The sequence below is a fragment of the Delftia sp. SD018 genome, assembly GCF_017355445.1.
Classification (GTDB): Bacteria; Pseudomonadota; Gammaproteobacteria; order Burkholderiales; family Burkholderiaceae_C; genus Comamonas; species Comamonas acidovorans.
The window spans coordinates 57,013-114,078 of record NZ_JADDRN010000012.1; the positions used below are offsets into that span (position 1 = coordinate 57,013).

46 protein-coding genes (2 of these 46 cut by a window edge) are annotated in these 57,066 nt (G+C 69.1%); 20 read left to right on the forward strand and 26 right to left on the reverse strand.

All coding sequences use genetic code 11. From position 1 onward, the window contains the following. The 5 genes from INR38_RS13835 to INR38_RS13855 all read right to left on the reverse strand — a co-directional run. Positions 1 to 53, reverse strand: the 5' end (the start) of a protein-coding gene (locus INR38_RS13835) for a glutathione S-transferase family protein (protein WP_012206636.1). 568 nt of this gene lie to the left of the window's left edge; the window shows 53 of its 621 coding nt (coding positions 1-53); it begins with the start codon at positions 51 to 53; its stop codon lies beyond the left edge, outside the window. A 117-nt stretch (positions 54 to 170) separates the two neighbouring features. Then, positions 171 to 1,694, reverse strand: coding sequence for a hypothetical protein (locus INR38_RS13840; RefSeq protein ID WP_207442240.1), 1,524 nt, complete (start codon positions 1,692 to 1,694; stop codon positions 171 to 173). A gap of 279 nt (positions 1,695 to 1,973) precedes the next feature. Then, entirely contained in the window at positions 1,974 to 4,445 is a 2,472-nt protein-coding gene (locus INR38_RS13845) for a TonB-dependent siderophore receptor (RefSeq protein ID WP_207442238.1), read from the reverse strand. Positions 4,446 to 4,548: 103 nt separating this feature from the next. Further along, a complete protein-coding gene (locus INR38_RS13850) occupies positions 4,549 to 5,586 on the reverse strand; it encodes a FecR domain-containing protein (protein ID WP_207442237.1) in 1,038 nt (345 codons plus the stop codon). Beyond that, the gene (locus INR38_RS13855) at positions 5,583 to 6,098 is read right to left on the reverse strand and encodes a sigma-70 family RNA polymerase sigma factor (RefSeq protein WP_180319101.1); all 516 of its coding nucleotides are present in this window, start codon (positions 6,096 to 6,098) and stop codon (positions 5,583 to 5,585) included. The genes INR38_RS13850 and INR38_RS13855 overlap by 4 nt, the downstream gene beginning before the upstream one ends. 230 nt (positions 6,099 to 6,328) lie before the next feature. Between INR38_RS13855 and INR38_RS13860 the strand changes: the two genes are divergently transcribed. The 4 genes from INR38_RS13860 (at position 6,329) to INR38_RS13875 (ending at position 10,814) form a co-directional block, all read left to right on the forward strand. Continuing rightward, entirely contained in the window at positions 6,329 to 6,943 is a 615-nt protein-coding gene (locus tag INR38_RS13860; RefSeq protein WP_013801530.1) for an OmpW family protein, read from the forward strand. Between the two features lie 388 nt (positions 6,944 to 7,331). Next, the gene (egtD, locus tag INR38_RS13865; protein ID WP_099733148.1) at positions 7,332 to 8,390 is read left to right on the forward strand and encodes an L-histidine N(alpha)-methyltransferase; all 1,059 of its coding nucleotides are present in this window, start codon (positions 7,332 to 7,334) and stop codon (positions 8,388 to 8,390) included. Then, on the forward strand, positions 8,377 to 9,675 hold the full coding sequence (gene egtB / locus INR38_RS13870) for an ergothioneine biosynthesis protein EgtB (protein ID WP_013801532.1): 1,299 nt from the start codon (positions 8,377 to 8,379) through the stop codon (positions 9,673 to 9,675). Before egtD ends, egtB begins: the two co-directional genes overlap by 14 nt. 86 nt (positions 9,676 to 9,761) lie before the next feature. Next, complete coding sequence (locus tag INR38_RS13875) at positions 9,762 to 10,814, forward strand: hypothetical protein (protein ID WP_207442235.1); 1,053 nt, start codon at positions 9,762 to 9,764, stop codon at positions 10,812 to 10,814. A 63-nt stretch (positions 10,815 to 10,877) separates the two neighbouring features. Here the strand turns inward: INR38_RS13875 and INR38_RS13880 are convergent, their stop codons facing one another. Then, positions 10,878 to 12,167 carry an aminotransferase class I/II-fold pyridoxal phosphate-dependent enzyme gene (locus tag INR38_RS13880; protein WP_071956456.1) on the reverse strand — a complete coding sequence of 430 codons (1,290 nt, stop codon included), beginning with the start codon at positions 12,165 to 12,167 and terminating at the stop codon, positions 10,878 to 10,880. A 314-nt stretch (positions 12,168 to 12,481) separates the two neighbouring features. Here INR38_RS13880 and INR38_RS13885 point away from each other — a divergent pair, with 314 nt between their 5' ends. Further along, positions 12,482 to 13,660, forward strand: a complete 1,179-nt coding sequence (locus tag INR38_RS13885; protein WP_207442233.1) for a diguanylate cyclase — start codon at positions 12,482 to 12,484, stop codon at positions 13,658 to 13,660. On the opposite strand, the gene INR38_RS13890 is transcribed toward INR38_RS13885, so the two are convergent. The 15 genes from INR38_RS13890 to INR38_RS13960 all read right to left on the reverse strand — a co-directional run bounded on the left by INR38_RS13890 (position 13,657) and on the right by INR38_RS13960 (position 30,216). Further along, entirely contained in the window at positions 13,657 to 14,550 is an 894-nt protein-coding gene (locus INR38_RS13890; protein ID WP_207442230.1) for a 3'-5' exonuclease, read from the reverse strand. The two genes, INR38_RS13885 and INR38_RS13890, sit on opposite strands and share 4 nt — an antisense overlap. A 260-nt stretch (positions 14,551 to 14,810) precedes the next feature. Next, the gene (locus tag INR38_RS13895; RefSeq protein WP_013801537.1) at positions 14,811 to 15,623 is read right to left on the reverse strand and encodes a crotonase/enoyl-CoA hydratase family protein; all 813 of its coding nucleotides are present in this window, start codon (positions 15,621 to 15,623) and stop codon (positions 14,811 to 14,813) included. A gap of 17 nt (positions 15,624 to 15,640) precedes the next feature. Continuing rightward, a complete protein-coding gene (locus INR38_RS13900) occupies positions 15,641 to 16,531 on the reverse strand; it encodes an SDR family oxidoreductase (RefSeq protein WP_207442228.1) in 891 nt (296 codons plus the stop codon). 77 nt (positions 16,532 to 16,608) lie between these two features. Then, the gene (locus INR38_RS13905) at positions 16,609 to 17,757 is read right to left on the reverse strand and encodes an acyl-CoA dehydrogenase family protein (protein WP_047218395.1); all 1,149 of its coding nucleotides are present in this window, start codon (positions 17,755 to 17,757) and stop codon (positions 16,609 to 16,611) included. A gap of 25 nt (positions 17,758 to 17,782) precedes the next feature. Next, positions 17,783 to 19,345, reverse strand: a complete 1,563-nt coding sequence (locus INR38_RS13910; RefSeq protein ID WP_207442227.1) for a long-chain-fatty-acid--CoA ligase — start codon at positions 19,343 to 19,345, stop codon at positions 17,783 to 17,785. 9 nt (positions 19,346 to 19,354) lie between these two features. After that, positions 19,355 to 20,437 carry a CaiB/BaiF CoA-transferase family protein gene (locus INR38_RS13915; protein WP_012206624.1) on the reverse strand — a complete coding sequence of 361 codons (1,083 nt, stop codon included), beginning with the start codon at positions 20,435 to 20,437 and terminating at the stop codon, positions 19,355 to 19,357. A gap of 12 nt (positions 20,438 to 20,449) precedes the next feature. Further along, entirely contained in the window at positions 20,450 to 22,105 is a 1,656-nt protein-coding gene (locus INR38_RS13920) for a long-chain-fatty-acid--CoA ligase (protein ID WP_207442226.1), read from the reverse strand. 35 nt (positions 22,106 to 22,140) lie between these two features. Continuing rightward, positions 22,141 to 23,355 carry an ABC transporter substrate-binding protein gene (locus INR38_RS13925; RefSeq protein ID WP_207442225.1) on the reverse strand — a complete coding sequence of 405 codons (1,215 nt, stop codon included), beginning with the start codon at positions 23,353 to 23,355 and terminating at the stop codon, positions 22,141 to 22,143. Positions 23,356 to 23,524: 169 nt separating this feature from the next. Next, positions 23,525 to 24,400, reverse strand: coding sequence for an enoyl-CoA hydratase-related protein (locus tag INR38_RS13930; RefSeq protein WP_207442224.1), 876 nt, complete (start codon positions 24,398 to 24,400; stop codon positions 23,525 to 23,527). 29 nt (positions 24,401 to 24,429) lie between these two features. Continuing rightward, entirely contained in the window at positions 24,430 to 25,458 is a 1,029-nt protein-coding gene (locus INR38_RS13935; RefSeq protein WP_013801544.1) for a branched-chain amino acid ABC transporter permease, read from the reverse strand. Between the two features lie 176 nt (positions 25,459 to 25,634). Further along, a complete protein-coding gene (locus INR38_RS13940) occupies positions 25,635 to 26,507 on the reverse strand; it encodes a branched-chain amino acid ABC transporter permease (protein WP_207442223.1) in 873 nt (290 codons plus the stop codon). A gap of 5 nt (positions 26,508 to 26,512) precedes the next feature. Beyond that, positions 26,513 to 27,238, reverse strand: a complete 726-nt coding sequence (locus INR38_RS13945) for an ABC transporter ATP-binding protein (protein ID WP_197943916.1) — start codon at positions 27,236 to 27,238, stop codon at positions 26,513 to 26,515. Continuing rightward, positions 27,222 to 28,046, reverse strand: a complete 825-nt coding sequence (locus INR38_RS13950; protein ID WP_197943915.1) for an ABC transporter ATP-binding protein — start codon at positions 28,044 to 28,046, stop codon at positions 27,222 to 27,224. Before INR38_RS13950 ends, INR38_RS13945 begins: the two co-directional genes overlap by 17 nt. A 69-nt stretch (positions 28,047 to 28,115) precedes the next feature. After that, positions 28,116 to 29,300, reverse strand: coding sequence for an acetyl-CoA C-acetyltransferase (locus INR38_RS13955; RefSeq protein WP_197943914.1), 1,185 nt, complete (start codon positions 29,298 to 29,300; stop codon positions 28,116 to 28,118). A 133-nt stretch (positions 29,301 to 29,433) separates the two neighbouring features. Continuing rightward, a complete protein-coding gene (locus tag INR38_RS13960) occupies positions 29,434 to 30,216 on the reverse strand; it encodes an SDR family NAD(P)-dependent oxidoreductase (RefSeq protein ID WP_013801549.1) in 783 nt (260 codons plus the stop codon). 182 nt (positions 30,217 to 30,398) lie between these two features. Here INR38_RS13960 and INR38_RS13965 point away from each other — a divergent pair, with 182 nt between their 5' ends. Then, entirely contained in the window at positions 30,399 to 33,173 is a 2,775-nt protein-coding gene (locus tag INR38_RS13965) for a LuxR C-terminal-related transcriptional regulator (RefSeq protein ID WP_207442222.1), read from the forward strand. A gap of 12 nt (positions 33,174 to 33,185) precedes the next feature. Here INR38_RS13965 and INR38_RS13970 read toward each other — a convergent pair whose 3' ends face one another. After that, positions 33,186 to 33,644 carry a GNAT family N-acetyltransferase gene (locus INR38_RS13970; RefSeq protein WP_063325874.1) on the reverse strand — a complete coding sequence of 153 codons (459 nt, stop codon included), beginning with the start codon at positions 33,642 to 33,644 and terminating at the stop codon, positions 33,186 to 33,188. 128 nt (positions 33,645 to 33,772) lie between these two features. On the opposite strand from INR38_RS13970, the gene INR38_RS13975 reads away from it, so the two are divergent. Both INR38_RS13975 and INR38_RS13980 read left to right on the forward strand, forming a co-directional pair. After that, entirely contained in the window at positions 33,773 to 36,115 is a 2,343-nt protein-coding gene (locus INR38_RS13975) for an FdhF/YdeP family oxidoreductase (RefSeq protein ID WP_207442220.1), read from the forward strand. 10 nt (positions 36,116 to 36,125) lie between these two features. Continuing rightward, a complete protein-coding gene (locus INR38_RS13980; protein WP_012206611.1) occupies positions 36,126 to 36,407 on the forward strand; it encodes a hypothetical protein in 282 nt (93 codons plus the stop codon). Here the strand turns inward: INR38_RS13980 and INR38_RS13985 are convergent. Continuing rightward, positions 36,371 to 38,377 carry a U32 family peptidase gene (locus INR38_RS13985; protein ID WP_207442217.1) on the reverse strand — a complete coding sequence of 669 codons (2,007 nt, stop codon included), beginning with the start codon at positions 38,375 to 38,377 and terminating at the stop codon, positions 36,371 to 36,373. The genes INR38_RS13980 and INR38_RS13985 overlap by 37 nt on opposite strands. Before the next feature lie 506 nt (positions 38,378 to 38,883). Here INR38_RS13985 and INR38_RS13990 point away from each other — a divergent pair. The 4 genes from INR38_RS13990 to INR38_RS14005 all read left to right on the forward strand — a co-directional run bounded on the left by INR38_RS13990 (position 38,884) and on the right by INR38_RS14005 (position 43,677). Continuing rightward, a complete protein-coding gene (locus INR38_RS13990; RefSeq protein WP_207442215.1) occupies positions 38,884 to 40,143 on the forward strand; it encodes a branched-chain amino acid ABC transporter substrate-binding protein in 1,260 nt (419 codons plus the stop codon). Next, entirely contained in the window at positions 40,112 to 41,539 is a 1,428-nt protein-coding gene (gene tadA, locus INR38_RS13995) for a tRNA adenosine(34) deaminase TadA (RefSeq protein WP_207442213.1), read from the forward strand. Before INR38_RS13990 ends, tadA begins: the two co-directional genes overlap by 32 nt. Before the next feature lie 376 nt (positions 41,540 to 41,915). After that, entirely contained in the window at positions 41,916 to 42,908 is a 993-nt protein-coding gene (locus INR38_RS14000; protein WP_207442211.1) for an LD-carboxypeptidase, read from the forward strand. 19 nt (positions 42,909 to 42,927) lie between these two features. Continuing rightward, on the forward strand, positions 42,928 to 43,677 hold the full coding sequence (locus INR38_RS14005) for a sterol desaturase family protein (RefSeq protein WP_013801557.1): 750 nt from the start codon (positions 42,928 to 42,930) through the stop codon (positions 43,675 to 43,677). Between the two features lie 150 nt (positions 43,678 to 43,827). Here INR38_RS14005 and INR38_RS14010 read toward each other — a convergent pair whose 3' ends face one another. Further along, positions 43,828 to 44,208 (reverse strand): hypothetical protein, encoded by a 381-nt coding sequence (locus tag INR38_RS14010; RefSeq protein ID WP_197943908.1) that lies wholly within the window; start codon positions 44,206 to 44,208, stop codon positions 43,828 to 43,830. A gap of 185 nt (positions 44,209 to 44,393) precedes the next feature. Between INR38_RS14010 and INR38_RS14015 the strand changes: the two genes are divergently transcribed. After that, positions 44,394 to 46,928, forward strand: coding sequence for a penicillin acylase family protein (locus INR38_RS14015; RefSeq protein WP_207442209.1), 2,535 nt, complete (start codon positions 44,394 to 44,396; stop codon positions 46,926 to 46,928). A 45-nt stretch (positions 46,929 to 46,973) separates the two neighbouring features. Here INR38_RS14015 and INR38_RS14020 read toward each other — a convergent pair whose 3' ends face one another. Then, a complete protein-coding gene (locus INR38_RS14020; RefSeq protein WP_207442207.1) occupies positions 46,974 to 47,951 on the reverse strand; it encodes an alpha/beta hydrolase in 978 nt (325 codons plus the stop codon). Between the two features lie 209 nt (positions 47,952 to 48,160). Here INR38_RS14020 and INR38_RS14025 point away from each other — a divergent pair, with 209 nt between their 5' ends. The 4 genes from INR38_RS14025 to INR38_RS14040 all read left to right on the forward strand — a co-directional run bounded on the left by INR38_RS14025 (position 48,161) and on the right by INR38_RS14040 (position 53,419). After that, positions 48,161 to 49,489: an extracellular solute-binding protein gene (locus INR38_RS14025; protein WP_013801562.1), complete on the forward strand. Its 1,329-nt coding sequence runs from the start codon at positions 48,161 to 48,163 to the stop codon at positions 49,487 to 49,489. Between the two features lie 97 nt (positions 49,490 to 49,586). After that, positions 49,587 to 51,326 (forward strand): iron ABC transporter permease, encoded by a 1,740-nt coding sequence (locus INR38_RS14030; protein ID WP_016451410.1) that lies wholly within the window; start codon positions 49,587 to 49,589, stop codon positions 51,324 to 51,326. A gap of 12 nt (positions 51,327 to 51,338) precedes the next feature. Then, the gene (locus tag INR38_RS14035; protein ID WP_170962126.1) at positions 51,339 to 52,424 is read left to right on the forward strand and encodes an ABC transporter ATP-binding protein; all 1,086 of its coding nucleotides are present in this window, start codon (positions 51,339 to 51,341) and stop codon (positions 52,422 to 52,424) included. 83 nt (positions 52,425 to 52,507) lie between these two features. Next, positions 52,508 to 53,419, forward strand: a complete 912-nt coding sequence (locus INR38_RS14040) for a LysR family transcriptional regulator (protein ID WP_207442206.1) — start codon at positions 52,508 to 52,510, stop codon at positions 53,417 to 53,419. Here the strand turns inward: INR38_RS14040 and INR38_RS14045 are convergent. Then, entirely contained in the window at positions 53,392 to 54,039 is a 648-nt protein-coding gene (locus tag INR38_RS14045) for a TetR/AcrR family transcriptional regulator (RefSeq protein WP_207442202.1), read from the reverse strand. The genes INR38_RS14040 and INR38_RS14045 overlap by 28 nt on opposite strands. A 320-nt stretch (positions 54,040 to 54,359) precedes the next feature. On the opposite strand from INR38_RS14045, the gene INR38_RS14050 reads away from it, so the two are divergent. The 3 genes from INR38_RS14050 to INR38_RS14060 all read left to right on the forward strand — a co-directional run. Next, positions 54,360 to 55,784, forward strand: coding sequence for an amino acid permease (locus INR38_RS14050; protein WP_097201753.1), 1,425 nt, complete (start codon positions 54,360 to 54,362; stop codon positions 55,782 to 55,784). Between the two features lie 21 nt (positions 55,785 to 55,805). Beyond that, complete coding sequence (gene hppD, locus INR38_RS14055; protein ID WP_063325866.1) at positions 55,806 to 56,900, forward strand: 4-hydroxyphenylpyruvate dioxygenase; 1,095 nt, start codon at positions 55,806 to 55,808, stop codon at positions 56,898 to 56,900. Between the two features lie 104 nt (positions 56,901 to 57,004). Then, positions 57,005 to 57,066 carry the beginning of an aldo/keto reductase gene (locus tag INR38_RS14060; protein ID WP_207442290.1) on the forward strand. Its footprint extends 1,000 nt past the window's final position, so the window shows 62 of its 1,062 coding nt (coding positions 1-62); it begins with the start codon at positions 57,005 to 57,007; its stop codon lies off the right edge, out of view.

The following is a 57,066-nucleotide window of genomic DNA, read 5'->3' on the forward strand; positions in this document are numbered from 1 at the left end:
CGGGTGGCCAGGGCGCAGGTGCCGGGCGCGTAGTAGAGCTTGAGGGTGGTCATGAAAGAGACGGGCAGGAATGGGATACGTGCAGATTCTGCAGCCGGCGCCGATGGCCGGGCCGGCCCTCCAACTTAGTGCGTATCGCACGGCCGTGCAAGCGGCATCTGCGTCTTTGCTTATGCCTGCTCGGCATTCCAACGCACGGTGCGTGCGGGCAGGTCAATGTGGATGGTGTGGCGGCCGCCGTCATGCAGTAGCAGGTCCAGCTTCCCGTCCTGGCCATCCACGAACGTGATGCCTTCAATCATGGGTGCGTCGATCAGGTCGTTGCAGTCGAGCGCGATCCAGGCATCGGTCTGCAGATCCAGCAGGCGCAGATTGGGGAAGTCGGGGTCCTCGCCATATTCGACGCAAGCCACCATGGCCCAGGGTCTGGAGACGGCCACGGCCGTGAGGGTGCTATCCGGGCTCTGCGCGCAGGCGCGCGCCTGCAGGGCATCGAGCAGCGTGGGCGCGTCGTCCAGCATGTGTGCGTAGGGAGACTCGGGTGGCACGGTGCGCACCGGCTGGGTGGCAGCCTTGGCGCGTTTGGCGCTTTTGGCGCGTTTGGCAGGCTCTGCCGTTTGGGTGCTGCGCCTGCGGCCCGCTGGCGGAAGGTGCTGGATTTTGCCGCCCGCAATGCCCAGAAAGACACCGCATTCGCTCACGCTCAGATGCCTGTAGTTGCGGCTGCTGCACGGGGTTTCCCAAAGCGGGGTGCCGGTGTCCGGGTCCACGGCGACAAGATAGGCCCGCTCCATGCCGTCCTCGTGCCTGTCCTGTATTCCATAGAGGACGCCGGCATGGCATTGCGGCGCGCTGACATGGGTAGGCGACAGGCACGGTCCGAAACGGTTGCTGCGAATGTCATAGCCATACATGCCCTGGCGTGCAAAGCAGAAATAGACCACGCCGTCACGATGTGCTGCCCGCTGGGCATGCACATGCCGGCGCTCATCGTCAGGTTGAACGGGAGGTGTGATGGCCAGGACTTCGCCGCTGCAAGGATGGATACGAAGCCAGGGTGCATCGATGTCCACGTGGTCTCTGCTGCCGGGGCCGAACACGGCCCACGCGCCTGCAATGGCGGGCGAGTACAGGTTGCGCGCACTGTCCACCCACAGCACATGCTCGGTGTGCCCGTCGGTTTCATGCCAGCGCCGCAGCTCCGAGCGCTCAGGGTGGACGATCCAGCCGTAGACCGCCCCCTCCAGCACAAACGCACCCTGCAGGCCCAGCGCCAGCATGCTGCCCTGCCAGTTGCGACGGTCCAGCAGCAGATAGCGGCCCTCGGTACTGCTCTCTTCCATCGCGACGAGCCAGCGATGCGCGTCCAGCTCCACGGGAACGGGCCAATGCCTGGCCTGCATGCCCGGCACGGCATGGAAGTCGAACAGGCATTCGCCGGTGCGGGCATCAAGCACCTGGTCGCAGAGCATCAGATGTCGCTCGTCCACGAACCACGACATGCCCTCGCTCTCGCGCATGCGGTGGTCCCAGAGCACGTTGCCGGTGGCCACATCAACGGCGCGCAGAAAGGATGTTGTGCTGTCCCCCTTGTTGCAGTACTCGTAGTAGAGCCGGCCATCGACCACGCTCATGGCGGTGTCGATGATGAAGATGCTCTTGTCTCCAATGGCCTGGGATTTGCCGTAGTGCATGCGCGCCTTTCAAAGACCTGATTGTCGCCAGCAGAGCGCGGTGTGGACTGGGCGAAATGTCAAGTCGATGGCGTCGTGCGCGCCTGAACCAATGCAGCTGCGGCGGCGCAACGCCATCCGATCCAGACGAGCAGGTCCGCGATGCGCTGTGCCGGATGGAAGCTGCACCGAGCGTGCTGCAGATGCATGCCGAGTGGGCTGTCTGTTGCTGTCCGCCAGGCGTTGTTCCAAGAGCGGGGCCTGCATTGCTCCCGCTCTGGCGGGCAGCAATGGAGGCACTCAGAACCGATAGGCCGCAGCCACACGCACCTCACGCCCGAAGCCCAGCGCGCAAAATTGCGCGCCGCCACGGAAGGTGTTGCATTGCGTGCGGTACTGCCTGTCGGTGAGGTTGCTGAGGTTGACCGAGAAGCGCCACGGGCCGGTGGTGTAGGCGGCCATGGCGTCCCACAGCGTGTAGGCGTCGTTCATGGGGGTCTTCACGCCGTCCATGGGCAGCTCGCCAGGCGTGGCGCTGATGTGGCGCAGGCCCAGGCCCAGCTCCAGTGCGCCGCGCTGGTACTTGCCCCACAGCGATGCGGCATGGCGCGGCGTGGCGCCGGGGCGCGCGCCGATCTCGATGGCGTTGTTGCTGCGCGTGACCCTGGAGTCGAGGTAGGTATAGGCCGCAATGGCCGAGAAGCCGCCGCCGATCTCGCCCTGGGCCTGCAGCTCCAGCCCCCGGTTGCGCACTTCGCCGGTCTGCACGTCGAAGCGAGGGTTGAGTGTGGATGGCGTGCGCACATTGCGCTTGCGCAGGTCGAACACGGCGGCGCTGAGCGTGTAGCCGGCCGATGGCGGCGCGTAGCGCAGGCCGGCCTCGAACTGGCGCGCGGTCTCGGGCTCGTAGGGCCTGCCGTTGGCGTCGGTGGCCGTGACCGTGGTCAGCGGCGGCTGGAAGGAGTTGTTGAAGGACACATAGGGAGCCAAGCCGCTGGGCGCCAGGTAGATCAGGCCCAGTCGCCCGGTGACGGCGCTGTCGGTGCGGCGCACGGTGGTGATGGCGAAGGGCGCGGTGGCTGCGGCGCGCGCGTCGTAGTCGGTGTCTATGCGTGCGCTGTCGCGGCGCAGGCCGGCACTGAGCACCCAGCGCTCGCCGAACTTGATCTGGTCCTGCACGTACAGACCTGCCTGGTGCGTGCGGGCCAGCGCGCGGTCGCTGAGGTAGTTGTCATTCCAGTTCGGCGCGATGTGGATGGGGTTGACCAGGTCCAGCGGCGCCACGGCGCCGTTGAGCGAGTAGATGCGCCAGTCGAGCCTGGAGCGGTAGTAGTCGAAGCCCACGGCCCACTGGTGCGAGACGGCACCCGTCCGGTGGCGCCCTTCGATCTGCGTGTCCATGACCCAGGTCTGTTCGGCGTCGGGCCGCACCATGGCCAGGCGTGCCATGCCGCGCTGGTCGGCCGTCAGGCCCCGGTTGCGCATCTCGCGCCGGTCGTTGCGGCCGTCCAGGTAGCGCAGGTTGTTGCGCAGCGTGAGCTGGTCGTTCAGGCGGTGCTCCAGCAGCCAGCCCACGCTGGCATTGCGCTTGTGGTGGCCAGATCCCGGTCCGCTGACGTTGATGTCCGTGGCCGACCAGCCCGCAGGCGTCTGGCGGTAGTAGGGGATGACGAAGCCGGTTTCGTCCTCCTGGTACTGCGCCAGCAGGGTAAGGCTGGTGCGCTCGCCCAGCAGTGTGAAGGAGGGGGCGATGTAGCTGCGATCGGCGCGCAGGCCATTCCACTGCGTGCCCGATTCGCGCTTGAGCACGGTCAGCCGGGCCAGTGCCGTGCCCTGTTCATTGATGGCACCACCGATGTCGGCCGTGAGCTGGCGCCGGTCGTGGCTGCCGAATTCCACGCCCACTTCGCGCTGCATGCCTGCGCGCGGGCGCTTGGTGACGGCATTGATCAGGCCACCGGGCGCGGACTGGCCGTACAGCACCGAGGCCGGGCCGTGCACGACTTCCAGCCGCTCCAGCCCATATGGCTCCAGGTTGGTCATGAAGCCGTTGTGGACCATGCGCATGCCGTCGCGGTACAGGCCCGTGCCGGTCAGATAGAAACCGCGCACGGCCACGTCGTCATCGGTGACGCCGTAGTCCATGGGACGCACGCCCGCGCTGTAGCGCACGGCCTCGGCCACGCTGGAGATGGCCTGGTCGCGGATCTGGGCCTCGCCGATGATGCTGACCTGCTGCGGCGTCTCCAGCAGCGGCACATCCATCTTCATGGCCGAGGCGCTGCGGCGTGGCGCGTAGCCGGGCACGGCGCCCCAGGCGCTTTCATGCTCGGCATCGGCCAGCACGTTCACGGTGGGCAGTGCATGCTCGGCCGCGGCCCCGGGCCGCGCACGGTGCACGGCCCAGCCGCCTTCGGCCGTGCGCGTGGCCTGCAGCTGGTGCGGGGCGAGCAGGGCAGCAAGCCCTTCGTGCACGCCGCGCGTGCCGCTCAGCGCCGCCGACTGTCGGCCCTGGACCAGGGCTGGATCGAACGAGAGGGTGATGCCTGCCTGGCGCGCAAGGCTGTGCAGGCTGGTCTCCAGATCACCGGCCGGCAGGTCGAACCGGATGGACCTGGCATCCAGGGCGGAGCTCGGGCTCTGGGCCATAGCGGTCGCTGGCAGGCCCAGCGTGATCAACAGGCCCAGCGCCAAGGCCTGCGTGGCCAGGGCCGTGGGGCGTGTGCAGGAGGGCGGATGGGCAGCGTGGCGGGTGCTGGGCAGGCTGGGCATGGAGGCAGTCCTTGAGAAGCGGCAAAGGAAAAAGCGATGTCTTTGCTCCTATGCCGAACGGGCGGTGTGAAACCCGTAATGACTGCCTGAAAAAAATTCCGGCTCAGGCTTTGACCAGGCGCATGGCGCTGTGGGCACCGCTGGCTGCTCCTTGTCCGCGCTCCACACGCACAGGCAGCGTGCGGGCAATGGCGGCCAGCGCACGACCTGCCGGATCCGGCCCGTCCAGCTGGAACACGCCTGAAACATGCAGGGCAGCCACGTCGTCGGCGCATTCCATGGGAATGCCGGTCTGGCGTGACAGCTCGGTCATGAAGGCGTCCAGGCGCATGCGGCGGGCGACCAGTACGCCGTCGGTCCATGCGTCGGGCACCAGGCCTTCGTCGGGCAGGCGCACAGGGCGGTGCTGGCCGGCGTGCAGCACATGGGTTTCGCCGGAGGTGGCGACGATGGCGTCCAGGGGGCCTGGCGCAGTGCCGTCCAGCGCCCTGACATGGATGGCCACGCGGCCCTCGGTGACGTACAGGCGCGTGGCCGTGTCCGGGTGTTTTTCGTGGCGCACGCCGAAGCTGGTGCCCAGGGCCTCGAAGCGGGCCAGCGGCGTTTCCACCCAGAAGGAGCGTCGGCCCGCGAGGGAGCGCGGGTCGCTGCCGGTGTCGATGAAGATCTCGCCGCGTGCCAGGCGGACCACGCGGCGCAGCAAGGTGAAATCCACCTGCACCAGCGTGTCCGGTGCCAGGTGCAGGCGGCTGCCGTCGGCCAGCAGGGTGCTGCGGCGCTCACCGATGGCCGTGTCCAGCGCGATCTGCTCGCGCGGTGCAGCCCAGCGCCAAGCCATGGATCCCAGCAGCAGGGCAGCGGGGCCCAGGAACAGCAGCCGCTGCAGGCTTGCGCGCCGGCCTCGCGCCGGACCTGGACCAGCGGACCGCAGCACGCCGTGGGCCAGTCCCGCCTGGCCGGCGGGCAGGGCGAACTGGGCCTCCACCGCCTGGACCTGTTGCCAGGCCTGTTCGTGCGCGGCGTGGCTGCTGCGCCATGCCTGGCAGGCGGCGCGGTCGGCATCGGTGGCCGTGCCGGAGGCCAGCCGCACGGCCCAGGCAATGGCCTGTTCCAGCGGCTGGGGGGCCTGGTCTGTGCTCACGCCGTCAGTTCCTTGCGCAGGGCAAGGCAGTGGCGTATGGCGGTGGCCATGTATTTCTCGACGGAGCTCAGGCACACGCCCAGCTGCAGGGCGATTTCCGGGTAGCTCAGGCCTTCCAGGCGGGAGAGCAGAAAGGCGCTGCGGGCCTTGGGCGGCAGGCCGGCCAGCAGGTTGTCGATGCGCACCAGGGATTCGATCAGCAGATGGCGCTCCTCGGCCGAGGGCGCCAGCGGCTCGGGCAGGCTGGCGATGGCGTCCAGGCAGGCGCGCTCCAGCGCGGCGCGGCGGGTGTGGTCCACGACCAGGCCGTGGGCGATGGTGGTGAGCCAGGCGCGCGGCTCGCGCACGCCATGCAGGGACTGGGGCTTGCCCAGCACGCGAACGAAGGTGTCCTGGGCCAGGTCGGCCGCATCGCAGGGATTGCCCAGCCTGCGCCTGAGCCAGCCCACCAGCCAGCCGTGGTGGTCGCTGTAGAGCAGGGCGATGTCGGGGTGCGAAGGCGCGGCGGCCATGGGGCGGGTTCCTGGGAATGCGGATTTGATAATGATTCGCATTCTATTTGAGCAATGGCTGCAGCCTGCCCGCAACTGGCCCGCTGCGCAATGCGTTGCATGCATCCAACGCGATCCGGCCATGCGGGGCTGCGCACCTTCGGGTTTGAGCTAGGACAAGATCGGCCACGTCCGCCCCTGATGCAATACAGCTACGGGATTTGCCCCGGGCTACTCCAAGACTCTCCATCATGAAAAGAACTCTGCTCGCCGTTGCTGCCGTTTGCGCCCTGTCGTCGGGTGCCGCGTTTGCGCAGCAGGCCGAAGGCCCCTGGATGGTGCGCGTGCGCGCCGTGAATCTGGACAGCGCCAACAAGGACAGCACGGGTCTGGGTCTGTCGATCAACAACAAGTGGATGCCCGAACTGGACGTGTCCTACTTCTTCACGCCCAACATCGCGGCCGAGCTGGTGCTGACCTACCCGCAAAAGCACGACCTGCGTGCCAACGGCCTGGGCCAGATCGGCAGCCTCAAGCACCTGCCGCCCACGCTGCTGGCGCAATACCACTTCACCAATTTCGGCGCCTTCAAGCCCTACGTCGGCGCCGGTGTGAACTACACCCGCTTTTCGAGCGTGAGCTTCAACCCTGCCGTGCAGGCCGCGCTGAACCCCTCGATCAAGAAGAACAGTTTCGGCGGCGCGCTGCAGATCGGTTTCGACTACGCGCTGGACAAGAACTGGTCGCTGAATTTCGACGTGAAGAAGGTCTTCATTGAAACGGACGTGAGCTCCGCCGGCACCAAGGTGGGCACCTTCAAGGTGAACCCGGTGCTGGTCGGTGTGGGACTGGGCTATCGCTTCTGATCTCTGGATCATGAGTGAGGCACGCGCTGCTTCATCCGGCAGCGCGTAGTGAGGCAAGGATGGGTACTTGGTCCGGTATGCCGTTCGCGGCATACCGGATTTTTTTCGTCCGAACCGGTGCTTTCGCCTGCTGCGGACATGCTGCGGCGCACCACCGGACAGGTCACGAAAAAATCACGCGCGGGGGAAACTGTCCTACCCGCATGCCATGGGCAGGCGCCTAGGCTGGTGCCTCGGCCTGCCGGTGCGAGTCTTGCGAGGCTCGCTTGCCGTTTGCAGGCGTCAGTCACCATTGGCTGTCCGCCCCTTGGCGACCGCGCCCTGCTGCAAGCCGGGATGCGGCATTCACCATGCTGCGGCGGGCGGCGCACAACGCGAGGCCCCCACCATGCTGTCTGCCCACGATTCGACCGTGTCTTCCTCTGCCCTGGCATCGCGCGCCCAGCGCGTGCCGCTGCCTTTGCCTTCGGCGCCGCGTGCGCCAGCCCAGGGCGGCAGGCGCGAGGCGGCCCCGGAATGGGCGGACCACGCACTGCGCGCGACCCGCGCCGAACTGCAGCACGGGCTGATGCAGCCCCAGGCCCAGGTCTCTCCCAAATACCTCTACGACGCGCGCGGCTGCGACCTGTTCGAGCAGATCACGCGACTGCCCGAGTACTACCCCACGCGCACCGAGGCCGCCATCCTGGCCGACTCTGGCGCCGCCATGGCCGAGGCCCTGCGCGGCAGCGAGGTGCTGATCGAGCTGGGCGCCGGCAATTGCGAGAAGGTGCGCGGCCTGTGCCGCAGCCTGCGGCCACGGCATTTCGTGGGCGTGGACATTGCGGGCGCGTTCCTGCGCCAGTCCGTGCGCCGGCTGGCCGAGGAATTTCCACAGCTGCAGGCCCATGCCGTCACGGCCGACATCACCGAGCCGCTGACCCTGCCGCCCCATATCCCGCAGGCCGGGCGGCTGCTGTTCTATCCGGGCTCGTCCATCGGCAATTTCGACCCGGTACAGGCCCAGCGCATGCTGGGCCAGATGCGTGCCATGGTCAACGACGACGGCGGCCTGCTGATCGGCATAGACCTGCCCAAGTCCACGCAATGGCTGGAGCCCGCCTATGACGATGCCCAGGGCGTGACGGCGCGCTTCAACCTGAACCTGCTCAGCCACGTCAACAGCCTGCTGGGCAGCGACTTCAACCCGGACGACTGGGAGCATGTGGCCTTCTTCAACGCCGAGCATTCGCGCATCGAGATGCACCTGCGCGCGCGCCGCCCGCTGATCGTGGGCTGGCCGCAGGGGCTGCGGCATTTCTCGGCCGGCGAGACCATCCACACCGAAAACAGCTACAAGTACCCGCTGCCCGAATTCCTGGGCATGCTGGCCTGCGCGGGCTTCGGGCCCTGCCAGGTCTGGACGGATGAGCGCCAGTGGTTTGCCGTGATCCATGCCCATGCGTGAAATGCCCGCCGTCTTCCGCTGGGTGCAGCGCTACGAGGCCGTTCGCCAGAGCACCGTGCTGCTGGCCGCGCCCCTGTCGGCCGAGGATGCCTGCGTGCAGTCCATGCCAGACGCCAGCCCGGCCAAATGGCATTTGGCGCATACCACCTGGTTCTTCGAGACCTTTGTGCTGGCCGAGCACGCGCCCGGCGTGCCGCCCTTTGATGCCGACTTTCGCGTGCTGTTCAACTCCTACTACCAGCAGGTGGGCGAGCGGCATCCGCGTGCCCAGCGCGGGCTGCTGACGCGCCCCTCGCTGGCGCGGGTGCTGGCCTACCGCGAGGCCGTGGACCAGCGCATGCTGCAGATGTTCGAGGACTGGGGCACGCAGCCGCCTGCACGGCTGGCCGCGCTGCTGGAGCTGGGCCTGCAGCATGAGCAGCAACACCAGGAACTGCTGCTGACCGACATCAAGCACCTGCTGTCCTGCCACCCGCTGTGGCCTGCGTACCGGGCGCAGGAAGAGGGCGTGCCTGCGCCGCAAGAGCCCGATGGATTGCCCCCGCCGCTGCAGTGGCTGACCGTGCCGCGCGGCATGCATGCCGTGGGCCATGCGGGCGAGGGCTTTGCCTTCGACAACGAGCGCCCGCGCCACGAGGTGTTCCTGCAGGGCTGCGAGATGGCGCAGCGGCCCGTGAGCAATGCCGAGTTCCTGCGCTTCGTCAAGGATGGCGGCTATGCCCAGCCGCAGTGGTGGCTGGCCGAAGGCTGGGACTGGCGCTGCGCGCAGCAGCTGGAGCACCCGTGGTACTGGCGGCGCCAGGCCGGTGGCGTGATGGACGGCATGTGGCAGGAATTCAGCCTGCATGGCGCGCTGGCGCTGGACGGGCGCAGGCCCGTCTGCCATCTCTCTTACTTCGAGGCCGATGCCTATGCGCGCTGGGCCGGCGCGCGCCTGCCCACCGAGGCGGAATGGGAGGCGGCCCTTGCCGCGCAGATGGCGCAGCGCCCGCAGCACGGCGAGCCGCCCGGCCCCGTGCACCCGCGCGCCATGCAGCCCGGCAGCCATGCGCTGGGCGAGGTCTGGGAGTGGACCCAGTCGGCCTACACCGCCTACCCGGGCTTTGTGGTGGCCGAGGGCGCGGTGGGTGAGTACAACGGCAAGTTCATGGTCAACCAGTACGTGCTGCGTGGCGGCTCCTGCCTCACGCCGCCCGGCCATGCGCGCGCCAGCTACCGCAATTTCTTCCCCACCCAGGCGCGCTGGCAGATGACCGGCCTGCGGCTGGCAAGGGATCTGGCCTGAGCCTGCCCGTGCCGCGTTGCCTGGCATTGCATCGCGCGCCGGCGCATGCAGTAGCATCGTCGGCCTCAATGATCCGAGGGAGTTCCATGTTGTTGCGTTCGCTTGTTCTTGCCATGCCGCTGTCCCTGGTCCTTGCCGGCTGCGCCACTGCGCCGCCCCAGGCACCGGCGCCCAGCCAGCCACAGGACCAGCCCCGGCCCGAGGTGCCCGCCAAGGCCGCGGCCGATGCGCCGCACGCCGAACCCGAGGTCGCCAACCTCACGCCCCTGCCCAGCCTGCTGCTGATCGGCGAAGACGCTGCCGGCCGCTACTACTCCATGGTGGCCAAGGCTACCTTCACCATCGAGGCCGATGGCCACCTGAGCCTGGCCGACCAGGGCGGCGGCCACGGCGGCGAGCCCATGGCGCCCCAGGCCGACATGCAGGACCAGAGCATGTCCACCGAATGCAAGCCCTATGGCGCCGTCGCCAACCAGCGCACCACCTGGTTCCCGTACACGGGCGTGTTCGTGCGCGGCGGCACGCTGGTTGGCGCCAGGGCCGACGGTGCGGACGTGGCCGCCAAGGCGCTCACCGAGCATGAAGGTGCCCAGATGCTCTACACGGGCAAGGATGCTGATGCCACCGAGTACTACTACGCGCCCTGCGTGGGTGCGCAGCGTGTATCCACGGGCTGGCGGCTGGACCGCTACCTGCCCGACGGCGGGCAACTGCGCGTGCGCGCCGATGCGCGCGGAGGCAAGGGCCAGACACTGGAGCTGAAGATTCCCAAGCCCTTTGCGCCCTTCGTGCTGGTGCGCTACCAGTCGGGCGCCATGATTCCCGTGCCCATGCGCGCCGTGCTGGCCACGGTGGACCTGGCCGAGCGCCGCGTGGTGATGCAGTACCAGGGCACCTATGCCGTGGAGCCTGCCATCCGCAAGATGGAGCTGCGCCTCATCGTGCCCGGCAGCCGCCCGTCCGAAGGCGAGACCGCCGCGCGCCACGCCGAACGCACCCAGGCCCAGTTGCGCGACCTGGCCCGCTGCGCCCCGCCCAAGGGCCATGCCATCGAGCCCTGCGCCAACCCGCAGCGCACGCCCGATCCGCTGATCTTCTACTCCTCGCAGCAAGTGCGAGAGCGCGCCAAGCGGCGCTGACAGGCCAGGGCCTGCCTGCAAGGGCCGGGCCGCCGCGCAGTCCGGCCAGCCCTTGCGCGGGAATCAGACCTTCGCCAGCGCCTGCTCCAGGTCGGCCAGCAGGTCGCTGATGTGCTCGATGCCCACGGACAGGCGCACCATGCCTTCGGTCACGCCGGCCTTGGCAAGCTCCTCGGCGTCCAGCTGGCGGTGCGTGGTCGATGCCGGGTGCGTGGCCAGGGACTTGGCGTCGCCGATGTTGACCAGGCGCGTGAACAGCTGCAGCGCATCCAGGAAGCGCGCACCGGCGGCGCGTGTGTCGCTGTCGCCGCTGCCGTTCTTGAGGCTGAAGGAGAGGATGCCCGAGGCGCGGCCGCCCAGCTGCTTCTTCACCAGGGCGTGGTCGGGGTGGTCCTGCAGGCCGGCGTAGCGCACCCATTCGATCTTGGGATGCTTTTGCAGCGTCTCGGCGATCTTCTGGGTGTTCTCGCAGATGCGGTCCATGCGCAGGGCCAGCGTCTCGATGCCCTGCAGGATGAGGAAGGCGTTGTGCGGCGACAGGGCGGCGCCGGTATTGCGCAGCGGCACCACGCGCACGCGGCCGATGTAGGCGGCCTCGCCCAGGGCCTCGGTGTAGACCACGCCGTGGTAGCTGACATCGGGCTCGTTCAGGCGCTTGAAGCGTGTCTTGTGCTCGGCCCAGGGGAACTTGCCGCTGTCCACGACGGCACCGCCCACGCTGTTGCCGTGGCCGCCGAGGTACTTGGTCAGCGAGTGCACGACGATGTCGGCGCCGTGCTCGATGGGGCGCAGCAGATAGGGGCTGGGCACCGTGTTGTCCACGATCAGCGGCACGCCATGGGCATGCGCCACGTCGGCCAGCGCGCGGATGTCGGTGACATTGCCCAGCGGGTTGCCGATGGACTCGATGAAGATGGCCTTGGTCTTCTCGTCGATGTACTGGGCGAAGCTGGCCGGGTCGCGCGGATCGGCAAAGCGCACCGTGATGCCCTGCTGCGGGAAGGTGTGGGCGAACAGGTTGTAGGTGCCGCCGTAGAGCGTGCTGGCCGAGACGATGTTGTCGCCAGCCTCCGCGATGGCCTGGATGGCATAGGTGATGGCGGCCATGCCCGAGGCCACGGCCACGGCGGCAATGCCGCCTTCCAGCGCCGCGACGCGCTTTTCCAGCACGTCGGTGGTGGGGTTCATGATGCGCGTGTAGATGTTGCCGGCCACCTTGAGGTCGAACAGGTCGGCGCCATGCTGGGCACTGTCGAAGGCGTAGGCCACGGTCTGGTAGATGGGCACGGCGGCCGACTTGGTGGTGGGGTCGGGCGAGTAGCCGGCGTGGACGGCCAGGGTTTCGATGCGCATGGAAGATTGCCTTTCTGGTGACGGCTTACGCAAGAAGGGCACGGGCGGGCCATTTGCCATGGGGAGCGGCGCGTTCCCGCATCCTGTTTGCGTAAGTCCTGAGGTTTTACTAGCGGAGGACGGTTGGCATTGTGGCGTGCCGGCCTCCGGTGCCCAACGATGCGTTGGTTACGAACATATACGCCGCAGCCCGGTTGCTCCTCTGCACGCGCGGATAGGCCCAGCCTGCCATCGCCAGAACCGTGAGTGAATGTGTATTTTTGTTAACGACGTGTTGTAACGTGACCTGATCGCTAGACTCCATCAGGGAGTTGATGGTGACGTTGACAGCAAGACATCTTCTGGCGCTGGCGGTGCCCCTGTGCACCTTGCTGCTGGCCGGCTGTTTCTATGTCTGCTGGCGGCATCTGCGTGCCCGGCGCGAGTTGCGCAGCATGTCCTTCGCCTTCACCGGCTTCAGCCTGGCGCTGCTGCTGCAGATCCTGGAGCGGCCTGCGGCCGTTCCCGTCAATGCATTGACGACGGCCGCGCTGCAACTGTGCGCGGCCTGGTTCATCACCGAGGCCATGGCCATACGCCAGGGCGTGCGCCCCGATGCACCGCTGGCGGCCGGCTTTGGCGGCGCGGTGCTGGTGGTGCTGGGCTACTACGCCTGGGCCGTGCCCGATGCCCAGGCGCGCCAGCATGTGCTCAATTTCGGCCTGGGCCTGCAGTTGGCCCTGCCGCTGTGGCGGCTGCCACGCAGGCATCCCTGCACAGGCTGGGACCGGCTGCTGCTGTGGGTGTTCGTGGTCTTTGCGCTGAGCTTTTTCGTCCGCACGCTGTGGGTGACGCCGCGTGCTGCTTCGGTATCGGCCAGCGCAGCCGGGGAATGGCTGGGCATTTCTTCCTCGTGGATGGCGCTGCAGTTGAGCCTGCTGGTGTTCGGCCTGCTGTTTGCCATGCTCTTCCTGGCCGCAGCGGTGCGCGACACCGTGCAGGAGCTGCACGAGGAGCGCGACCGCGATCCGCTGACCGGGCTGCTGAACCGGCGCGCCTTCAGGGAGGCCGTGCAGCGCCGGCTGGCCGAGCAGCCGCAGCTGTCGGCCGCCGTACTGGTGTGCGACCTGGACCATTTCAAGCGGGTCAACGACGGCTGGGGCCATGCGGCGGGCGACGAGGTGCTGCAGCGCTTTGCGCGCCTGCTGCTGCGCAGCACACGCCAGCAGGACCTGGTTGCACGCTTTGGCGGGGAGGAGTTCGTGGCCCTGCTGCCGCACGCCGACCCGCTGGCTGCGCAATGGATCACCCGGCGCATCCAGACCCAGCTGCGCCTGATGGGCTTCAGCGCGCTGCCCGACGACATACGCATCACGGCCAGCTTTGGCGTGGCCTGGATGGCCCAGGGCCAGACGCTGGAGCAGGCGCTGGCGCGTGCCGACGCCATGCTCTACGAGGCCAAGCGCGCAGGCCGCGACCGGGTGCGGCTGGTGCCGCAAGAGGAAGAGGCCTAGCCCGGGCTTGGCTTGCCCGGTGTGACCGGCGCCTGCAGCAGGCGTGGGGTGCGGGAAGGGCGTGGCGATGAGCGTGGGGCGCTGGACTCGCGCGGTACATGTGGCTCATGCGGCTTGTGCTGCTCGTGCGACACATGCTGCTCGTGCGACACATGCGGCTCGCGCGGGGCCTCCTGCTCGCGTGGCGCGTGGGCCCTGCGTGGTCCCCGCGGGCCGCTGGAGCTGCCGGGGCCGCGGGGTTCAGGCGCAGGCCTGGCGGGCCTGGAGGGGCGTTCGGCCACGGCCGGCTGGCGCTGTTCCCAGGCGGGCAGGGCAGCATGCACCATGGCGGCGCCGTGGGCGTCGTTGGCAGCGTAGTGGCGCTGGGCCAGGCTCAGCTGCGGTGCAGCCCAGTTGGAGGTGGAGATCTTCTTGGACTTGTGGAAGTTCTGCCCCAGCACCAGGGCCACGGCCGCGCGCACGCCTACCGAACTGGCGTAGCCGTGGCGCTTGAACACGCGGTCCAGGTCGATCACGTTGTGCAGCGCAACGCCCAGGCGCGCGGGCAGCGCGCTGCGGTCATGGTCCAGGCCGAAACCGGCCTTGCAGATGGACTCGCTGGCCAGCACGTCGGCCGCAAGCGCGCGTGCCTGCGCATGGTGCAGCTGCAGCAGCCAGGCCTGGTCGCAGGTGGCCAACTGCACCACATGGGGGCCGGTGTCGGTCTGGTGGGCGTGGAACAGCGGCTTGCTCTCGGTATCGAAACCGAGCACGGGAGCCGCCATCAGCGCGGCGCGTGCGGCCGCGAATTCGGCGTCGGTGGCGGGCACGTGGATGCAGCGCTCAGGCAGGGCGGCAAAAGGCGGCAGCAGGCGGCTGTCATCCTTGCTGGGAGCGTGCAGGCGGGGCATGGGAAAAGAAGGGGAAGCCGAGGCAAGCCGTCAAGTATGCCTGCACTTGCATGCCCCTCAGGCACCGGGTTTTTATCCCCGGTGCGTGTGGACGGAGTTGTGGAAAACTCCGGGTGTAACTTGCCGAATCCGCGCCCTGCAAGGCTTTCCACGGAATGCCTAAAAAATCAGCGCAGTGGCGAAAGGGCGTCGAATAAGGGTATTTGCGGATGGCTGCGCCGGACCCCGATGCAGGGTCCGGCGGCTGTTTCAAAAGGTGTCTAAAGGCCTTGATCGTTGAAGACCGGCACCCGCTTTTCCAGGCCGGCGCGCACGGCCTCGGCTTGGTTGGAGCTGCCCAGCAGGGCCTGCTGCTCCTGCGCCTCGGCCAGCAGGATGTCTGCGGGAGAAGCGGTTTCGCTGAGCTGCATCAGGCGCTTGGAAGCGCGTATGGCATGCGGGCTGCTGGCGGCGATCTGGCGGGCCAGATGGCGCGCTTCCTCCAGCGGCGCAGCGCTCACGCGCGTGGCCAGGCCCAGGGCCACGGCCTCGGGGCCGGGCACGATGCGGCCGGTGTAGACCAGCTCGCGCAGCACATCGCCGCGCACCAGCGGCGCGGCCAGCGCGCAGCCGGCCATGTCGGGCACCAGTCCCCACTTGATTTCCATGATGGACAGCCGCGCATCATCGGCCACCAGGCGGATGTCCGCACCCAGCGCCAGCTGCAGGCCGCCGCCGTAGGCCACGCCGTGCACGGCGGCGATCACGGGCACGGGCAGCTCGCGCCAGCCCCAGCAGATCTGCTGGAAGCGGTTGGCCATGCCGTGCGTGCGTGCGGCCAGGTCCGTCATGTCCGCCGTCTGCTGGCCGTCGGCAATGCCGGCCATGCTGCCCATGTCCAGGCCCGCGCAGAAGGCGCGCCCTTCGCCATGCAGCACCACGGCGCGCAACCCGGGCGTGTCCCGCAGCCGCGCCAATGCGTCGATCAGGGCGTCGAACATGGCGGGGTCCAGCGCATTCATCTTGTCGGGCCGGGCCAGGGTCACCTCGGCCACGCCGTGGTCCACCGATATGCGCACGCGTTCTTGGCTCATGGCTTGTCTCCTTGTGTCTATGCGGTTCTTTGCTGGCGGTCGGCCGCGTTGCGCGATTCGATGGCGCTGCGCGCATTCGCCCAGTCCTGGTCGCCCCAGCTGGCCAGCCCGGCGAAGTTGCCGCCCGTCGCCTGGTATTGTCCGCCGTCTATGGCAATGGTCTGTCCCGTCAGGTACTCGGCCTGGCGGCTCATGAGGAAGACGGCCAGGTTGGCCAGCTCGGGCATGCGGCCGTTGCGGCCCATGGGGTTGTCGGCGCGTACATGCTCGCCGCCCTGCGGATTCAGCCGCGCGCTCATGCCTTCGGTGGGGAACAGGCCCGGCGCGATGGCGTTGAAGCGTATGCCCCGGTTGCCCCATTCCACGGCCAGCGACTGCGTCATGGCATGCACGCCCGACTTGGCCATGGCCGAAGGCACGGTGAAGGCCGAGCCGTTCCAGACCCAGGTGGTGAGGATGGACAGCACGCTGGCCTTGCGGCCCTCGGCCAGCCAGCGGCGGCCGCACTCCAGCGTGAGGTTGAAGCTGCCGCGCATGACGATGTTGGCCACGGCGTCGAAGGCGCGCATGGACAGGTCCTCGGTGCGGCTGACGAAGTTGCCGGCCGCGTTGTTGACTAGGCCCGTGAGCGCGCCGCCGTCGGCCCAGATGGCCTCGATCATCTGCTCCACGGCCTCGGGCTGGCGCACGTCGCAGGCGTGGCCCGTGGCCCGGCCGCCGTGCTGTTGCACCAGCTCCTGGGCGGTCTGCTCGACCACGGCGCCGCGCCGGCCGCACAGGTGGATGTCGGCGCCCATCATGAGAAAGGCCTCGGCCATGACACGGCCCAGGCCGGTGCCGCCGCCAGTGACGAGGATGCGTTCGCCCTTGAGCAGGCCGGGCTTGTAGATGAGGTCGTCGAGGGTCATGGCTGCTGTCTCCTGTGCTGCCGGGGAAGGGATAGAGGGACTGCGGCAGCGCTTGGTGCCGCCAGGGGATCAGAGCGTCAGAGCGCGCGCGATATCACTTCCTTCATGATTTCGCTGGTGCCGCCGTAGATGCGCTGCACGCGCGCATCGGCGTACATGCGGGTGACCATGTATTCGTTCATGTAGCCGTAGCCGCCATGCAGTTGCACGAGTTCGTCGAGCACGCGGCCCTGCGCTTCCGAGCCCCACAGCTTGGCCATGGAGGCCGTGGCCGTGTCCAGCGTGCCGGCCACCAGCTGCTCCACGCAGCGGTCGATGAAGGCACGGCCCACGGTCAGCGTGGTGGCCACCTCGGCGAGCTTGAACCGGGTGTTCTGCATGTCGGCAATGGCCTGGCCGAAGGCGCGGCGCTCGCGCACATAGGCCAGCGTGGCCTCGTAGGCGCCTTCCATGCAGGCCAGTGCGGCCAGGCCGATGATCAGCCGCTCGTAGGGCAGGTCGCCCATGAGCTGGTAGAAGCCCTGGCCTTCGCGCCCGCCCAGCAGCGCGTCCTGCGGCACGGTCACGTCATCAAAGAACAGCTCCGAGGTGTCCTGGGCCTTCATGCCCATCTTGTCGAGCACGCGGCCCACGCGAAAGCCCGCGCAGTCCCGGGTCTCCACGATGAGGATGGAGGTGCCGCGCGCGCCCTGGGCGGGGTCGGTCTTGCAGACCACGAGGATCAGGCCGGCCAGCAGGCCGTTGGTGATGAAGGTCTTGCTGCCGTTGATGCGGTAGCGGCCGTCCCTGAGTTCTGCGCGCGTGCGCACGCCCTGCAGGTCCGAGCCCGCGCCGGGCTCGGTCATGGCGATGGCGCCCACCAGCTCGCCGCGTGCCATGGCGGGCAGGTACTTGCGCTTTTGCGCCTCGGTGCCATGGTTGAGCAGGTAGTGGGCCACGATGGAGTGCACGGAGTTGCTCATGCCCGAGAGGGCGCGGCGCGCCATCTCCTCGTGGATCACGGCCTCGTGGCGGAAATCGCCGCCGCCGCCGCCGTAGTCCTCGGGGATGTCGGTGCACAGCAGGCCCAGCTCGCCGGCGCGGCGCCAGATGGCATGGCCCACGTTGCCGCGCTGGCGCGCGGCCTCGTCCTGCGGCTGCATTTCGGTTTCCAGAAAGCGCACGGCGGTGGCGCGCAGGCTTTCCAGCTCGGGGGTGCTCCAGGAGCGTGTCAGTTGCAGTGGCATGGCGTGGCCTGGTGGTTCGTGGGGGTCAGTTGATGCGGCGTTCGCGGCCCTGCCAGTAGGGTTCGCGCAGCTGGAATTTCTGCAGCTTGCCGGCGGCCGACAGCGGCAGCTCGCTGCGGAACTCCACCGAGCGCGGGCACTTGTAGCCCGCGATGCGTTCGCGGCAGTGGGCGATGACCTCAGCCTCGGTCAGCGGCTGGCCCTCGCGCGCGACGATCACGGCGTGCACGCGCTCGCCCCAGCGTTCGTCGGGCACGCCGATGACGGCGCACATGGCGACCTGGGGCAGCTGGGCGATGGCGTTCTCGACCTCGGCCGAGTACACGTTCTCGCCGCCGCTGACGATCATGTCCTTGAGCCGGTCCACGACGAAGAGGTAGCCGTCGGCATCCAGCCGGCCCATGTCGCCCGTGTGCATCCAGCCGTCCTTGAGCGCGGCGGCCGTCTCGGCGGGCCTGTTCCAGTAGCCCTGCATGACCATGGGGCCGCGTGCCGTGATCTCGCCCACCTCGCCGGGCGGCAGCTCGCGGCCCTCGCCATCGACGATGCGCACCTCGGCAATGGTCACGGGCCGGCCGGCCGCGCGCAGCAGGCGCTCGCGCTGCGGGCCGGGACGGTGCTCGGCCGGGCCCATGGACACGATGGTGGGCGACAGCTCGGTCATGCCGTAGGCCTGGGCGAAGTCGGCGCCGGGCAGCGCCTGCATGGCGCGCTCCAGCAGGCTGGCGTCTATGGGCGCCGCGCCATAGAGCATGAGGCGCAGGCTGGACAGGTCGAACTCCGCCAGGCGCGGATGCTCGATCAGCCGGCGGATCATGGTGGGCACCAGGAACAGCTCGTTCACGCCGTGCTGCTGGATGCCGTCCAGGATGGCCAGCTCGTCGAATGCCGGCACGATGACCTGGGGCACCAGGCGCTGGGCCATGAGAAGGGCCAGGCCGCAGCCGGCCACATGGAACATGGGCGTGACCACCATGCCCACCTTCACATGCTGGCGCGGCACGTTGCTGGCATTGGACAGGGCGTTGATGAACAGGTTGTCGTGGCTGAGCATCACCCCCTTGGGCCGGCCCGTGGTGCCGCCTGTGTACATGACGGCAGCCAGGTCGTTGCCGCTGCGCAGCGCGTCGGCGCAGGGCGTGGCGGCGGCCAGCAATTGCTCGTAGTGCAGCGCGCCTTCGGGCGCGGCGCCCGTGCCGCAGAACACCACGGTGCGCAGGCTGGAGGACAGCTCGCGCAGCCGGGGCACCAGGGGCGCGAAGGCATCGTCCACGAAGAGCACGCGCGTGTCGCAGTCGTCCAGCGAGTAGGCTACCTCGTGCGCGCTCCAGCGGATGTTGACGGGGTTGACCGCGGCGCCTGCCCACCAGCAGCCATAGAAGTATTCAAGGTAGCGGATGGAGTTCAGGCCCATCATGCCGACGCGGTCGCCGGGCGCCACGTCCAGCGCCCGCAGCAGGCCGGCACAGCGTTCGATGCGCTGCGCAAGCTGCGACCAGCTGGCCTGCTCTGCGCCGCAGATGGCTGCCGTGGTGCCGGCCCTTTCGCGGCGGCCCTTGTGGATGGCCTGGGTGAGATACATGGGCATGGGGTTTCCTCAGGAGCGGGCATTCCAGGCGGCCAGCGTGTCCTGCAGGCTGGCGGCGCGCGGGGGGCGGGGCTGCTCGGGCACGCTGCGCGAAAAGCGCGGCGCCGGCGCGGGCTGGAGCACGCCGCCGGCCTCGGTGAACGTGGCGCGCGCGCGGTTGTGGGCATGCTGGGGCGCCTCGTCCCAGTCGAGCACGGGCGCGAAGCAGGCATCGCTGCCTTCCAGCAGCTCGCACCACTGCTGGCGCGTGCGCGTGCGGAACACGTCGGCCAGGCGCAGCTTGAGCAGGGGCCAGCGCGCGGCGTCCAGCTGCGCGTCGAACAGCGGGTCCTGTATGCCGCAGCGCTGGCGCAGCTCGGCGTAGAACTGCGGCTCGATGGCGCCTATGGCGATGTATTTGCCGTCGGCGCAGGCATAGGTGTCATAGAAGTGCGCGCCGCCGTCCAGCAGGTTCTCTCCGCGCTGGTTGCTCCACTGGCCCTTGGCTTTGAAGCCGTACATGAAGGCCGACAGCAGGGCCGTGCCATCGGTCATGGCCGCGTCGATGACCTGGCCCCGGCCGCTGCGCCCGGCCTCGTGCAGGGCGGCCAGCAGGCCCACGGCCAGCAGCATGCCGCCGCCGCCGAAGTCGCCCACGTAGTTGAGCGGCGGCACGGGCGCCTCGCCCGCGCGGCCGATGGCGTGCAGCGCGCCGGAGATGGCGATGTAGTTGATGTCATGCCCCGCCGCATGCGCCAGCGGCCCGTGCTGGCCCCAGCCCGTCATGCGGCCGTAGACCAGGCGCGGGTTGCGCGCCAGGCAGGGTTCGGGGCCCAGGCCCAGGCGCTCCATCACGCCGGGCCGAAAGCCCTCGATCAGCAGATCGGCGCGTGCGATCAGCGCCAGGGCCGAGGCCTGACCTTCTTCACCGCGCAGGTCGATCTCGACTTGGCTGCGGCTGCGCGTGGTGATGTCCTGTGCATCGACCGGCGTGCCGGGCCGCGCGATGCGCAGCACCTCGGCACCCATGTCGGCCAGCAGCATGGCGCAAAACGGCCCCGGGCCCAGGCCCGCGAACTCGACCACGCGCACGCCTTCAAGCGGTCCTGGCATGGAGGTCTCCTTTCAGGCCGTGGGCAGTGGATGGTTCTTGTACTGCTCGCGCAGCTTGGTCTTTAGCAGTTTTCCCGTGGCCGTGTGCGGCAGCTCGGCCACCTGCAGCACGTCGTCGGGCAGCCACCATTTGGCGATGCGCGTGGACAGGAAGTCGAGCATGGACTCGCGGCTGACGCTGTGGCCTGCGCGCGGCACCACCAGCAGCAGCGGCCGCTCCTGCCACTTGGGATGGGCCACGCCGATGATGGCGGCCTCGGCCACGCCGGGATGGCCCATGGCGGCGTTCTCCACGTCGATGGAGGAAATCCACTCGCCGCCCGACTTGATCACGTCCTTGGCGCGGTCCACCAGCTGCAGGAAGCCGTCGGCATCGATGGTGGCCACGTCGCCCGTGGTGAAGAAGCCTTCCTCATCGACGGGCGAGCCGCCTTCGCCCTTGAAGTAGCCGCTGGCGATCCAGGGGCCGCGCACGCGCAGGTGTCCCCGGGCCTGGCCGTCCCAGGGCTGGGGCCGGCCGTCGTCGTCCACGATCTTGAGGTCCACGCCCCAGACGCCGCGTCCCTGCTTGAGCTTGACCTTGACCAGTTCCTCGCCCGACAGCGCGTCGTGCCGGGGCAGCAGCTTGCTGACCACGCCGATGGGGCTGGTCTCGGTCATGCCCCAGCCCTGCACGACCTGGGCGCCGAACTGGTTCTCGAAGCGCTCCAGCATGGCGCGCGGCACGGCCGCGCCGCCGATGCCAATGCTCTTGACGCCCAGCGCGCGCGGGTCGATGTCGGGATGCGTATCCAGGTACTGGAACAGCATCAGCCACACGGTGGGCACGCCCTGCGAGAAGGTGACCTTCTCGTCGCGCATGAGCTCGTAGACGCTCTGGCCGTCCAGGTGCGGGCCGGGCAGCACCAGCCGTGCGCCGGCCATGGCCGCCGCATAGGGCGTGCCCCAGGCGTTGGCATGGAACATGGGCACGATGAGCATCACGGTCTCGCTCGCGTTCAGGCCGAAGGTGTCGGGCGCCAGCTCCATCAGCGTGTGCAGCACGGTGGAGCGGTGCGAGTACAGCACGCCCTTGGGGTGGCCTGTGGTGCCCGAGGTGTAGCACAGCGAGGAGGCCGTGCGCTCGTCGAACTCGGGCCACTCGAAGTCCTCGCTCTGGTTGCCCACCAGTTCGTCCCAGCAGTGCAGGCCGGGCAGGTCCAGCGCGGGCATGTGCTCGCGCGAACTCATGCAGACATAGGTGGTGACGGTCTTCAGATGCGGTGCGAGCTTTTCCACCAGCGGCGCGAAGGTCACGTCGAAGAACAGCACCCGGTCCTCGGCATGGTTGGCGATGTATTCGATCTGCTCGGGAAACAGGCGCGGGTTGATGGTGTGCAGCACCGCGCCGCTGCCCGAGACGCCGAAGTACAGCGCCAGGTGGCGCCAGCTGTTCCAGGCCAGCGTGCCCACGCGTTCGCCGGGCTGCACGCCCAGCGACTGCAGGGCGTTGGCCACCTGGCAGGAGGCGCGGCGCATGCCGGCCCAGTCGGTGCGGTGCAGGCCACCGTCCCGGGTTTCCGGCAGGCGCGAGATGATCTCGGTGTGCGGATGAAAGCGCGCCGCATGCTCGATCAGCGACGAGATCATGAGCGGGCGGTCCTGCATCAGTCCTTGCAAGGCGGGCATGGGGGTGTCTCCTGTCGTTGTCCTGAAGGCCGGGGTCATTGCACGGGCGCGTAGCGGCTGCCGTCGAAGCGCACGAGCTGCATCTTCTTGATGGGGAAGAAATCGTCCCCACCGGTCTGCAGGCTGATGCCCGGGTAGAGCATGGGCAGGTCCATCTTCAGGCTGGCGGCCTGCTTCATGATGTTGGCGCGCGTGAGTTCGTCGCCGGCCTGCCTGAGCACCTGCACCAGGGTCTGGGCCTGGGAGTAGCCGATGACGTTGAGCGAATCGTTGGGGTCGCCGGCCGGGTAGTACTTCTGCATGAAGGCCAGGTAGCCGGCCAGCTCGGGCGTGCCCTGGTTGGTGGGGTCCGAGGGCTCGCGCAGGTAGCTGGCCGTCATCACGCCGCGCGCGTTGTCCAGGCCCGCAGGCTTGAGCACCGAGCTGATGGACAGCGAGACGCTGACCAGGTAGTGCGCAGGCTTCCAGCCGATGTCGGCGGCCTTGCGTATGGACTGGGCCGCGAACTTGGGCGTGCTGATGTTGATGAAGGTGTCCGCCCCCGAGCCCTTGAGCGCCACCATCTGGCTGTCCACCGTGGGGTCGCCGACCTCGTAGGTCTGCTGCACGACGATGCGTTGCTTGGCCTGCTCGCCGAAGCCGTCGAGCACGCCCTTGAGGTAGTCCTTGCCGAAGTCGTCGTTCTGCATCAGGACGGCCACCTTGGCCTGGGGCCGCGTGGCCAGGATGTGCTGGGCGAAGGTGCGGCCTTCGAGCTGGTAGGTGGGCTGCCAGCCCATGGTCCAGGGGAAGTTCTTCGGATCGCCCCAGCGCGTGGCGCCCGTGGAGACGAACAGCTGGGGCACCTTGCGCTGGTTCATGTAGCGATGCACGGCCTGGTTGTGCGAAGTGCCCAGCGCGCCGAACATCAGCAGCACGCCGTCGCGCTCGACCAGCTTGCGCGTCTGCTCCACGCTCTGGGCGGGGTTGTAGGCGTCGTCGGCCGAGAGGTAGGTGATCTTGCGGCCGTTGATGCCGCCCTCGGCATTGATCTTGGCGAAATAGGCCGCATGGGCCTTGCCGATGGTTCCATAGGCCGACACGGGACCCGAGTAGGGCACGAAGTTGCCGATGCGGATCTCGGTGTCGCTGGCGCCGGTGTCGTACTTCTTCTGGGTCTGGGCCTGGGCTGGCGCCTGGGTGATGGCCGGCAGGGCCAGCGCCAGGCAGGCGATCAGGGCCCACAGGCCCCGGGCGATGGTGTTGCGCATGGTTGTCTCCTGGCTTGCGGGCGCCGTGCCCGCTTTTCTTGTGGTGGCCGGTCCATGGTAGGAACCGGCCCGGCGCTCGCCCATCGTCGATTCCGACGAATGCATGTGCGGGCGCAGCAAGTCGCGTCGGGAAGGTGCGGCGGGAAGGCTTGGCGGGAAGGCTTGGCGGTCAGCCCGGCTGGCGTGGCGCGAACACGGGCTCGCGCTTTTGCATGAAGGCCTGCACGCCTTCCATGAAGGCTGGTGCGCCCACCAGCTCGCGCTGGCGTTCGGCCTCGTAGTGAAGCTGCTGCTCCAGCGTGGAAGCGGCTGCGTGGTCCAGCGCGCGGCGGGCTTCCAGCACGGCGCCGGCCGGCAGCCGCGCCAGGCGTGCGGCCGTGGCCAGGGCCTGCTCGCGCAGGGCCTCGTCGTCCACGCAGGCCCAGACCAGGCCCCAGTCGGCAGCCTGCTGCGCGCCCAGCCTGTCGCCCAGCAGGGACAGACCCAGGGCGCGCGCACGGCCCAGCCGGCGCTCGATGAACCAGGTGGTGCCCAGGTCCGGCACGATGCCCAGGCGCGGCAGGAAAGGCAGGTAGAAGTAGGCCGAGCGCGCCGCCAGCGCCACGTCGCCGGCCAGGGCCAGACCCACGCCGGCCCCGGCTGCCGCGCCGTTGATGGCGCAGACCACGGGCACGGGCAGCTGCTGCAGGTCCAGGATGAGGCGGTTGGACAGCTGGTGCATGTTGTCGGCCGTCTGCGCGCCCAGCGTGCGGCCATCGGCCTGGGCCCCGCCTTGTGCCCCGCCTTGTGCGCCGCCCATGGACGACAGGTCCGCGCCCACGCAGAACCCCCGGCCCTCGGCGGTGAGCACCAGGGCGCGGAGGGAGGTGTCCTCGCGCACCTCGGCCAGCAGTTCGCGCAGCCGCAACTGCAAGGGCCTGCCCAGCGGATTCATGCGGGCGCTGTCCTGGAGGACGATGAGGGCGATCTCGCCGCTGTCGCCGCTGTCGCCGCTGTCGTCGTTGTTGCCGTGGCGTTCCATGCGGACGGCCGGACTGGAATTCATGGGGGACTCCTGTGGGTGGGGATGGAAAGTCAGGCACGCGGCCGCTGCCGGGGCAGGCGCCGGCCCGGCCGGCCCAGCCGGTGCAGCAGGCCCATCACGCCGCCGGGCATGGCGAACATGAAGACGATGAGCACGGTGCCGTAGACGGCCCAGGGCGCGGCCTTGGACACCTGCTCGGCCAGTCCCGGGATGAACATGATGAACAGGGCGCCGAACAGCGCGCCCCACAGCGTTCCCACGCCACCCACCACCACGCCCACCAGCAGCGAGATCGACAGGAACATGGTGAAGGAGTCGGGCGCCACGAACTGCACGGCAATGGCCGACAGCGCGCCGCCCACGCCCGTGTAGCCGGCCGAAATCGCAAAGGCCATGGACTTGCAGTGCGCGTTGTCCACGCCCATGGCCTCGGCCGCCATGGCGTGGTCGCGGATGGCGCGCAGCGCCAGGCCGCTGCCGCTGTCTATGAGGTTGCGCGCCATCCAGAACAGCAGCGCCGCCACGGCCAATGCATAGAGGTAGAACCACTGGTCGGCATCCAGCGGCAGGCCCCAGGGCGCCTCGGGCTTGGTCAGCACGATGCCGCCCACGCCGCCGGTCCAGGCCTCCAGGTGGCGGTACTTGAGCAGTTGGGGCATGGCCACGCCCAGCGCAAAGGTGGCCAGCGCCAGGTACAGCCCTTCCAGCCTGAGCGCGGGCCGCCCGAACAGGTAGCCCGCCGCCAGGCTCACCAGGCCCGCTGCAGGCACGGCCAGCCAGTAGGCCAGGCCCGCGCGGTCCATCAGGATGCCGGCCGCATAGGCGCCTATGGCGAAGAAGGCGCCATGTCCCAGCGAGATCTGGCCGCTGTAGCCCGTGAGGATGTTCAGCCCCACCAGGGCCACGGCATAGGCCAGCACCATGGTGGCCTGGAACAGCTGGTAGCCCTTGGCCACGAAGACCAGCGAGCAGGCCGCCAGCGCCAGCGCCGCGATCAGTACCGTGCCCAGGGGCAGGGGGCGGCGCGCGCTGGTGGCGGCGACCAGTGCGTCAGACGAGGAGGCGGATCGTGTGGACATCATTGTTCTCCAGGGCGTTTGGCACAAAACTGGCGTGGCCCAAAAGCGAGGGACACCGGGCAAGGGCCTACGCCGGCCGCGCCGCCCCGCCGCGAGGGTGTCGTCCCCCTCCCGCGTAGCGAGAGAGGGGGCGCCGTGCAACGGGAAGCGGCGTAGCCGCTCAGGGGGGGCATTGTTCAAACCCTCCTGACGACTTTGCGGCCCATCAACCCGGCCGGCCGCACGATGAGCACGCCCACGATCAGCACCAGGGCCACAGAAAGCTTGAGTTCGGTGCCGACCACGTAGCTGCCCACCAGGTTTTCGAGCACGCCCACGATGAAGCCGCCCAGCACGGCGCCCGCGGGGCTGTCGATGCCGCCCAGCAGCGCGCCCGCAAAGGCATACAGCAGCACGCCGCTCATCATGTGCGGATCGAGGAAGACCACGGGCGCCACCATCATCCCGGCCACCGCGCCGATGGCGCCGGCCAGGCCCCAGCCCAGCATCAGCATGCGCCCCACGGAGATGCCCACCAGGCGCGAGGAGGCCGGGTTCTGCGCGGCCGCGCGCATGGCCAGCCCCAGCGGCGTGAGCCGGAAGAAGGCAAACAGCAGGGCCACGATGGACAGCGCCACGAAGATGGTGCCCACCTCATGGGCCGACATCAGGGCGCTGCCATACCAGGCTTCGGCCGGGAACGGGCTGGGAAACTCCTTGATGGTGTAGCCGAAGATCCAGCCGGCCAGGCTGTGGAAGACGATCAGCAGGCCGATGAAGACCACCACCTGGGCCAGGTCCGCCGCCTTGTGCATGGGGCGGATGACGGCGAACTCCACGGCCGCGCCCAGCACGAAGGACAGCGCCACCGTGGCCAGGAAGGCCCACCAGTACGGCAGCCCCGCCTGCAGCAGCGCCCAGGCGATGAAGGTGGAGAACATGGCCATCTCGCCCTGCGCGAAATTGATGTGGTGCGTGGCCTGGTAGATCATGACCAGGGCCAGCGCCACAGTGGCGTAGATGCCGCCCGTGGCCAGGCCGGCCAGCAATTGGTGGATGAAGGCGTCCATGGCCGCTACTCCCCGAGATAGGCCTGGCGTACCGCATCGTTGCGGCGCATGGCTTCGCTGGGGCCGTGCAGCACGATGCGGCCGGTCTCCAGCAGGTAGGCGCTGTGCGCCAGCTCCAGCGCCAGGCGCGCGTTCTGCTCCACCAGCAGGATGGTCGTGCCCTGCTCGGCGTTGATGCGCCGCAGGATGCCGAAGATGTCGCGCACCACCAGCGGCGCCAGCCCGAAGGAGGGCTCGTCCAGCAGCAGCAGGCGCGGGCGGCCCATGAGGGCGCGGGCAATGGCCAGCATCTGCTGCTCGCCGCCCGACAGCGTCCCGGCCTGCTGGGCGCGGCGCTCGCGCAGGCGGGGGAAGTAGCCGAACATGCGCTCCATGTCGCCGCCCACGTCGGCACGGGCCGCGCGCGTGGGCCGGGCCTGCGCGCCCAGGCGCAGGTTGTCCTCGGCGCTGAGCTGGGCGAAGGTGCCGCGCCCGTCGGGCACATGGCCCACGCCCTGGCGCGCGATGCGCTCGGTGCTGTGCCGGTCTATGCGTTCGCCGGCCAGGCGCACCTCGCCGCGCGTGTCCACCAGGTGGCGGCAGATGGCGCGCAGCGTGGTGGTCTTGCCCGCGCCATTGGCGCCCAGCAGGGCCGTGACGCGGCCTTCGGCCAGGTCCATGTCGATGCCGTCCAGCACGCGCACCGACCCGTAGGCCGCATGCAGTCCGCGGATTTCAAGCAGTGCCGGCATGCGCCACCTCCCTGTCCTGATACTGCGGCTGCATGTCCGAACCCAGGTAGGCGCGGATGACTTCGGCATGGGCGCGAACCTCGCCCGGCGTGCCTTCGGCGATCTTGCGGCCGAAGTTCAGCGCCACGACCTTGTCGCTCACGCGCATGACCAGGCCCATGTGGTGCTCCACCAGCAGCACGGTCAGCCCCAGCCGGTCGCGCAGCGACAGGATCAGGTCGCCCAGGCCGGCCAGCTCCTCATGGTTGAGGCCGCAGGCCGGCTCGTCCAGCAGCAGCAACTGCGGGCGGCAGGCCAGGGCGCGCGCCAGCTCCACGCGCTTTTGCGTGCCGAAGGGCAGGTCGGCCACACGGCGCTCTGCCACGCCCGTCAGCTCCAGCAGGGCCATCAGCGATTGCGCCTGGGCACGGGCTTCTTCCTCGCGCCGGCGCACGCCGGGCAGGCGCAGGGCGTCGCGCACAAAGCCGGCGTGCTGGTGGCTGTGCGTGCCCAGGCGCACGTTGTCGGCCACCGTCATGCTGGAAAACAGGGCCAGGTTCTGAAAGGTACGGCCCATGCCCAGCGCGGCCATGCGGTGGCGCGCCAGCGTGGCCAGCGGCTGGCCGCGAAAGCGGATGTGGCCGGCCTGCCAGGCATACAGCCGCGACAGGCAGTTGAACAGGCTGCTCTTGCCCGCACCGTTGGGGCCGATGAGGCCGCAGATCTGGCCTGCTGCAACATCGAAACTCACGCCGTCCAGCGCGACGATGCCGCCGAAGCGCAGCGAAACGCCTTCAATGCGCAGCAGGGGCTGCGAGTCCTGGCTCATGGCTTTCCCTCCCCCCGATGGTGGGCGACCGGCGCGGGCGGCGCCGGCCGCACGGTGGCATGGCGGCGCCTAAAGACGCTCGATGATGGTGACGTTGGCCATGCCGCCGCCCTCGCACATGGTCTGCAGGCCATAGCGCCCGCCGCGCGCATGCAGGGCGTGGATCAGCGTGGCCATGAGCTTGGTGCCCGAGGCGCCCAGCGGATGGCCCAGCGCAATGGCGCCACCGTTGACGTTGAGCCGCGCCGGATCGGCGCCCGTGGCCTGCAGCCAGGCCAGCGGCACGGGGGCAAAGGCCTCGTTGACCTCGTACAGGTCGATGTCGGAGATGCGCATGCCGGCCTTCTTCAGCGCGGCCTGGGTGGCGGGGATGGGAGCCTCCAGCATGATGACGGGGTCATGCCCCAGCAGGCTCATGTGGTGTATGCGCGCCAGCGGTTGCACGCCCAGGGCCTTGAGGCCGCGCTCGCTGACCACCATGACGCCGCTGGCGCCATCGCAGATCTGGCTGGCCGTGGCCGCCGTCACGCAGCCGCCCTCGCGGATGGTCTTGACGCCGGCGATGCCCTCCAGCGTGGCGTTGAAGCGTATGCCTTCATCCACCGTGTGCGGCTGGCCTTCGCCCTCGGCACCGCCTTCGGCGCTGCGCGCCTGCACGGCCAGGATCTCGCGGTCGAAGCGGCCCTCGCGCGCGGCCTGCACGGCGCGCTCATGGCTTTGCAGCGCATAGGCGTCCAGCTCGTCCTTGGTCAGGCCGTACTTGCCGGCCATCATCTCGGCGCCCATGAACTGGCTGAACTCCACGCCCGGGTAGCGCTGCTGCATGGCCGGGCTCATGTACACACCCAGGCCGGCCTTGGCGGGCAGGGCGTTGGGCGTGCCCATGGGCACGCGCGACATGCTCTCCACGCCTGCGGCGATCACCATGTCCATGCTGCCCGACATCACGGCCTGGGCCGCAAAGTGCAGGGCCTGCTGGGACGACCCGCACTGCCGGTCCACCGTGGTGCCCGGCACGGACTCGGGCAGGGACGAGGCCAGCACCGCGTTGCGCGCCACGTTCGTCGCCTGCTGGCCGACCTGGCTGACGCAGCCCATGATCACGTCCTCGACCTGGGCCGGGTCGGCCTGGCTGCGGCGCACCAGCTCGTCCAGCACCTGGGCCGCGAGATCGGCCGGATGCCAGCCCGAGAGCTTTCCGCCGCGCTTGCCGCCCGCCGTGCGCGTGGCGGCGACGATGTATGCCTGTGGCATGGATATGTCTCCTGTTCCTGTATTCCTGGGGGGATGGTGGCCCGGCCGGCGCGGGCCGGGCATCGTCGCAAGCGACGATTCCGGCCAGGGAAAACGCGGGGACGGTGCCTGCCGTGGTGACTGGGCGGTACGCCTAGCGCGGTGCCATGCGGATGGCGCCGTCCAGGCGCACGCACTCGCCGTTGAAGTAGCCGTTGGTGATCATGGTCTCGGCCAGGTGGGCGTATTCGTCGGGCTGGCCCAGCCGCTTGGGGAAGGGCACGGAGGCGGCCAGCGCGGCCTTCACGTTGTCGGGCGCGCCCTGCAGCAGCGGCGTGTCGAAGATGCCGGGCAGGATGGTGTTCACGCGGATGCCTTCGCCCATGAGGTCGCGCGCGATGGGCAGGGTCATGCCCGTGATGCCGGCCTTGCTGGCCGAGTAGCTGGCCTGGCCCATCTGCCCGTCCTGCGCCGCCACCGAGGCGGTGTTGACGATGGCGCCGCGCTCGCCGTCGGCCAGCGGCTCCAGCGTGAGCATGCCCGCCGCCGACTTGGCAATGCAGCGGAAGGTGCCCACCAGGTTGATCTGGATGATGCGGTCGAAATTGGCCACGGGCAGGTGCCGGATCTCGCCCGTGGCCTTGTCGCGGCTGGCCGTCTTGACGGCATTGCCCGTGCCTGCGCAGTTGACCAGGATGCGCTCCTGCCCGTGGGCCGCGCGGGCCTGGGCAAAGCCCGCGTCCACGCTGGCCTCGTCGGTCACGTCCACGCGGCAGAACAGGCCGCCTGTCTCGCGCGCCAGCGCCTGCCCGGCCGTCTCGTTGAGGTCGAACAGGGCAACGCGCACGCCCCTGGCGGCCAGGCGGCGCGCGGTGGCTGCGCCCAGGCCCGATGCCCCGCCCGTGACGACGGCGCTGATGCTTGCGTCAAGCTGCATGTGAAGGTCTCCTTGGTTGGTGCGTTGGCGGCGCGCCGTTGCCTGTCGCCTTGGATCGGGACAGGCGGCGGTCCGCCACCTATGATCTGCCTTCAAGTCTAGGAATCGCCCCGTCTTGCCGCCATCGTCGAAACCGACGAAAGTGCCCGGTGCCTCACCCCTTCACAGTGCCCCCTGCCTGCATGCAGCCCCCAGCGCCCACCCCTTCCTCCGGCCCCGGTCCGGGTTCCGGCTACGTGCCGCAGGCCAAGCTGAGCCCGCCGCGCGCCGCTGCCGCCCAGGTGGCCCGGCTGGCCGTTGCCGCGCGCTGGCCCGAGGCCTTGCGCGCCCGCGTGGTGCTGGTGCGCGCCCCTGCCGGCTTCGGCAAGACCACGGCCATGCGCCAGATGCGCGAGCGCCTGCAGGCCGAGGGCCAGGCCACGGCCTGGCTGACGCTGGATGCCGCCGACAACGATGTCTCGCGCTTTCTGCAATGCCTGGGCGCGGCCGTGCGCACCCTGGGCGTGGGGCCATCGCAAGGCGCCGGCGAGTTGTCCCAGGCCCTGCATGCGCTGGCCGGCGAGGGCCGCTCCTTTGCGCTGTTCATCGATGATTTCGAGGTGCTGCACAACGATGCCGTGCTCGGCCTGGTGCGCCAGCTCATGGAGCAGCTGCCCGAGCGCGGGCGCCTGGTCATAGGCTCGCGCGCGCTGCCGGCCCTGGGACTGGGGCGGCTGCGCACCAGTGGCCAGTTGCTGGAGATCGATGCGGCGCTGCTGCGCTTTTCCGTGGGCGAGGCCGAGGAGTTCTTTCGCCTGCGCGGCTGCCCGCTGCCGCGCGAGGCCCTGGCGCGGCTGCTGGACAAGACCGAAGGCTGGATAGGCGCGCTGTGGCTGGCCTCGCTGGCGCTGGAGCGCCATGGCCCGCACAGCGATTTCATCGAGCGCTTCTCGGGCTCGGAGCGCGCCGTGGCCGACTACCTGGCCGAGGATGTGCTGGCCCAGCAGCCTGCGTCCGTGCGCGACTTCCTGCTGCGCACCAGCATCCTGCGCACGCTGGATGCCCAGGTCTGCCAGGCCCTGGTGCCGCGTGCCGACGGCGCCGCCATGCTGCAGGCGCTGGAGCAGGCCCATCTGTTCCTGGTGCCGCTGGCCGACGAGGCGCAGGGTGGCCAGGGCGGGCACAGCTGGCGCTACCACAGCATGTTTGCCGACTTCCTGCGCGCGCAGCTGCTGCGCGAGCAGCCCGGTGAATTGACGCGCCTTCACCTGGCGGCCAGCGGCTGGTACGAATCCTGCGGCCGGCCCGTGCCCGCCATCGAGCATGCGCTGGAAGGCGGCGACCTGCCGCATGCCCTGTCCCTGCTGGCGCGCCATGCCGAGGCGCTGATGGAGCAGGGCCGCATGCGCCTGCTGTCGCGCTGGTTCTCGGCCATGCCGGCGCCGCTGATGGCGTGCGAGCCGCTGCTGCAGGCCGTGGCCGCCTATGCCGACTGCTTCACGCGCGGCCCCTGGCAGGCGCAGCAGCGGCTGGACGCCTTGCGGCCCCGCATGGCCGCAGACCCCGCCGCTCAGGCGCTGGTCATGGCCTTGCAGCCGCTGCTGCTGGCCATGATGGACCGCGTGGAAGAGGCAGCACCCCTGGGCCGCCAGGCGCTGGCCTGCCTGCCCAGCTGCCGGCCGTTTGCGGACAGCTCGCTGACCAATGCCATGGCCTACGTGGTGTCGGTGCTGGGCGATGCCGAGGAGGCCCACCGCCTGCTGGACGCGGCGCGCAGCACCCAGGCCGGCAGCCTGTTCAGCCGCATGTACACCGAGGCCATGGAGGGCGTGCTGGACCTGTCGGGCGGGCGGCTGCGGCAGGCGGCGTCGCGCTTTCGCGTGGCGCTGGCCGCCACGCCGCGCAGCGCCTCCTACAACCCCACCAACGGCAATGCCTGGGCCGGCGTGCTGCATGCCGGCGTGCTCTACGAGACCAACGACCTCGACGGCGCCGACCACCTGCTCAACGTCTACCTGCCGCTGGCCCGCGACGTGGGCCTGCCCGACCATGTGATCTCCAGCTACCGCATGCGTGCGCGCATTGCCTTCGTGCGTGGCGATGTGGATGCGGCCTTCGGCCTGCTGACCGAACTGGAGTACCTGGGGCATGAACGCCAGCTGCCCCGCGTGACGGCCAGCGCGCGGCTGGAGCATGCGCGCATCTTCGTGCTGCAGGGCAACCGGGCCGCCGCGTCCGAGGCGCTGGAGCGTGCCGACGATCCCGGCGTATGGCCGCGCGTGGAACGCCTGCGCCTGCCGCCGCACGAGGTGGAGGACATCGCCATCGCCCGGCTGCGCTGGGGGCTGCACTTTGGCGACTGCCGTGCCGTGCGCGATGCCATCGCCCCCTTGCTGGCCGATGCGCAACTGCGCGGGCGCCGCCACCGCAGCCTCAAGCTGCAGGTGCTGTGCGCGCTGGCCGAGGCGGGCTGCGGCGACATGGACGCCGCAGCCGCCATGCTGGCCCAGCCGCTGCGCCACGGTGCCAGCGAAGGCTTTGTGCGCCTGATGCTCGATGAGGGGCCGCTGCTCGCGCCCGTGCTGCAGCGCGTGCTGTCGCCCTCACTGTCGCTTTCACAGACGCCTTCACTGACGCGCCGCACGGAAGCGGCGGAGCCGGAGGCGGCCGCCCATGCGCAGCGGCTGCTGTCTGCCCTGGGCGAGCCTGCCGAGCCCGCCGATACACCCGAGCTGCAGGCAGCGGATGCGCCCCAGGGCCCGGCGCCGGCCACCGTGCTTGCCGAGCCCCTGACCCGCAAGGAGCTGCGCGTGCTGGAGCTGCTGGCCTCGGGCTACTCCAATGCGGCCATGGCCGAGAAGCTCTTCGTCTCCGACAGCACGGTGCGCACCCACCTGCGCAGCATCAACCTCAAGCTGGGCGCGCGCAGCCGCACCCAGGCCGTGGCGCTTGCGCGGGAGCTGCGGGTTTTGCGCTAGGCTGCTGGCGGCTCAAGCCTGCAGATGGCGCGCATAGGTCAGGAACACTTCGTCACGCACCCAGCCCAGCGACTCGTACAGCGCCTGGGCGCGCAGGTTGTTGCGGGCCGTGGTCAGGTCCATGCGTGCATGGCCCGTGGCGCGGGCATGGGCTTCGGCCGCCAGCAGCAGGGCGCGGCCCACGCCCAGGCGGCGCGCATCGGGCGCCACGAAGAGGTCGTAGAGCACGTAGATGGGCGCGGCCAGTACAGAGCAGAACGAGGGATAGAGCTGGCAAAAGCCCAGGGCCCTGCCGTCCGGTCGGCGGGCCAGCAGGATCACGGATTCGCCGCGCTCCAGCCGCGCCGTGATGAAGGCCAGCGCCGCGTCGGCATCCGCAGGTTGCTCGTAGAACTGGCGGTAGGCATCGAACAGCGGGGCGATCAGCGCGGCGTCTTCGGGGATGGCGGTGTGTATGGCTGTGGAGTTCATCGGTGGTTCAGGGCGGAGGTTGCCAGCATGGCGCAGGGCAAGGATGCCGTGCTCATATCTTTGCTGAATCTCTCCATTTGGAGATGTGATTTGACCTGGATCATGGACAGGCGGAACACTCCCGGCCCATGTCCGAACAAAAGATCGAGTTCTACAAGGGGGCCGCTGGCGGCTGGGGCGCACTGCGCAGCGTGAGCCAGGCCCTGATGCGCCAGGATATCGCCGTCAAGGGCGCCAAGACGCTGCTGTCGGCCAACCAGCCCGACGGCTTCGACTGCCCGGGCTGCGCCTGGCCCGACCGCAACCACCATTCCACCTTCGAGTTCTGCGAGAACGGCGCCAAGGCCGTGGCGGCCGAGGCCACGGCGCGCCGCGTGACGCCCGAATTCTTTGCCCGGCACACGGTGGCCGAACTCATGGCGCAAAGCGATTTCTGGCTGGAAGACCAGGGTCGGCTCACCGAGCCCATGGTGTATGACGCGGCCAGCGACCGCTACCGGCCCATCGCCTGGGACGACGCCTTTGCGCTGATCGCTCGCCACCTGAACGCGCTGCCCGACCCGAACCAGGCCATCTTCTACACCTCGGGCCGCGCCAGCAACGAGGCAGCCTTCCTGTACCAGCTGTTCGTGCGCGCCTACGGCACCAACAATTTCCCCGACTGCTCCAACATGTGCCACGAGCCCAGCGGCAGCGGCATGAAGCCGCAGATCGGCGTGGGCAAGGGCACGGTGCAGCTGGCCGATTTCGAGCAGGCCGATGCCATCTTCATCTTCGGCCAGAACCCCGGCACCAACCACCCGCGCATGCTGGGCGAGCTGCGCGCAGCCCACAAGCGCGGCGCGCGCATCCTGAGCTTCAACCCGCTGCGCGAGCGCGGGCTGGAGCGCTTCCAGGACCCGCAAAGCAAGCTGGAGATGGCCACCCTGGGCGCCACGCCCATCAGCACGCACTACTTCCAGCTGCGCGTGGGCGGCGACATCGCGGCCGTCAAGGGCATCATGAAGCATGTGATCGCGCAGGACGATGCACTGGGGCAAGGGGGCGGCGGCGTCCTGGACCATGCCTTCATCGCCGAACACACCACCGGCTTCGAGGCCCTGGCCGAGGACCTGCGGGCCGAGGACTGGGGCCTGCTCGAGGCCGAGTCCGGCCTGAGCCGCGCGCAGATGCAGACGGCGGCCGAGGTCTACATCGCCGCCCGCAGCACCATCGTCTGCTGGGGCATGGGCATCACGCAGCACATGCATTCGGTGGCCGCCGTGCAGATGCTGGTCAACCTGCTGCTGCTGCGCGGCAACATCGGCCGCCCCGGCGCAGGTGCCTGCCCAGTGCGCGGCCACAGCAATGTGCAGGGCGACCGCAGCATGGGCATCTGGGAGAAGCCGCCGGCCGCGCTGCTGGACCGGCTGCAGCAGGTCTTCGGCTTCGAGCCGCCGCGTGCCCACGGCGTGGACGTGGTCGAGTCCATCCGCCTCATGCTCGAGGGCCGGGGCAAGGTCTTCTTCGCGCTGGGCGGCAACTTCGCGGCGGCCACGCCCGACACGCATGCCACCTGGCAGGCGCTGCGCCGCTGCGACCTGACCGTGCATGTGACCACCAAGCTCAACCGCAGCCACCTGGTGCACGGCCGCGAGGCGCTGATCCTGCCCTGCCTGGGCCGCACCGAGATCGACATGCAGGCCACCGGCCCGCAGGGCGTGACGGTGGAGGACTCCATGGGCATGGTCCACATCTCCAGCGGCATCAACCCGCCTGCGTCGGAGCACCTGCTCAGCGAGATCGCCATCGTCGCGCGCCTGGCCGCCGCCACGCTGGGCGCGCAGCGGCCCGTGCCCTGGCTGGAGCTGGCTGGCGACTATGCGCGCATACGCGAGCTGATCGAGCAGGTCTTCGACGACTTCCACGACTTCAACGCGCGCGTGGCCGTGCCGGGCGGCTTCAAGCTGCGCAATGCGGCGAGCGAGCGCATCTGGGAGACGCCCCGGGGCAAGGCCGGCTTCTTCGTGCACGCCGTGCCGCGCGACACGCCCGTGCACCGCGCACGCGCCGCGCGCAGCCCCGGCGCATCGCCGGTGTTCACGCTGTTCACCACGCGTTCGCACGACCAGTACAACACCACCATCTACGGCATGGACGACCGCTACCGCGGCGTCTTCGGACAGCGCCGCGTGGTCTTCATCCATGCCGAGGACATCCGCGCCCTGGGCATGAAGAATGGCGACTGGGTGGACCTGCAGACCGTGTGGGATGACGGCCAGCAGCGCAGCGCCGAGCGCTTCAGGCTCGTGGCCTACGACATTCCGCGCGGCTGCATCGCTGCCTACTATCCAGAGACCAATCCGCTGGTGCCGCTGTCAGCAACGGCCATCGTGGCGGGCACGCCCAGCTCCAAGTCCATTCCCGTGCAGCTGGTGGCGCACAGGCTGCCTGCCGTGCCGTCTCCCGCGCTGGAAGAAATGGCGGCCTGAAGTGCAAGGCATGGAAGAACTGGCCGCCGCCATCCTGCGCGAATTGGCCACCGAGCCCGCACCCATGTCCCTGCCCAGGCTGGGCAAGCGACTGGGGCAGGGCGCCAGCGTGCTCATGCGCTGCCTGGCGCTGATGGGCGATGCGCCCATTGCCGGCACACCGGGGCCGGGCTGGGTCAGGCTGGAGCAGGAAGAGGGGCGGTGGCTGGCGGCCCTGACGGAGCGCGGGCGCTTGTGGGTGGAGGCCGAGGCCTGTCAGGCGCTGGCCGAAGGCACGGGACGCGTGCGGTAGAACTGCATCGGAAACTCCTGCATTTCCTTGGCGTGCTGGTTGATCACCGCGCGCTTCATCTTGCCGACCACGTGCATCTCGCAGGGCTTGCAGTCGAAGCGCAGCGTGAGTTTTTCCTTGCCGTTGATCAGCTGCAGAGGCTCGGCCTTGATCGTGCCCTTGACGCCGATGACGCCCTTGGCCTGCTTGGGGCACAGGCTCATGGAAAAGCGCACGCAATGCTTGGTGATCATCAGGCTGACTTCGCCTTCTTCTTCCTTGCTCTCGTAGGCCGCGTCCATGACCTTGACGCCGTGCTTGATGTAGAAGTCGTGCGCCTTCTGGTTGTAGACGTTGGCCAGATAGGTCAGCGTGTCCTCGGGGAAGGGCACGGGCGGCTCCACGGGCAGGGCGCGCGGCAGGCGCACGAAGCCGGCCTGGCGCGCGGCCTCCAGCGCGGCGACGGCGTCGCGGCGCAGCTGGTTCAGGGCCGAGGCCGGCACGAACCAGGGCTGGCTCAGCTGCAGGCCGATGTCATGCACGGAGAAGATGGTGGCGCCGAAGCGGCCCAGCTGCTCGCGCAGCGTGGCCTCGGCACGGGCTGCGTCGGTGGCGGCCTGGTGTTCCTGCGCGATGGCGGCGGTGGCGGTGAAGCCATCCTCGTCGGTCAGCGTGAGCGCAAAGCCGTCGGGTGTTTCCTTGAGTTCGGCCCACAGGCCGATGCGGCGGTCGCTGGACTTCTTGTCCAGCGTGCGCACCCAGGCCATGTCGCGGTTTCGGTTGACCTCCAGGCCCTTGCGCAGATCCTTGAAGCCGGCGATGGGATCCTTGGGAAACAGGCGCCACAGCGACTTCTTCGCATCCACCGACTCGGCGCGGTTGATCTGCAGGCCCACCAGTTCCTTTTGCAGGTCGTAGTAGCACAGGCCGTCGCCGTTGTGCAGTTCGGTGTCGCGGCTCGATGTCTCGATCTCCACGAAGTTCTCGCCCACCTTGGTGACCCAGCCGATGGCGCGGCCCGGTGTCTTGGGCGTGTCGAAGGCGCCGATGTCGTCCTTGCGGCCGTTGACGAAGTAGTCGGTGAACTCGCGGTTGAAGTTCTGGTCGGGGTCGGGCGTGAAACTGAACGTGGTGCTGCCCGAGGATGAGCGCGCCAGGGGCGTGTCGGAGAACTCGCGCTCCTCGATGATTTCGTCCAGCAGCTTGCGGTAGTGGGCCGTGATGTTCTTCACGTAGCCCATGTCCTTGTAGCGGCCCTCGATCTTGAAGCTGCGCACGCCGGCGTCGATCAGGGCGCGCAGGTTGTCGCTCTGGTTGTTGTCCTTCATGGACAGCACGTGCTTTTCGTGGGCGATGATGCGGCCGCTGGCGTCCAGCACCTCGTAGGGCAGGCGGCAGGCCTGGTTGCAGTCGCCGCGGTTGGCGCTGCGGCCCGTGTGGGCGTGGGTGATGTAGCACTGGCCCGAGTAGGCCACGCACAGCGCGCCGTGCACGAAGAATTCGATGGTGGTGCGCGCCGGGTCGGTGGCCGCGCGCACGGCGGCGATCTGCTGCAGGTCCAGCTCGCGCGCAACGACGATCTGCGACAGGCCGGCGTCCTGCAGGAAGCGCGCCTTCTCGGGCGTGCGGATGTCGGTCTGGGTGCTGGCGTGCAGCTGGATGGGCGGCAGGTCCAGCTCCAGCAGGCCCATGTCCTGGATGATCAGCGCGTCGGCACCGGCCTCGTAGATCTGCCAGGCCATCTTGCTGGCGGCCTCGAGTTCATCGTCGCGCAGGATGGTGTTGAGCGTGATGAAGATGCGGCTGCCGAAGCGGTGCGCGTGGTTGATCAGGCGCTGCAGGTCGCGGATGTCGTTGCCCGCCGTGGCGCGTGCGCCGAAGGCCGGGCCGCCGATGTAGACGGCGTCGGCGCCATGGTTCACGGCCTCGATGCCGATGTCGGCATCGCGCGCGGGTGACAGGAGTTCGAGCTGGTGGGGCAGGAGGGACATGGGGCTTTGTGGTGTTCTGTGTTCGTACCCGCACCGGCGTGGGGGCCGGGCGTCGGGCGCAATGCGGGGGAAACTGGCCCCCACGCTACCCTTGCTGCGCAAGGTCCGCTGCCCCCCCCCAAGGGGGCCGCTTTTTGTCTTGGGGCGGCCCGGCGACAAAAAAAGGCCCCCACTCTTGGGGCGGTCCGGCGACGAAAACCTCGCAGCCCGCTTGCGGTGAGGCGCAGCATTATCGCCGCAGCCCCGAAAAAACGCGCGCCAGGGGGTATGCGCCCGATGCCCTGGCGGGCGGCGCCGGTTTTTGCCTATCCTTTAGGATGCGCACTGCACGGGCCGGGCCGCCATGCCGGATACCCCGGCCCGTGCCTGCCCCGCCCCGGGCCTGATGCGCGCTTTCTGCGCCAGGCCTTGCCCGGCCGGGCAGCGCCCGAGTGGGCCACGCCGCAGCGGATTTCGTTTGCCAGGGCGCCTGTTTCACAGATTGACCGTTTTTTCCAGGAGTTGCCATGCACGCCTCGATTCGCCATTTCCCGTGGGCCGGCCCGGCCCTGCTGTGCACCCTGCTGGGCAGCGGCGGGCTGGCCTGGGCGCTGCCGGGAAGCGGCCCGGCCAACGGGCAGTCGGCAGGGGCTTCCGCTGCGGCGGCTGCACCCGGTACGGCCGCTGCACCCGCTGCGCCTGCTGCTCCCGGTACAGCCGATGCGCCCCTGGTGGTGCGCATTGCCCATGCGGGGCCGGTGTCCGGCCCCATCGCCAGCCTGGGCAAGGATGAGGAAAACGGCGTGCGCATGGCCCTGGACGATCTCAACGCCAAGGGGCTGGAGATCGGCGGGCGCAAGCTGCGCTGGAAGCTGGAGGCCGGCGACGATGGCGGCGACCCCGGCCAGGCCGTGGCCCTGGCCCGGCGCCTGTGCGACAAGAAGGTGGCGGCCGTGGTCGGCCACCTGCAGTCGGGCACCACGCTGCCGGCCACATCCATCTACCACGACTGCGGCATCGTCATGGTCACGCCCGCAGCCAGCAACCCGGCCATCACCCAGGCGGGCTACGACACCACCTACCGCGTGATCGCCGACGACCGCGCCATGGTCGATGCGCTGGTCGCGCACGCCGTGGGCAAGCTGGGCGTCAAGCGCGCGGCCATCATCGATGACCGCTCGGCCTACGGCCAGGGCATCGTGGCGCTGTTCGAGGCCGAGGCGCGCGAGCAGGGCATCGAGATCGTGGACAAGCAGTTCACCGGCGACAAGGCCACCGACTTCGTGCCCATCCTCACGGCCATCAAGGGCAAGAAGCCGGACGCCATTTTCTTCGGCGGCCTGGACGCCCAGGCCGGCCCCATGCTCAGGCAGATGGCCCAGCTGGCCATGGACAAGGTGCGCCTGCTGGGCGGCGACGGCCTGTGCACGCTGCGCCTGCCCGAGCTGGCGGGCAACACGTCCCCGCTGCGCAATGTGACCTGCGCCGTGGGCGGCAGCCCGCTGGAGCGCATGCCGGGCGGCACTGCCTGGAAGCAGCGCTACGACCAGCGCTTTCCCGACCAGTACCAGGTCTTCAGCCCCTACGCCTACGACGCCACCATGGTGCTGGCCCAGGCCATGGTGCGGGCCGACTCCATCCGGCCCGACGCCTATATCCCCTATCTGCGCCAGACCCGGCATGACGGCGTGACGGCGCCGATTGCCTTCACGCCCCAGGGCGAACTGCAGGCGCCGGTCGTCACGCTCTACCACTATGCGCAGGGCGTGCGCAAGCCGCTGCCCTGACCCCCAGTCGCCTGGACACTGTGACACCTTGACTGCCGAGCACCGTCCACTGCCGCAGGCCGACGACGAGGCCTGGATGCGCGCCGCCCTGGAGCTGGCGCGCGCCGCCGCACAGGCTGGCGAGGTGCCCGTGGGCGCCATCATCGTCAAGGACGGCGCCATCGTCGGCCGGGGCCGCAACGCGCCCGTGGCCCAGGGCGACCCCACGGCCCATGCCGAGGTGCTGGCGCTGCGCGACGCGGCCGCGCGCCTGGGCAACTACCGGCTGGACGATTGCACGCTCTATGTGACCCTGGAGCCTTGCACCATGTGCAGCGGCGCCATGCTGCATGCGCGCCTGGGCCGCGTGGTCTATGGCGCGGCCGAGCCGCGCACGGGCGCGGCCGGATCGGTGCTGGACGTGTTTGCGCTGCCGCAGATCAACCACCACACGCAGGTGACGCGCGGCGTGCTGGCCGGCGAATGCGCGGCCCTGATGTCGGACTTCTTTCGCACGCGCCGCGCCGAGCAGCGCGCGGCCCAGCCGCATCCGCTCAAGGACACGGCGCTGCGCCATGCGGATTCCACCTTTGGCGGCTTTGCCCAGCCGCAGTGGCGCAGCGACCTGCCGGCGCTGGCAGGTCTGCGCCTGGCCGTGGTCGATGAAGGACCGCGCGATGCACCGCTGACCTGGCTGTGCCTGCACGGCAGCCCGGCATGGGGTCAGCTGTTCCAGCCCATGCTGCCCGGGTGGCTCCAGGCCGGCCATCGCGTGGTCGTTCCCGACCTGCCGGGCTTTGGCCGCAGCGACCAGCCCAAGAAGGAGAAGGCGCACAGCGCGGCCTGGCATGTGCAGGTGCTGCGCGAGCTGGTGCTGGCGCTGGACCTGCGGAACGTCGTGCTGGTCGGCCATGACGATGGCGCGCACTTGGGCTTGGCCGTGGCGCAGGCCGAGCCCGCCCGTTTTTGCGGCGCCTGGCTCATGAATGCCTGGCCCGCAGGCCCTGCGCCCGATGCCTGCGTGCAATGGTTTGCGCAGGCGGCGCGCAAGCCGTTATGGCCCGTGGGCCGCGCCATGCACGAGGTGGGTGAGGAGGCCGGCGCACAGCCGCAGGCCTGGAACCTGCCGTTTTCCCAACCCGGCCACCGCGCCGCGCTGCAGGCCTGGCCCCGGGTGCAGGCCGAAATGCCGCCGCTGCCGATGGAGTTGCTGGTGCAGTGGAGCCAACAGCAGCGCCTGTGGGTGCAGGGCGGCGAGCACGATGCGCTGCTGCCTGCGCCCGCATGGCGCCAGGCCTGGCTGCAGGCGCTGCCACAGCTGCCGCCAGCGCAGTTGCGCCTATCCCCGTGCGGCCATTGGGTTCCCCTGTGTGCTGCCGGCATGGTGGACGGTGCTGTGGAATACTTCCGCCCGTAGGCCTGCGCCGCCGGCCCCTTGCCGGGGCTGCGCAGCGGCAGGTCCCCGTCTTCACTCCCCTTGCAATATGGAGCATGCCGGCCAGGGCCGGCATGGAACCACCTTGGCCACTTCGCGCAGTTCCCGCTCTTCCAGCACGCCCGGCACACCCAGCACATCCGGCACGCCCCGCAAAAAGGCAGCCGCTGCCGCGCCTGCACCCGTTGATCACGCGCACGAACATGTGCATTCCGCCGACGGCACCTGCTGTGCCCACGGGCACGAACATCCACATGGCCATGACCGTGCACAGGAGCATTCGCATGCTGCGGCACACGACCATGGCACTGCCCACAGCCACGACCACGACCACGATCACGATCACGATCACGGCCATGTGCATGCCGCCGACGGCAGCTGCTGCGGCCATGCGCATGACCAGGGTCCGCGCCACATCTATATCTACTCGCCTGCCGGTGCCGTGCGCGACAAGGCCGGCTTCAAGCGCGGCGTGCGCCGCCTGGAGGCCATGGGCCATCAGGTGGAGATCGATGCCGATGCACTGAGCAGCCACCAGCGCTTTGCAGGCGACGACGCCACGCGCCTGGCGGCCATCGAGCGCGCAGCGGCCAGCGGTGCCTGCCTGGCGCTGCCCACGCGCGGCGGCTACGGCCTCACGCGCATCCTGCCGGGCATCAAGTACAAGGCCGTGGCCAAGGCCATCGCAGGCGGCACGCGCTTCGTGGGCCTGAGCGACTTCACGGCGCTGTCGCTGGCCCTGCTGGCCAAGACCGGCGCCACCACCTGGGCCGGCCCGCTGCTGGTGCACGACTTCGGCCGCCCCGACGACGAGGGCGGCGTGGACGACATCATGCTGGACTGCTTCAACGACCTGCTCAGCGGCCAGGGCGAGGGCGCGGGCTGGCAGATGCCGAAGATCGGCCTGCGCGAAGACGGCAAGCCTGCCGTCAAGGACTTCTACATCAGCGGCGGCGCCACGCTGTGGGGCGGCAACCTGGCCGTGCTGGTCTCCCTGCTGGGCACGCCTTACTTCCCGCAGATCAAGGGCGGCATCCTGTTCCTGGAAGACGTGGGCGAGCATCCCTACCGCGTGGAGCGCATGCTGACCCAGCTGCTGCATGCCGGCGTGCTGGCCCAGCAAAAGGCCATCGTGTTCGGCCAGTTCAGCGAGTTCAAGCTCAGCTCGCATGACAAGGGCTTCAAGCTGCAGACCGTGATCGACTGGCTGCGCAGCCAGGTCAAGTGCCCCGTGCTGCAGGGCCTGCCCTACGGCCATGTGCCGACCAAGGTGATGCTGCCCGTGGGCGCGCCCGTGTCGCTGTCGGTCGAAGGGCGCGATGCGCTGATCTACTGGGGCCACGTGCACTGAGCGGCAAGGAGCAGGCGGCATGCTGCAGATGTGGGAGTTCGCGGCCTACCCGCTGCTGGCGCTGATGTTCGTCGGCATCTTCACGCGCGAGGTGATCGCGCCGGCCTCGCGCAACCATTGCGACCGGCGCTGGCTGATCCTGTCCACGCTGCTGGGCCTGGGCACGCTGGCCACCACCTTGGCGGTAGGCCATCTGTTCTCGGACAGCATCCGCCGCCATGCGCTGCTGGACGTGGGCCGGCAATGGCCGGCCTGGGCCGTGGGCGCGCTGAGCTTTGTGCTGACCAGCTTTGTCTTTTACTGGTGGCACCGCGCCACGCACCGGTCGGACACGCTGTGGCGCCTGTTCCACCAGCTGCACCACAGCGCGCCGCGCGTGGAGGCGCTCACGGCGTTTTTCGCCCACCCCATGGACACGGCGGCCGCCGTGCTGCTGAGCGCGCTGTCCAGCTACTGGGTGCTGGGGGCCAGCCCGCTGGCTGCCGCCTTCGCCATCGGCCTCACGGGGGCGTTCGACCTGTTCCTGCATGCCGACATCCGCACGCCGCGCTGGCTGGGATACATCGTGCAGCGGCCCGAGATGCATACCGTGCACCACCAGTACGGCCACCATGCGCAGAACTACGGCCTGCCCGTCTGGGACCTGCTGTTCGGCACCTGGGCCAATCCGGCCGAGCGGGTGGAGCGCCTGGGCTTTGATGCCGACAAGGCCGAGCGCGTGACCGACATGCTGCGCTGGCAAGACGTGCATAAGCAGAACTCCCCCTGAGGCGCTGTGCGCCTTCCCCCTCTCGCTTCGAGGGGGGGACTACAGCCTCGCTGCGGGGCGGCGCGGCCGGCGTAGGCCCTTGCTCGCTGTCCCTTGTTCTTGGCCGCGCCAGTTTTTGAGGCTCTGTACGGTGGCGGTGGGGGCTGACTGCTATTCGAGGTAGCGGCCGTTTTCCTTGCGGCGGGCGCGCATGCCGGTGCGCAGGAAGAGCACGGTGCCGCCTTGCTCGGCCAGCGGCACGCGCGTGTCGCCGGACAGGTGGGCGTCCAGGCGCTGGGGCAGGTTCTCCAGCAGGGAGCGGATGGCGGACAGGTCGGTGTCGGCGGCCTCGGGGTGGTCGCGCACGAAGCCTTCAAGGTAGGCGCGGGCGTCGGTCTCCAGCTGCTCGCGCGTGGTGGCCAGCGAGACGTAGCTGACGCCGGCCTGGCCCGGCGCCTCGGTGCCCAGCAGGTAGCAGCCGATGTAGTCACCACGGGGCTGGCCCACGGGCGGGTCCTGGGTGAGCTTCTTCAAGAGGCTGAAAGGCCACATTCCACGTACTTCCTGTTTCTGTCGGTTGCCCTGCATCCATGTGTGCAGGGCCGGCAGTGATTGTCGCCTGAAGCCTGCGCCCCGCAGGGGCGGCTTTCTGTCGTGAGCAATGTGAGCATGTCGCGCGCGCATATGCTACAAACTGCAACACTACGATACGAAAAAAGCAGAGGGTGGGGAAAAGAATGGGAATCATGCGAATCCTGAACTCGCGGTGGTGGGGTGTGGGCGCCGTGGCGGTGGTCGGCTCGGCCCTGCTGGCCGGCAGCGCGCTGGCCATCTATGCCGTGCGCGTGCAGCCGGTGCTTGACGGACAGCTCACGCTGGCCGGGCTGGAGCAGCCCGTGCGCGTGCGGCGCGATGATGCCGACGTCACCCATATCAGCGCCTTCTCGCCGCAGGACCTGTGGCGCGCGCTGGGCCATGTGCATGCGCAGGAACGCGGCTGGCAGCTGGAGTTCAACCGCCGCCTGATGCATGGCACGCTGTCCGAGATCCTCGGCCCGGCCACGCTGGATACCGACAAGCTCATGCGCGCGCTGGACATACGCGGCGCGGCGCGGCGCCAGTACGCATCCCTGCCCGCCAACGCGCGCGAGGCGCTGCAGGCCTACAGCGAGGGCATCGCGGCCTTCTACGCGGCGCTGCCCATGCGCCAGCACCCGCAGGTGCCCGAGTTCATGCTGCTGGACACGTCGCCGGGCGGCGGAGACAACTCGGCCTGGGCGCCCGAGGACAGCGTGGGCTGGGCGCTGATGATGGCGCTGGACCTGGGCGGCAACTGGGGCAATGAATTCGCGCGGCTGGCCGCGCTCTCGCAACTGGACACACAGCAGCTGTGGCAGCTGATGCCGCCTTATCCCGGCGAGGCGCCGGCCACCGCCACCGACCTTGCGGCCCTCTACCGGGGCCTGGGCGTGTACCGCCAGGAGGCACAGGCTGCGTCTGCGTCCAAGGTGGCTGCCGCCAGCGAGGCGAGCGATGCCTGGGCCCGCTGGTCCCGTGACATGGTGCGCGATGCGGGCACCAACGACGGCAAGGGCAGCAACAACTGGGTGCTGTCGGGCAGCCGCACGGCCAGCGGCAAACCGCTGCTGGCCAACGATCCCCATCTGGGCCTGAGCGCGCCCGCCATCTGGTACTACGCGCGCCTGCAGTCGCCTGCCGGCCAGGCGCAGGACGGCACGCCGCTGTCGCCCATCGACGTGGTGGGGGCCACCCTGCCGGGCCTGCCCTTCGTGGTGCTGGGGCGCACGCGCGAGGTGGCCTGGGGCTTTACCAACACGAATCCCGATGTGCAGGATCTGTACCTGGAGCAGATCGATCCAGGCAACCCGGGCCGCTACCGCACGCCGGACGGCTGGGCGCCTTTCACCGAGCGCAGCGAGCGCATCAGGGTCAAGGGCCGGGCCGATGTGCAGCTCACGCTGCGCAGCACGCGCCACGGCCCCGTGATCAGCGATGTGCAGCCCCAGTACGAGGCCGTGCTCGACAAGCGCCGCTACGCCGTGGCCCTGCGCTGGGCTGCGCTGGACACCGACAACCTCACCGTGCAGGCGGGCCTGCGGGCCAACGAGGCGCGCAGCGTGGCCCAGCTGTTCGAGGCCTTTGCCGACTACCACTCGCCCATGCAGAGCATCGTCGCGGCCGATGTGCATGGCGCCATCGGCTTCAAGGCCGCAGGCCGGGTGCCGCTGCGTGCGGCCGACAACGACCTGCGCGGCGTGGCGCCCGCGCCGGGCTGGGAGGCACGCTACGACTGGCAGGGCTGGCTGCCCTACGACCAGGCTCCACAGGACGATGGAACGGCGCTGGGCTATCTGGCCACCGCCAACCAGCGCATCACGCGCGAGGGCTATGCCCACTTCCTCACCCAGGACTGGAGCCTGCCGTACCGGCACCGCCGCATCTCCGAGCTCATCGAGGCGAAGGACAGGCACGACATGGTCAGCATGGCCTCCATCCAGAACGACCAGACCTCGCTGGCCGCCCGCGCCCTGCTGCCGCAAATGCTCAAGGCCCTGGACGAAGCGCCGGCCACACATCCGCTGGCCCCGCAGGCGCGCCGGGTGATGGCGCAGTTCGACGGCCGCATGGACGCTGCGCAGGCCGCGCCCCTGATCTTTGCCGCCTGGGTGGACGAACTGACGCGCGGCCTGGTGATCCCGCGCATTGGCGCCCAGACCTTTGCGGCGACCTATGGCAAGCGCGACTACCGCGCAGGCATCGAAGGCATGCTGGAACGCCGCGACGGCTGGTGGTGCGCGGCTGCAGGCTGCAGTGCCCAGGTCAGCAAGGCGCTGGACCGGGCGCTGGTGCGCCTGCAGTCCATGCAGGGCAGCGATCTGGGCCGCTGGCGCTGGGGCACGGCGCATGCGGCCCTGAGCAGCCATCGGCCGCTGGGCAGCGTGGGGCTGCTGGCAGGCATCTTCAATGTCAGCGTGCCTTCGGGCGGTGACAGCTACACCGTCAACGTGGGCCAGTACCTGCCCGGTGATGCCAGGGCGCCGTTCGCCAACCGCCATGCGGCATCGCTGCGCGCCATCTACGACCTGGCCGAGCCCGAGCGCTCGCTGTTCATCTACCAGACCGGACAAAGCGGCGTGGCCCTGTCCAGCCGCTATGCAGACATGTCTGCCGAATGGGCCGACGGCCGCTACCGGCCGCTGCAGATGGCGCCCGCGCGCTGGCGCCATTCGATGATGCTGCGGCCGCAGTAGGTTGCAGTAGGTTGCATTAGGCTGCAGTAGCGGTGCGCGCAGGACTCAGGTGCTGAGGAATTGCTCGATCAGCCCGGCCACGGCCGCCGGCTGGTCGTGGTGCAGCATATGGCCGGCGTCCTGGACCACGGCCGTGCGGCAGTCGGCAATCTGCCCGATGCGCTCGTGGTACTCGGCCAGCGTGTAGCGGTCCTTCCACCACATGCCCAGGCTGTCGTCGCTGGCCTCGACGGCCAGTACCGGCGCCGTGATCGCCCGGTACAGGGCCAGGATTTCTTCCACGCGGAACAGCTGGGCGCTGATGAGCTTGTGCGCCGTGTCGCCCAGGATTTCCCAGCGTCCGTTCGTATCGGGCGCCGCCCAGTGATGGGCCAGCCACAGCGCCTTGTCCCCGGGCAGGCGGCGGTTGGTCTTCATCAGCCTGCGCGCCACGTCCTGCACGCTGTCGTAGCTCTTGAGCGCCATGCCGCCGCTGCGCAGCTGGCGCAGCTCGTCCATCCACTGCGCGTAGCGTGCGGGCGCCTGGTCGGGCCGGGTGGCCGGCATGCCGAAGCCCTCCAGATTGACCAGCCGGCGTATGCGCGCAGGCCGCGCGCCCGCATACATCATGGACACGTTGCCGCCCATGCTGTGGCCCACCAGGTCCACGGGCGTATCGCCCACCAGGGTGTCCAGCAGATGGTCCAGGTCGCCCAGGTAGTCGGCAAAGTCATGCCGGTCGGCAGGCCAGGCCGGCCGGCTCAGGCCGAAGCCGCGCCAGTCCGGCGCAATGATGCGGCGCCCCGCCATGAAGGCCTCGCCAAAGGCATCGACCACGAACTGGTAGGAGGCCGCCACATCCATCCAGCCGTGCACCAGCACCAGCGGCGCCAGCGCGGGATCTCCATCCACGGGCCCCCACTCGCGCACGTGGTACTCCATGGTGCGCACCGGCACCATGCGCGAGCGCCAGGGGCGTGTGGGAGCGTAGATGGGCGCTTCTTCAGCGGCCGTGGCGGGGAGGGAAGAGGGGGCTTGCAGCATCCCGCCGATTATTCCGGTTTGCTGCTGTGCAGCAGTCAGGGGCGGGACAGCGGTTGCGCGGGATTTCCCTGTGGCGGCAGACCCGCAGGTAGTAACCCGAGCGCCGCCGCCGCTGATGCACGGCATCAGAAACAATGATTGGCCGGCCGGGCCGGCGCTGCCTACAGTGGGTTGCAGATTGACCGCACAACAACCCGAAGGAGACAGCAATGCAGCAACGCAGATGGCTGACGGCCGCCATGGCCGCAGGATTGTGGGGCGCCGCCATGGCGGCCCAGGCCGGCACGGTGACGGTGCTGACCTCGTTTCCCAAGGAGCTGACCACGGCCTACCAGAAGGCCTTCGAGGCGGCCAATCCGGGGATCAAGATCGAGATCCTGAACAAGAACACCACGGCCGCCGTGGCCTATGTGCGCGAGCTGCCCGAGGGCCAGCGGCCCGACATCATGTGGGCCAGCGCCCCTGATGCCTTCGAGGTGCTGGCGCGCAACAAGCTGCTGACCGCCGCGCCCGAGACGCGCAATCCGGCCGCGCCCGCCAAGATCGGCAACTACCCGCTCAACGACCCGCAGGGCCTGTACTACGGCCAGGCGCTGGCCGGCTACGGAATCATGTGGAACACGCGCTACCTGAAGGCGCACAAGCTGGCGGCGCCCAAGGAGTGGAGCGATCTGACGCGGCCCGAGTACTTCGGCCACATCGCCATCTCCTCGCCCTCGCGCTCGGGCACCACGCAGCTGACGGTGGAGACCATCCTGCAGGGCGAGGGCTGGGACAAGGGCTGGCGCCAGTTGCTGTCCATGATGGGCAATGCCGCTGCCGTGACCGACCGCAGCTTTGCCGTGCCCGATGGCGTGAACAACGGCCAGTACGGCATAGGCATCGTGATCGATTTCTTCGGGCTGGCGGGCAAGTACTCGGGCTTTCCGGTGGACTTCGCCTATCCGGCGATGACGGCCGTGGTGCCGGCCAACATCGCGCTGATCGCGGGTGCCAAGAATGCCGATGAGGCGCGCAAGTTCATGGCCTTCACCATGTCGGTGCCGGGCCAGCAGCTGCTGTTCGACCCCAAGATCAGCCGCCTGCCCATCCTGCCCTACAGCCAGCTCAAGGCGCCGGCCGGCTACCCCGTGCCGCAGGAGGTGGCGCAGCGCGCCAAGGTGCAGTTCGACGCCAACCTGTCCGAGTCGCGCTATGCCGTGGTGATCAGCCTGTTCGACCAGATGGTGACCTTCCGCCTCAAGGAGCTGCAGGCGGCCACGCGCGCCATCCAGGAGGCGCACAAGGCCCTGCAGGCCAAGCCCAATGCCAAGGGGCAGGAGCTGCTGGCGCAAGCGCGCGACATTGCCTACTCGCCGCTGGTGGGCGAAGCCAATGTGAAGGACGAGCAGTTCCTGGAGCTGTTCCGCAAGAGCCGGCGCGATGTGGCCGTGTCCAAGGAGCTGACGGGCCTGGAGCAGATGTGGGCCGACAAGGCGCGTGCCAACTACGAGCGCGCAGGCAAGCTGGCCGCCGAGGCGCGGGGCCTGGCCCGGTAAGTGGCGCGGTAGGTGGCGTGGTAGGTGGCGCAGGGGCCCGGCACCGGGCGCCTGCATGCACTCCCCTTGACAGTCTCTTTCGCTGCGGAGCATTCGCATGAGCATCGATTCCATGGCGGCGCCCGGCGCCGCCCCCCTTGCTGCGCGCGCGCGGCGCATTCCGTCGGGCTGGGGGCCGTGGCTGGCCTTCGCGCTGATCCTGGCCTTTTTGCTGGCCTTTCTCATCGTGCCCGTGGGCATGGTGGTCTACACCGCCTTCATCAATGAAGGCGGCGGGCTCACGCTGGGGCACTTCGGCAATTTCTTCGGCCAGACCGTTTTCCGCGAGTCGTTCTTCAACAGCCTGGGCGTGTCCCTGGCCAGCGTGTTCTTCGCCAGCCTGATCGCCGTGCCGCTGGCCTACCTGACGGTGCGCTTCGAGTTCCGGGGCGCGCTGCTGATACAGACGCTGGGCGTGCTGCCGCTGATCATGCCGCCCTTCGTGGGGGCGGTGGCGCTGCAGCTGATCTTCGGGCGCAGCGGCTCGGTCAACCTGCTGCTGGACGACTGGTTCGGCTTCACCGTGCCCATCATGGAGGGGCTGACGGGCGTGATCTTCGTGGAGAGCATCCACTACTTCCCGTTCATCTTGCTCAACCTCGTGGCGGCCATGCGCAATATCGACGGGGCCATGGAGGAGTCGGCGCTGAACCTGGGCTCGCGTGGTTTCCGGCTGTTCCGGCGCGTGATCTTTCCGCTGGCCATGCCCGGCTACCTGGCGGGCGCGGCCCTGGTGTTCGTCAAGGTGTTCGACGACCTGGGCACGCCGCTGGTGATGGGCGTGACCAATATGCTGGCGCCCCAGGCCTATCTGCGCATCACCTCGGTGGGGCTCGATGATCCGCTGGGCTATGTGATCAGCGTGATCATGATCGCGTTCTCCATCGTCGCCCTGTGGCTGGCCGCGCGGGTGATGAAGGGCAAGGACTACGCCACCTTGCAAAAGGGCGGCAGCGCGCTGCAAAAGCGCCGGCTGTCGGCCTGGGAGGCGCTGCTGGCCTATGGCTGGATCGCCCTGGTGCTGCTGGTGGTGCTGGCGCCGCACATCGGCATCTTGCTGATGTCGTTCTCCAAGGTCTGGAGCTTTTCGGTGCTGCCCGACAGCTACACGCTGGAACACTACGCCACGGTGTTCACCGACTCGGGCTACATGATCGGCAACACGCTGCTGTACTGCCTGATGGCGGCGGGCATCGACGTGGTGATCGGCACCGCCATCGCCTACCTGATCCTGCGCACCCGGCTGCCTGCCCGGCAGTGGCTGGACTACCTGGCTTCGGTGGCGCTGGCGATTCCGGGGCTGGTGCTGGCCATCGGCTACCTGCGGCTGTTCAAGGGCGTGAACCTGCCCTTCACCGATACGCCCATCGTCACCACCTGGGTGCTGATCATGCTGGCCTATGCGGTGCGGCGGCTGCCGTATGCGCTGCGCTCGTGCATGGCGGCGCTGCAGCAGGTGCACATCTCGCTGGAGGAGGCCGCGCAAAGCCTGGGCGCGGGCCGCACCAGCGTGATACGGCGCGTGATGGTGCCGCTGATGGCCGGCGGCATCCTGGCCGGCTTCGTCACCAGCTTCATCACGGCGGCGGTGGAGCTGTCGGCCACCATCATGCTGGCCTCGGCCCAGAGCCAGGCGCCCATGAGCTACGGCATCTACCTGTACATGCAAAGCATCTCGGGGCGCGGGCCCGGTGCGGCATTGGGCGTGCTGGCCGTGGTCGTGGTCGGCCTGGGCACGTATTTCTCGCACCGCTTCGTGGAGCGCTCGCGCGCCACCGTGCAATCGACTTCGGAGTGAAACGCCATGCACCTGGACCCTGTCTCCCTCGAATGCAGGCACATCAGCCTGAGCTACGGCAGCAACGAAGTGCTGCGCGACGTCAACCTCAAGATCGAGCCCGGCGAGTTCTTCGCGCTGCTGGGGCCTTCGGGCTCGGGCAAGTCCACGCTGCTGCGGCTGATCGCGGGCTTCAACCGGCACCAGCGCGGCGAGCTGCTGGTGGGCGGGCAGGACATCACGGGCGTGCCGCCGCATGCGCGCAACATCGGCATGGTGTTCCAGAACTATGCGCTGTGGCCGCACATGACGGTGTACGACAACGTGGCCTTCGGCCTGGTCGAGCGCCGCGAAAGCCGCGACACCATCCGCCGCAAGGTGGGCGAGGTGCTGGAGCTGGTGGGCCTGTCGCAGTACGCGCAGCGCCGCCCGGGCCAGCTGTCGGGCGGGCAGCAGCAGCGCGTGGCGCTGGCGCGCACCGTGGTGATCGCGCCCAAGCTGCTGCTGCTGGACGAGCCCCTGTCCAACCTCGACAAGCAGCTGCGCGTGCAGATGCGCGAGGAACTGCGCAGCCTGCAGCGCAAGCTGGGCCTGACCACCATCTTCGTCACCCACGACCAGGAAGAGGCCATGACCACGGCCGACCGCATGGCCGTGCTCGACAAGGGCGTGCTGCAGCAGGTGGGCTCGGCGGCGGGGCTGTACGACTATCCGGCCAACCGCTTCGTGGCGGGCTTTGTCGGCACGGCCAATGTGCTGGAGGGCGAGGTGCTGCCAACGATAGGCGAGTCGCTGGTCTTCAAGGTGCCGGGCCTGGGCACGCTGACCCTGCCGCGCCCGGCCCAGCCGCCCGTGCCGGGGCGCGCGGCGCTGGCCTTCCGGCCGCACCAGGTGCAGATTGCGGTGCGCGACGATGCGGGCGATGCCTCGCGCGTCTGGGTGGAAGGGCAGATCGAGAGCGCCGAATTCCTGGGCGAGTTCTCGCGCTACCGCGTGCGCGTGGGCGAGGTGGCCGTGGTCGCCGACCAGGCGCACTACGCAGGCATTGCCATGTTCCCCATGGGCATGCCGGTGCGCCTGGGCATTGAGCCCACGCAGCTGCGCTATCTCGACGAGTGAATGATGAGACGGCTAGGGATGTTCCCTGACACCCGGGCCTGCCCGGGCCGCAGGCCCTGGCGCCTGCGCTAGGCTGGCCGCCCATGGAGATGTATCAGCTGCGCGCCTACGTCACGGCGGCCACGCTGGGCAGCGTCACGCGCACGGCCGAGGCCCTGCACCTGACGCAGCCCGCCATCACGGCCCAGATCAAGGCGCTGGAGGAAGAGCTGGGCGTGGCGCTGTTCGACCGGCGCCCGGGCCGCATCAGCCTCACGCGGGCCGGCGAGGCCCTGATGGAGCCCGCCCGGCAGGTGCTGGATGCGGCAGGACGCCTGCAGGGCCAGGCCCGCGAGCTGCAGGGCGAGATCACCGGCCAGCTGCTGCTGGGCACGGTGGCCGACCCCGAGGCGCTGCGCCTGGGCTCGCTGCTGCATGGCCTGGTGGAGGCGCTGCCGCTGCTGGACATCAAGACACGCCAGGGCTGGGCCGAGGAGCTGCGCGCGCAGGTCGCGGCCGGCGGCCTGCAGGGCGCGTTCTACATCGGCGCCCACATGCCGCGCGACCTGGGCGCGCTGGTGCTGCAGACACTGCACTACCGCGTGGCGGCGCCGCCCGCGCTGCGCGAACGCGTCCTGCAATCGGGCTGGAAGGACCTGGCGCAACTGCCCTGGATCGGTGCACCCGCGCAGCACCATGAGCAGGCCCTGCTGCTGGCGCTGTTCGCCCGCCAGGGGCTGAGCCCCAATCAGATCGTGGAAAGCGATGCCGCCGCCGCGCCCGAGAGCCTGGTGCGCGCCGGCCTGGGCCTGGCGCTGCTGCGCGAGGACCGCGCCCTGGCCGCGGCCGAGCATGGCTGCGTGGCCATCTGGCCGCATGCGCGCGTGTCGGCGCAGCTGGGCTTCATCCACCCGCGCGAGGCCGAGCACGACCCGGCCCTGGTGGCCACGCTGTCGCAGCTGCGCAGGGTCTGGGGGCTGACCGAGGTTCAGGCGGCGGCGGCGCCGCCGGCCTGAGGCGTGCCTGCCTGGACGATGGCCTCGACCAGCGCATCGAGGCTGCCCTGGCGTTCCTGCTCGCCGACCTCGAACAGCTCCAGCACGCCGGTGCCGCGCAGGATGGCGAAGGCCATGGCCGCAAAGCCCTGGGGGCGGGGATGGTGGGCCGCGATCTCGGGGAAGACGTCCAGGAAGCGGGTGTAGAACACGCTGTCCACATGTACCCGGCGCGCGTCCACGCGGTCGAACAGCGAGGGGGAGGCCTTGCAGCCGAAGAACATGCTCCAGGCCGCCTGGTAGTTGGCCGCGCCGAAGATGTTGTCCCAGGCCAGGGTGACGAAGGTCTGTGCACGCTCGCGCAGGGGCAGGGCCTTGTCGGGCCAGACCGTGCCCTGGTCGCTCAGCGGCTCCATGACCTCGATGACCAGCCGCTCCATCAGCGCATCGCGGCTCTCGAAGTGGTGCTGCAGCGCGCCCAGCGACACATCGGCGCCGCGCGCGATGGCCTGCAGCGTGGCGCTCTTGAAGCCGCCCTCGCGCAGCAGCGCCAGGGCGGAGTCGATGATCTTGCGTTGCGTTGTCTCCACACGCTCGGTCTGCGGCGTGCGTGCGCGCCGCTGCGTGGCGGACGTCGTCATGTTCTGGGCTCCAGAGGGCAAAAAAATAATAGTAGATTGTTTTTGTTTGTTGCGGGCGTTCAACCGTCGCCGCAGTGCGGCATGGCGGGCGGCAATGCGTCGATCGCCTTCGCTACTCCTTCTTTTTGGGCTTGTCCATAGGGATAAATTACAAGAAATAATAATTTATTGTTTTTTATAGTTGATACCCATCAACAAGGGGTGCACAACGCCCCGCATTCCAACAGGCACCCCACGAGGAGACATTGCCGTGAAGACCACCGAAGTGTTCCAACCCCTGCGCCGCCGCGCGCCTTGCTGAGAGCCGGAGCACCCCCTTGATGCACAGTTCTTCTTCGCAGGGCCATCTGGAGCGCAGGCTCAAGAACCGCCATATCCAGCTCATCGCGCTGGGCGGCACCATCGGCACGGGCCTGTTCCTGGGCTCGGCCGGCATCATCGAGCTGGCCGGGCCGTCCGTGCTGCTCGGCTACGCCATTGGCGGGCTGATCATCTTTTTCATCATGCGTTTCCTGGGCGAGATGCTGGTCGAGGAGCCCAACGCGGGCTCGTTCAGCTATTTCGCCAACCGCTACCTGGGCCGCTTCGCGGGCTTTCTGGCGGGCTGGAACTGTGTGGCGCTGTATGTGCTCGTGGGCATGCTGGAGCTGACGGCCGCAGGCAAGTTCATCCAGTTCTGGTGGCCCGGCATACCCACCTGGGTGACGGCGGCGGTGTTCTTCGTGCTGATCAACGGCGTGAACTTCATCAACGTCAAGGCCTATGGCGAGTTCGAGTTCTGGTTCGCGCTGATCAAGATCGCGGCCGTGCTGGCCATGATCGCTGCGGGCGTGTATCTGCTGGCCAACGCCGACCGGCCCGAGCAGACCGTGCGCAACCTGTGGACGCACGGCGGCTTCTTCCCCAACGGCTTCTCAGGCCTTGTGATGGCCTTCGCCTTCATCATGTTCGCCTTCGGCGGCGTGGAGATGCTGGGCTTCGCGGCGGCCGAGACCGACCAGCCGCGCACCGTCATCCCCAAGGCCGTGAACCAGCTGATCTACCGCGTGCTGGTGTTCTACATCGGCTCCATGGCCGTGCTGATGTCGCTGATGCCCTGGACGGACCTGCTGGGCCAGCTCAAGGCAGGCGGCGACACCTACAGCAGCAGCCCCTTCGTGCTGGTGTTCTCGGGCCTGGGCGAAAACACTGCCGCCCACCTGCTGAACTTCGTGATCCTCACGGCCACGCTGTCGGTCTACAACAGCATGGTCTACAGCAACAGCCGCCTGCTGTACGGCATGGCCAGCGAAGGCAATGCACCGCGCTCGCTGATGCAGGTCAACCGCCGCGGCGTGCCGGTGCGGGCCATCGTCTATCCGGCCATCTTCACGGCGCTGGCCATCGTGCTGAACTATGTGGCGCCGGCCGGCGTGCTCGAGTTGCTGATGTCGCTGATCGTGGCGGCCCTGGTGATCACCTGGACCATCATCATCGTGGCGCACTGGCGCTTTCGCCGGGCGCATGTGGCGCGCAAGACCGTGCTGGGCTTTCCCGCACCGGCCGCGCCGCTGACCAACGCCATCTGCCTGGCCGCCATGGCCCTGGTGGTGGGCGTGATGCTGCTGACACCGTCGGTGCGGTCCTCCGCGCTGGCCATTCCGATCTGGGTCCTGGTGGTCTACGGGGCCTATCGCCTCGTGTTCCGCCAACGTCCCACGCCTGTGCTGGAATCCGTACTGGAACCCGCGCACATCCCCCGTTGAAACCTTCAAGGAGAACCAACCATGGCAGACCTGTTCGACAACCCGATGGGCCTGATGGGCTTCGAATTCGTGGAATTCGCGTCGCCCGCGCCCGGCGTGCTGGAGCCGCTGTTCGAGAAGCTGGGCTTCACCCTGGTGGCCAAGCACCGTTCCAAGAACGTGCTGCTGTACCGCCAGGGAGGCATCAACTTCATCATCAACAATGAGCCGGGGCAGGCCGCCTATTTCGCGGCCGAGCACGGCGCCTCGGCCTGCGGCCTGGCCTTCCGCGTCAAGGACGCGCACCAGGCCTACAAGCGCGCGCTGGAACTGGGCGCCCAGCCGGTGGAGATCCCCACGGGTCCCATGGAGCTGCGCCTGCCGGCCATCAAGGGCATCGGCGGCGCGCCGCTGTACCTGATCGACCGCTTCGACGAAGGCAAGTCCATCTACGACATCGACTTCGAGTTCCTGCCCGGCGTGGACCGCAACCCCAAGGGTCACGGCTTCCATGTGGTGGACCACCTGACGCACAACGTCTACCGTGGCCGCATGACCTACTGGGCGGACTTCTACAGCAAGCTGTTCAATTTCCGCGAGATCCGCTACTTCGACATCTCCGGCGAGTACACCGGCCTGGCCTCCAAGGCCATGACGGCACCCGACGGCCTGATCCGCATTCCGCTGAACGAGGAATCGCGCCAGGGCGGCGGCCAGATCGAGGAGTTCCTCATGCAGTTCAACGGCGAGGGCATCCAGCACATCGCGCTGCTGACGGACAACCTGCTGGACTCCATCGACCAGCTGCAGATGGCCGGCATTCCGCTGCTGACCGCGCCCAACGACATCTACTACCAGAACCTGGAAGGCCGCCTGCCCGGCCACGGCCAGCCCGTGGGCGAGCTGCAGGCGCGCGGCATCCTGCTGGACGGCACGACCGAGGGCGGCCAGCCGCGCCTGCTGCTGCAGATCTTCTCCCAGCCCATGCTGGGCCCCGTGTTCTTCGAGTTCATCGAGCGCAAGGGCAACTACCGCGAGGGCTTCGGCGAAGGCAATTTCAAGGCCCTGTTCGAGTCCATGGAACGCGACCAGATCAACCGCGGCGTGCTGCAGGCCGAGGCACCGCAGGGCGCCTGATCCCGACGGACGCAGCGCGCCCGCCCGGCCCTGGCCGGGTGGGCGCGCTGTCGTCAGGGTAAACACGGGCGGCCCTACACTCGGTGCCCATGAATTCCCCCTCGATGCAACCGGTGGCGCTCGGTCAAAGCGCATTGCAAGTCAGCCCCATCTGCCTGGGCACCAT

What these genes read in the sequence shown, in the direction of transcription:
- INR38_RS13910 (WP_207442227.1), bottom strand. Translation starts at nt 19,345, where the DNA reads ATGCCCATGTATCTCACCCAGGCCATCCACAAGGGCCGCCGCGAAAGG.
- INR38_RS13880 (WP_071956456.1), bottom strand. Translation starts at nt 12,167, where the DNA reads ATGCGCATCGAAACCCTGGCCGTCCACGCCGGCTACTCGCCCGACCCC.
- INR38_RS13855 (WP_180319101.1), bottom strand. Translation starts at nt 6,098, where the DNA reads ATGGCCGCCGCGCCTTCGCACCCCGACATCGCCCTGCTCTACAGCGAC.
- INR38_RS13940 (WP_207442223.1), bottom strand. Translation starts at nt 26,507, where the DNA reads ATGGACGCCTTCATCCACCAATTGCTGGCCGGCCTGGCCACGGGCGGC.
- INR38_RS13875 (WP_207442235.1), top strand. Translation starts at nt 9,762, where the DNA reads ATGTTGTTGCGTTCGCTTGTTCTTGCCATGCCGCTGTCCCTGGTCCTT.
- egtD (WP_099733148.1), top strand. Translation starts at nt 7,332, where the DNA reads ATGCTGTCTGCCCACGATTCGACCGTGTCTTCCTCTGCCCTGGCATCG.
- INR38_RS14025 (WP_013801562.1), top strand. Translation starts at nt 48,161, where the DNA reads ATGCAGCAACGCAGATGGCTGACGGCCGCCATGGCCGCAGGATTGTGG.
- INR38_RS13945 (WP_197943916.1), bottom strand. Translation starts at nt 27,238, where the DNA reads ATGCCGGCACTGCTTGAAATCCGCGGACTGCATGCGGCCTACGGGTCG.
- INR38_RS13895 (WP_013801537.1), bottom strand. Translation starts at nt 15,623, where the DNA reads ATGAGCCAAGAACGCGTGCGCATATCGGTGGACCACGGCGTGGCCGAG.
- INR38_RS14045 (WP_207442202.1), bottom strand. Translation starts at nt 54,039, where the DNA reads ATGACGACGTCCGCCACGCAGCGGCGCGCACGCACGCCGCAGACCGAG.
- INR38_RS13920 (WP_207442226.1), bottom strand. Translation starts at nt 22,105, where the DNA reads ATGCCCGCCTTGCAAGGACTGATGCAGGACCGCCCGCTCATGATCTCG.
- INR38_RS14050 (WP_097201753.1), top strand. Translation starts at nt 54,360, where the DNA reads ATGCACAGTTCTTCTTCGCAGGGCCATCTGGAGCGCAGGCTCAAGAAC.
- INR38_RS13955 (WP_197943914.1), bottom strand. Translation starts at nt 29,300, where the DNA reads ATGCCACAGGCATACATCGTCGCCGCCACGCGCACGGCGGGCGGCAAG.
- INR38_RS14005 (WP_013801557.1), top strand. Translation starts at nt 42,928, where the DNA reads ATGCTGCAGATGTGGGAGTTCGCGGCCTACCCGCTGCTGGCGCTGATG.
- INR38_RS13990 (WP_207442215.1), top strand. Translation starts at nt 38,884, where the DNA reads ATGCACGCCTCGATTCGCCATTTCCCGTGGGCCGGCCCGGCCCTGCTG.
- INR38_RS13925 (WP_207442225.1), bottom strand. Translation starts at nt 23,355, where the DNA reads ATGCGCAACACCATCGCCCGGGGCCTGTGGGCCCTGATCGCCTGCCTG.
- INR38_RS13930 (WP_207442224.1), bottom strand. Translation starts at nt 24,400, where the DNA reads ATGAATTCCAGTCCGGCCGTCCGCATGGAACGCCACGGCAACAACGAC.
- INR38_RS13860 (WP_013801530.1), top strand. Translation starts at nt 6,329, where the DNA reads ATGAAAAGAACTCTGCTCGCCGTTGCTGCCGTTTGCGCCCTGTCGTCG.
- INR38_RS13980 (WP_012206611.1), top strand. Translation starts at nt 36,126, where the DNA reads ATGGAAGAACTGGCCGCCGCCATCCTGCGCGAATTGGCCACCGAGCCC.
- INR38_RS13935 (WP_013801544.1), bottom strand. Translation starts at nt 25,458, where the DNA reads ATGTCCACACGATCCGCCTCCTCGTCTGACGCACTGGTCGCCGCCACC.
- hppD (WP_063325866.1), top strand. Translation starts at nt 55,806, where the DNA reads ATGGCAGACCTGTTCGACAACCCGATGGGCCTGATGGGCTTCGAATTC.
- tadA (WP_207442213.1), top strand. Translation starts at nt 40,112, where the DNA reads ATGCGCAGGGCGTGCGCAAGCCGCTGCCCTGACCCCCAGTCGCCTGGA.
- INR38_RS13985 (WP_207442217.1), bottom strand. Translation starts at nt 38,377, where the DNA reads ATGTCCCTCCTGCCCCACCAGCTCGAACTCCTGTCACCCGCGCGCGAT.
- INR38_RS13845 (WP_207442238.1), bottom strand. Translation starts at nt 4,445, where the DNA reads ATGCCCAGCCTGCCCAGCACCCGCCACGCTGCCCATCCGCCCTCCTGC.
- INR38_RS14020 (WP_207442207.1), bottom strand. Translation starts at nt 47,951, where the DNA reads ATGCTGCAAGCCCCCTCTTCCCTCCCCGCCACGGCCGCTGAAGAAGCG.
- INR38_RS13970 (WP_063325874.1), bottom strand. Translation starts at nt 33,644, where the DNA reads ATGAACTCCACAGCCATACACACCGCCATCCCCGAAGACGCCGCGCTG.
- INR38_RS13905 (WP_047218395.1), bottom strand. Translation starts at nt 17,757, where the DNA reads ATGCCACTGCAACTGACACGCTCCTGGAGCACCCCCGAGCTGGAAAGC.
- INR38_RS14010 (WP_197943908.1), bottom strand. Translation starts at nt 44,208, where the DNA reads ATGTGGCCTTTCAGCCTCTTGAAGAAGCTCACCCAGGACCCGCCCGTG.
- INR38_RS14030 (WP_016451410.1), top strand. Translation starts at nt 49,587, where the DNA reads ATGAGCATCGATTCCATGGCGGCGCCCGGCGCCGCCCCCCTTGCTGCG.
- INR38_RS13960 (WP_013801549.1), bottom strand. Translation starts at nt 30,216, where the DNA reads ATGCAGCTTGACGCAAGCATCAGCGCCGTCGTCACGGGCGGGGCATCG.
- INR38_RS13890 (WP_207442230.1), bottom strand. Translation starts at nt 14,550, where the DNA reads ATGCCCCGCCTGCACGCTCCCAGCAAGGATGACAGCCGCCTGCTGCCG.
- INR38_RS13915 (WP_012206624.1), bottom strand. Translation starts at nt 20,437, where the DNA reads ATGCCAGGACCGCTTGAAGGCGTGCGCGTGGTCGAGTTCGCGGGCCTG.
- INR38_RS13900 (WP_207442228.1), bottom strand. Translation starts at nt 16,531, where the DNA reads ATGACCCTCGACGACCTCATCTACAAGCCCGGCCTGCTCAAGGGCGAA.
- INR38_RS13840 (WP_207442240.1), bottom strand. Translation starts at nt 1,694, where the DNA reads ATGCACTACGGCAAATCCCAGGCCATTGGAGACAAGAGCATCTTCATC.
- INR38_RS13975 (WP_207442220.1), top strand. Translation starts at nt 33,773, where the DNA reads ATGTCCGAACAAAAGATCGAGTTCTACAAGGGGGCCGCTGGCGGCTGG.
- egtB (WP_013801532.1), top strand. Translation starts at nt 8,377, where the DNA reads ATGCCCATGCGTGAAATGCCCGCCGTCTTCCGCTGGGTGCAGCGCTAC.
- INR38_RS13950 (WP_197943915.1), bottom strand. Translation starts at nt 28,046, where the DNA reads ATGAGCCAGGACTCGCAGCCCCTGCTGCGCATTGAAGGCGTTTCGCTG.
- INR38_RS13885 (WP_207442233.1), top strand. Translation starts at nt 12,482, where the DNA reads ATGGTGACGTTGACAGCAAGACATCTTCTGGCGCTGGCGGTGCCCCTG.
- INR38_RS13965 (WP_207442222.1), top strand. Translation starts at nt 30,399, where the DNA reads ATGCAGCCCCCAGCGCCCACCCCTTCCTCCGGCCCCGGTCCGGGTTCC.
- INR38_RS14040 (WP_207442206.1), top strand. Translation starts at nt 52,508, where the DNA reads ATGGAGATGTATCAGCTGCGCGCCTACGTCACGGCGGCCACGCTGGGC.
- INR38_RS14015 (WP_207442209.1), top strand. Translation starts at nt 44,394, where the DNA reads ATGGGAATCATGCGAATCCTGAACTCGCGGTGGTGGGGTGTGGGCGCC.